We start from the raw sequence: 57,671 nt of genomic DNA, 5'->3' as shown, positions 1-57,671 counted from the left end.
TATCTAACGATTTACCAACGGACACATTCCATTCTTTAACAATATGCTGGCTAGGTATAACACCAGAGCTTTCCATTTTCATAAGCCTTACTACAAGAGTATTTGATCCAGTGTTACTTGCTAAAACCTTCGAGTAGCCTTCCAATAAATTTATACGGGCTGACTGCATATAACCAGCCAATTCATTATTATAGCTTACGTAGGCACTACCTACTACCTCATAGTATGCATTTGTTGAAACTCCCTCTGTTACATCCTTATTTCCCATTTTTACTACCTCCTTGAAATTTTATTGTTACAAGTTATATAGAACTATAGCGAAAAGAAACAACAACTTTTGAATAGAGATTAAATAATTGTTGTTGAAAAGAGGGGGATTTCCGTTTTAGAGGAAGACTTTGTTTCATTGTTAGCCTTGTCGAAATTGATATTGGGAAATAACGTAGAATAAATTGCAGAAAACGTAGAATAACATTCGAAAAACGTAGAATAAATTCCAAAAAACGTAGAATAAAAAGAAAACGAGACGAAGCAATTATATGCCTCGTCTCTTCCTCCTATTTAATCCATTGTAAGATTGTTGGGTCTTTAATTTTATTATCCTCGCTTAGCATTACGATTTTAGACATAATTTCTGCTGTGCGAGGGTCCTCATCAGCAAACGGTAGGAAAATACGACCTCGATGCTGTGATTGAACTGCTAAAATTGGCATCATTGCACCACCAATTTTATGCACAGTACCGCTTCCTAAATGCAAGCTGTAGCGTGCAAGCGAGCCTTCGATAATTACATGCTGCTTTTCAACAGAAACTTTTGTTAACTTCAGCATTTGTGTTAATTCACGAACAATTGCTGCACGTGTTTCGATTGTTGAGAAACTTGCCTCTGGATCTACGCCACCAACATGTGCCACACTCACAACTAAATCAACGTCACGCATTGCCTCAGAGAAAATTAAAGGAGGCACATCCTGTAGTGAAATCGACTTACCTGTTCGGCGGTTGTAAAATGCTACATACTCAATCGTTGGTGCTTCAATATCGGCGGGTGAGAACCAGTCTGCCATCGCATAAATCGTTACGACAATATCTTGCTCGTAATATATTTTACGTAAGCCTTCATCGTAGCTAGCTATCCAGCCTCGTGTTTTTAATAACGCCAATGTTTTTTGTGGCTGAATTTGATGCCCTGCATAGCGTGATGATACGTTTTTATCTTGCTCGTCAGCATTGACAACATACAGCTCACGGAACACTTGTTTAAATGGTTGGATAATTTTGTTCGTGAACACCTCATGCTGAATGTCAGCCCATCTTTTCGATGCAAATAAATCATATGGATGTGCAATGCGAGCCTCAGCATCGTCTGCTAGCTCTAAATTTTTAATTAAGCCAATTGTTGAGCCACTTACAATATAAAGCTTTTCCAGCATTGGTGCTAAAACAGGGTGCTCAAGTAAGCTTTTCAATTCACCAAAAGTGAAGGCTGTTCCTTTTTCCATTGCTTCTTCAAATGCTTTACGAGACCTACTTTGCTGTTCGCGTAATTGCTTGCGAACATCTGTCATTTCTTGAACGACTGTATTTTTTTTCAAGCGAGCTGGTACAGATTTTAATTGCTTGCCAGCCTTCTCAACAACAAAGTCTACAATGCCTTTTTCATCTGCTTGTAAATGTAGCGAAATATCGTCCACTTCAATTAGTTCAAAATATTTTTTGATTGTATCGAGCTCGAAAATTTCCATGCGCCATGCAAAGCGTGTAACATCATCACCTAAGTTGCGCGCTAAATTTTCGATGGCAATGCGACAGGCTAAGCCTTCGCTTTCTCTACGCTGTGCACCAAATTGTTTGCTTTCCTTTAAAAACGCTTGAATAAATTGATAGCGTTTATATGCATCTTTTAATGTAGTTTTTTTGCTTAATGGCACCAGACCGATACAGCGCAACTTATCCTTATTGCGCTTGTCAGCAACTTCGTCCATTAAAGACTTAAGCTTTAAATGTCCTAATGCAGCATCTGCGAACATTTGGGCACGGCGGTGTGTTGCGCCCTCTGAGGCATATTTAGCACTGTCATATAGCTTATTGAAGCGCTCTTTCCCAAGCTCGTTATAGCACTCGATTAGCCATTCCTTTGCGAAGGCACCGTCACGAAACTCGTTCGCTGTAATGCTTGTATAAAGCTGAATTTGACTCATGCTTTCATCGCTTAACGTATCGGTCGTATGTGCACGGAAATACCAGGCAGCGCTTTCAAGCCCCGACCAGCCTAAGTATTCACTAATTAGTGAAATGTAAGAAGGTGTATACATCATCGCATTTAATAGCTCTTCTTCTGTGAAATTATACGGCTGTAATGCTGCTGCTAAATCATCTACCGTATCGCTAGAAGCTGGCCTACAATGCTGTAGCATACTTGAAAATACTTCGCGCTTCGTATAGTCACCTGCCCATGAATAGCCTCGAACTAGTGTTAATCCTTTTAAAGCATGCATAATACGTGCAAAATATGCTACGCCAACAATTGGATTTAAGCGATTTGCTATATGGCTTACTTCTGTACGTAAATCACCACGGCTTAATTCAATATCTATAATGCGATTAAAGGATTTTTCATATACTTCAGTTAAAAACGGGTAGCTTTCTACCAGCTTTTCACGCAGTTTCGTATCGAATAAATCAGAAATATGATACGACGTGTTTAATGGATCAAATACTTCTACATAACAAGCATCTATCGGCACCAGTCCCAAAGCATGTGCACGTGCTGTTGTAGAATCGCTTGAATAAGAAATAGGTAAGTATATTGGCCCGTCTCCTTTTTCACGGTTATGCTTTTCATGTAGCTGTGTTATTGCAACATACAGAGCAAATAATTGTGTAAATTGCTCGTCTGTCTTGGCATGACGTGCACATTTATATAACAGCGTTTGGAAAAGTGGATGTGATTCATACGTGTAAGTAGACCATTCTGATAATGAATTAATGCGTTCAAACCACGTTGTTGTACTTGATAGATTTTGGAAAATTTCTGCAATCGCATTATATGCATAATTGAATGACTCTGTATGGTCATATTCTGTATTGTAAAGTAATTCAACAATTAGATGGACTTTATCTCCATGAGGCAATGTGTTTAACCAATAATTTAGTTCATTTATATTGTCGAAATTAAACCATTTCGCTAGAGTTTCTCTTGCCTTATCAATCAGCCCTTTATCCCAAGGCTCTTTGCCATAGTAGCTTTGCTTCACGAAAAGCGTAGTGACTAAGCACTCCATTTCTGTTAACTGCACATCGTCCTTCCAAGTAAGCCATTTTTCGGCTAAAGGATAGTTTTTAATATGCTCATCCTCTGCTCCGTAAACTGGACGTAAATAGTCACCAAGTAGGGTAGTATGCGCCTCGCCATTCCAAGATTTTACCTTATATTCATACGTAGCATTTTCGTCGATTAAGCTAGAAAGGAGCTGTAGCTTACCCTGTAGCTTTTTTAAATCGAATGATGTTAATGTTTGTGTAGCATTTTCAATCAATATTTTTACTGGTGGAACATTATCCTTTGCATAGCTTGGATTAAATAGACCAAAGCCGCCTACAAATGTTTTTTGGCTCGTATCTTCAATTAGGGCTTCGATTACCTCTAGCTCTTTGGCAGTAGGCTTTGCAATATTGCCTACTATTGCTGAAACTTGCTTGCTGTCTACCGCTTTCGCCTTTTTCAGCTCAACTAATAAATCTAAGCCACCTAAACGTAAATCTTGCTTAGTACTTTTTATTAAGCGCTCTGCACTTTCCAGTGTTTTTGTTGGGGGTTGAGCTACCAATGCATGTAAAATCGCCTGTTTCGTAGCGCCTGACTTTAAGTAAAACAGCTGCTCTAGCGTTTCGATTTCCACATCTGTTAACGGCTCTTCTTTCTTTTTAATCAATTGTAATGCCAAGTCGCGAGTGCCACGTTCTTGAAGGCTTTCAACTAAAAATTCACTCGCCTGAGGCATATTCAGCTTTTCAACAATTAACCCTAGCAGATTTTCACGTTGGTTGTGCACTAATTCCTTGCGTATTTCATAAATTTTCGTTAAATAATCGCGGTCCTTCCAAAGGAATGCTAATATCATCGCGCCGTTAATAATGTATTCCTTCGTTAATGTGTAGTTTAACCAAGGGAATGGCTTTCCTTGAAGTGTATGCTCCTGCTTCGTCATAAGCTGAGCAATTTCCTCAATGCGAGTCAGAAGCGATTGTGGATAATCTTTTAAATACTCATGACGGTCTATATGATCATAAAAATGGTATTTCGTCTGCATAGAGATAGGGAAAATATTCTGCATCGCCAATGTTAAAATATCTAAATCATCCTGCTCGAAAATAACGTCAAAAATAACAGGGCGTAAATAGCTATCAAGATGAGCCATTGAGGCAAAATAAAGTGCTGATAGGATTTGGTGTTTCTTTCCTCGCAGTAAGCGTTTAATAGCAGGCTCAATATTTTGCATGTCCTTTGTTGCAATTGCCCAGAGCGCAGCATAGTTCGCAATCGTATCCTCTGACTCTAAAAGTGGCTCGAAATCTGCACCGTTTGCAAGAACATCATAAGAAATATCGAGCAGCTTTTGTACGACCTTTTTATCGTCCACATAGTAAAGTAAACCAGTCCATGTCTCAAATGCACGCTGCACAGAGGAAAAGCGCATTAAGTCGTGCTCTTTTATTAGTTTCATAAAATAAATTAATGTTTCAGGTGTGCCGCAATCTGCATTTTCTAAAATTGCCTGACGCATCCCTTCCTGACGCTGCGCAGCGATAAGTAGCTGTCCTAGCCATTCGATTGCTTTCATATTGCTGCTACTAATAATCATTTTAATTAAATTGTGGGTTAAAACAGCAACATTATTTTCTGCAAAAATCGCTTCATGTACATAATTCATGGCTTCGGCATCATTATGTTGTAATAAATGTGCGAATTTCGCTTCGGCAAAACCTGCAGCAGCGATTGCTTGCCCCTTTTTATCAACATAAAAATTGCTGAATCCACGGTAATAGCGAGCTTGGTTGTTACGTATTACATCAATTACATTGACTTGTTTATTTAATTCACCGCCTGTAATAATTGCTAACAAATTGGTAGCGTGCTGCTCAACTGACGAGCTATGTATAGAACGGCGGTATAAGCCCTGTTGAAAAGAGTGTTTCATTTGTTCGAAGCAATAAAGTTTAATTTCATTAGCGAACTCTGGATCATAAAGCTTGCTTAATGCATCAAATAAACCGTTATCAAATAATTGCTCAACTGTTGTAATACTATTTGATTTAATAAGGTTTTTAAATTTTTCTAGTTGATCATAAGAATACTCATAGCCTTCTTTTTTAGCGTGCTGCTCCATTGATTGAAGAAACGTAAATAATTGTTTTTTCATAAAATCATCTCCTTTACCATAAACGCCCAGACAGCATTGTTAATTTAATAAAAGTGAATATATCTTCTTCCTTTAGTTGTAATGGCTCGTCTAATTTTGTTAGCTCAATATCACCATAAAGTACTTTATAAATCCCATCCTCGAATGCTAATAATGCTTCCTCGACAGCTGCTTGCTCAGATTGCTTGGCGTCATTGTATTTATGATTAAAGCCAACCTTTCCTTGCTCATGTGCAGCTTCAATATCTTCTTCTAATAAATACATAGTGAATGATTTCCCGTTATTAAAGGCTTTGACGTTTTGCTGCACAATTTGTATAATAAGCCCGCGCAATGTATTGACGGGTTCTATATCAAAAGGCTGTAGCTCTAATACGGGCTTGCGTTTTCCAATCGACTTTACTCTCGCATAAATTCGCAATTTTCCCACTCCTTTACCTTCAATTATACAAAACAGCATTATTGATTAATAATAAAATTCGGTAAAGCTACGTAAAATAGTGCGAAAAGCGCAGGGAATTATTATAAAAATAGGGGTAAAATCAGCAGGTTTTATAAGAAATTGATAAACATTTTAGTAAAATGTTAATCTTATAGAATAAGTATTTTGAAGAGGAGTAATGGGCTATGTCAAAGGTAATATTAACAAATATGTGTATGATTTATGATAAAGAAACTAACGAAGTATTAGTTCAAAATAGAATTAAATCGTGGAAAGGAATTGCTTTTCCAGGGGGGCATGTAGAGGATGGGGAAAGCCTAATCGAATCAACAATTAGGGAAATAAGAGAAGAAACAGGCTTAACGATCTCTAATTTAGAACCATGTGGCGTGATTTATTGGTTAAACGATAAAACAGGCGAAAAGTATTTTGTTTTTAATTATCGAACAAGCGAATTTAGCGGAGAATTATTCGATGGAACAAATGAGGGTGATGTGTTTTGGGTACATAAAGATGAATTATTACAACTTGATTTTGCTGAGGGTATGAAAGAAAGGCTACCAATGTTTTTGGAGAAAAAATTTGCAGAAGGATTTGGTATATGGAATAAAGATGATAAAGGTCGTTTAATCTTTAGATAGGATAGGGGGGCTTTCATCCCCCCTTTAAATTCATTTTGGAAGACTAATTGTAATCGTTGTACCTTCTCCAAGTTTAGATTGTACATCGATGCTGCCATGATGAAGTTCAACGATTCCTTTGGCGATATTCATACCAAGACCAGACCCATCTTTGCGCTCTCGTGTATTTGTTCCACGATGATAGCGGTCAAATAGAGTTTCCAGTGCATATTCATCTATTCCTACACCATTATCTTGAATTTGGATGATGTGATTAAAGTTATCCTGAAATAAATTTACTTGAATTTGTGTTCCAGTCGGATTGTGCTTGATTGCATTGTAGATGACATTATCAAGTACTCGGATAAACCATTTCGGATCAAGTAAAGCATGTAATGGATTTTCTGTCCCTCTAAAAATAAGCTCGACAGGTTGAATTGTTAAGTCCTTTTGGAAGGCTTGAACAGATTGCTGAACAAATTTATTTAGCTCAATCTCTTCTAAATTCAGCTCAAGCGCATTGTTTTTTAATTCGAAAACAAGAGAAAAGTCATCAACGAGTTGAATGATATAGTCTCCTTTTTCACGAATTGTTTTACCAATTTCCTGCATTTCCTCAGGGGAAAATGTATATTGATTGCTTTCTAATAGATGCCCATACCCATGAATGCTAGAAAGAGGTGTCCGAATATCATGCGATATACCAGCCATCCACTCTTCACGCGTTTTTTCTAACTGCTTTCTTTCCTTATTGGCGATATCTAGCTTTTGTGCCATCGTCCTTAATGCTTGGATTACTTCTTGGTATAAGCGATATTTTCTACGAGTTTTTCCTGATTTCTTAAATACTTTTCGCTTTTCCTTTTCTGTAAATACCTCGAATTGACCTGCTTCGATGCGATCAATCCATTTTACCATCATGAACAGTGGGCGTCCGTAGCGATAGCCATTCCAAAAAGAAAGAATAATTGCAATAATTAAACTTATAAGGCCAGCTAAGAAAGTAATTTGTACTTCCTTCTTAAAGAACCATGTCTTTTTTGTATGGTCGTCCTTTGGAATATATAAAGCCCAAGCAGTGTTAAAGTTTGGAGAGTTATGAAAAGCAAATTCTCCTCCAAATTCTCCTGGTTCATGCTTCATAGCTATTATACTGAGGGGAGCTGTTGGTAGTTTTTTTGCTTCTCCAAGTGTTTGAATAATTTCGCCGTTCTTGAAAATGTATAATACACCGTTATGCGATATTAATTCTTTTTGTAAAATCTCTGCATCTTGTGCAGATACGGTTTCAGTTTGTCCAAAGCGTTCAAACCAATTGTCCAATAAACTTTTTGTTGGCTGATAATAGCCAAATAAATAATAATTAGCATCTGATAACCAAGATGTATAATAGGTGCTAACATCATAACCATTCAATGTCCTAGCTTCTTCAATTTGTAGGAGCTCATTTACCGTATAAGTATTAGGCAAGCTATCAGGAGTATTAACTGCTGAGATAACATCCCCCTGCTCATTGAGAATTTGTAGCCACATATGATTTTCCCCTAGTAAATCAATCCATTGATCATCTAATGTAACAATATCGTTTTTAATTACTGCCGCAAGTGGAATATTTGTAACTAATCCAGACGGAAGATTACGTTTAAGCTCTTCATTTGCCAGAACATTTGCAAGAAACATCATAAGAATAATCACGAAGGCAAATAATGCTACGAACAAAATGACAAATTGCAATGTAAAGTGGAATGCAATTCTTCTTTGTAATTTCATTGCTCATTCCCTTTCACTAATTTATAGCCCAGTCCACGAACTGTTAACAAATAGATTGGCTGGCTTGGGTTTGGTTCGATGCGTTCCCGAATTCGACGTATATGAACCATTACTGTATTATCGTCAGAAAAATGATCAAAGCCCCATACAGCAGCAAATAGCTGATCTTTTGATAAAATGCGATTTGGATTTTTACAAAAGTGTAGTAAAAGTAGAAATACTTGTGCAGGGCATGGAATAACTGTGCCATCCACGATTAATTCCCCACGATCTTCATCTACGATAAAATACCCAAAATCATATATTTTTTTATGAATTGGGGCTGTGGAAGGGGGAGTAGATTGATTTCTTCTCAAATATGCTTTAATTCGTGCAACGATTTCGAGTGGATTAAAGGGCTTTGTTACATAATCATCTCCTCCTTTTTCGAAGCCGGTTAAGACATCAAAGTCTTTCACCTTTGCTGTTAAAAATAAGATATAAGCATCTGTATATTCACGAATTTTGCTGCATAGCTCGAAACCATTTGCATCTGGAAGCATGACATCTAAAATAATAAAATCTACCGGATTATTTTTTATGTGCTGCAATGTAGCTTCCCCAGTAGCAGCCTGGTGAATATTTGTGAAGCCTTCTTTATGGAGAACCATTGCAATCATTTGGGTAATAGATTGTTCATCATCAACAAGTAAAATATGCATATTGTTCAAAAATTTCACCCCTATTATGTGTTATTCCCTTGTTCAACCCATCCTATCATACGAAGCTTAATAGGAGATAAACAAATTTCGTAACTGTTAAGGTTATGGTAAGGTACGGTTTTTTTTCAAGTAAGGTATTGCTAGTATGCTAAATGTAACAGCTTTTAGATGAAGGTGGTAATAATAATGGAAAAAACAAAAGGTAGAATTCATGTAATTGATGGAATTCGTGGGTTTAGCTTGTTTGGAATTTTATCTGCAAACATGCTTATTTTTCAATATAGCATAAATGGAAGCCCGACAATGGATATGTTCACGATGAGTGGATTGGATGAATGGATGAATCATTTCATTGCCATTGCGATTACGGGAAGCTTTATGCCAATCTTTGCTTTTTTATTTGGCTATTCAATGATTATGATGAGTCAAAGCCTTGAAAATAAAGGTTTAAAAGTGAAATGGCATTTATTCAAAAGGTCACTCTTTTTAATAATAATTGGACTGCTTCATGGCATCTTTTTATGGGAGGGAGATATTCTATTTTCATATGGGACGCTGATGCTGATACTTATCTTATTTGTCCGTCGTAAAGCAAAAACGGTTTTAATTTGGGCGATTAGTACATGGGTAATTACTTTTGCATTTATCGGATTAGGAAGTTTTGTTGGCGGAGGGGTAGAGGAAATATCGAATCCACAAAGTTTACAAGCATATATGGAAAAAACGGTAGATATATATGGCTCAGGTACGTATCAGGAAATTAAAGAACATCGCAATAATGCAGAGTTAATTGAGGAAGATGAACCGGTATTATTTCTTGCAGTTTTTGTAGCTATTTTTATGTTACCAATATTTTTAATGGGAATATATGCAGCAAAGAAACAATGGTTTGTTCAAATGCAAGGAAAGGGTCGACGCTATGGCTTGTTAGCCGGAGTATTAATTTTCTTAGGAATTACTTTGAAAGCGCTGGCTGAGTTGGGTCCAAGCTTTTCCTTTACAGATTTCGGGCAAATGATAGGCACATTTATTTTGGCATTCGGTTACATTTTCTTAATTGCGGCTCTTTATAATCAAGCTTGGTTTAGCAATAAAATGCAATGGTTTGAAGCAGTTGGAAAATTGTCGTTAACCAACTATCTTTTACAGTCCGTTATTTGTACGACAATTTTTTATGGTTATGGTTTTGGATTGTTTGGAAAGTTAGGTGTTACTCTAGGATTTGTATTGGGTATTGTCATCTATTTGTTACAGCTAATTGCGAGCCGCTATTACTTAACGCATTTTCAAGCAGGACCAATGGAAAAACTTATTCGTACATGGACATACTTCTCCTTTAAAAGAAAGAAAAAGCATCGTACACTGAACGAAAATGTGTAACATAAAAATGGATTTGGGAAACTACCACATTTCTCGAATCCATTTTTCATGTTCAGAGGAGAGTACTATCATTTACAACCTTGCAAAACATGTCCATTTACGACATAACAGCTTCCTTGATACTTCTTACATTCACTTTTGACTTTTGCTACGGCATCAGATAATGCATCGGCATATTCATATTTTGTGAATCGGTTATTTACCACAGCAATGGATAATGTGCTTATTTGAAACATGACGCGTTCACCAGAGCGATTAGCGACAGAAAATTTGTCGTCTATAAAATGACGCTTATCATAGAAATGCACGATTTGCTTATCAAAATCTGAAATAATACGTGCACACATTTCTTCTATATCATAGTTTGTGCAAATTGCGACAAAATCATCGCCACCAATATGCCCTAAAAAACCGTTTGTTGGCAAAATGTATTGCTTCAACAAATCGGTCATAAATAACAGCACCTCATCTCCCTTTTTAAAGCCGTATACGTCATTAAACATTTTAAAATGATCGATGTCAAAATAAAGGATACTGTATTGTTCATTATTTAATACTTCACATAATTTCTCATCTATTAATTGGTTACCAGGGAGATGGCTTAACGGGTTTAACAGGCTAGCAAATTCTACTTGAATATCAACTAACTTTAACAGTAGTGCTCTTATACTGACAACGCCTAAGTAAAAACCATCTTTTATCACAATGATATCATCATACAAATCTTCTGGGTTTCGTGCCATAGCGAGTGTGCTGACATCCATAATCGGTTTATAATAGTCCACGATTAATGGGACTGATTTAGCAATTAGCTTGCTCTCTCTTCCCATATACAAGTTATATCCATACAGTGTTCCAATTTTTTCATAAAAATGTGTCCTAGAAATATAGGCAATAGGTACACGTTGATCTGTAATAACTAATCCGCGCAATGTCTGGTCTTTTGTAAAGTGTTGATCGATTATTTTATTTTTATTCGTGGGCTCAACACTCATAATTTGCTCAGCCATCTCTCCTATATAAACCATTTACAACTTCCTTTCACATTGGCTTTTTGGCTTGTAAAATATCGTGATTAGGTCTACCTAAGGCGTACCCCTGTGCATAATGCACACCGATTTCCTGAAGAAACTTTAATTCTTCGGGTCGTTCAACTCCTTCTGCAATAATCTTTGTATTGGATTCTTGCACATACATCATCAGCATATTAAACAATTGCTGCTGCTCTTTATTACGGTCAATAAATCGCACAAGAGAACCATCTACTTTAATAAATTCTGGCTTCAAATAAACAAGCGTCTTTAAACTGTTATAGCCAGAGCCTACATCATCAATTGCGATACGAAAGCCTTGCGCTCTGTAGTTTGAAAGCACACGCTCAAATTCGATAAAATCTGTTACGGCACTTCTTTCCGTTAATTCAAAGACAATTTGATTTGGAGAAATTCCTAATGAGGTTACAAGCTTAAGGGTTTCTCCACTTTGATACTTTTTATCAAGTAAAACGGATGGATGAATATTGATAAATAGAGTGAAGTTTTCATCGTTGGACAGTCGATTTTTAAATCTTTTTAATGTCAAGTTACGACAAAAGCACTCAAAATCAAAAACTCTATTCGTTTGCCCAATAAATTCAAAGAGAGCATCAGCAGAAGGAAATATGTTGGTAGAGCTTGGACGATTTAGTGCTTCAAAGGCAAAAGTTTCTGTTGTTTGTAAATCCATAATAGGTTGAAAAAATGTATCTACTTGATTTTCTTCCATTATTTTTGCTAGTGCAAATAGCTTTTTGTAATAGAGTCTTTCTTCTTCACAATTGTGCTGTATATTTTTTGTATAAGAAAATAGTACTTGCTGCATAGAAAATAACTTCAAAAAAGGCACCTCTTTAATCATTAATAGTTCTAGTGTACTAGTTATTTATTATTGTAATGTGAAGTTTTTGTAAAGTTTATCTTGATTCGGCAAATCTTATCCTGCCCTATAAGTGAAAACAAATTTGTAAAGAATATATTTACTGGCAAGGGGTTACATGGGAAAATATGAACTATAAATACTTAGCAGCCTCAAAAATACCCGATATTTATTGAGCATAAAATGTCGGACGAAGCAATTTGTTTTCATTTATAGTGATTTTTGAAAGGAGAACATATGGATTGGCTAGAGAGAATAAATAGAGCAATGGATTATATTGAGCAAAATTTATCGAATGAGATAGACTCTAAAGAGGTAGCAAGATTGGCTTGTTGCCCCGAGTACCATTTCCCAAGAATGTTTTCATCTATGGCTGGGATGACTTTGTCAGAATACATTAGGCGGAGGCGTCTTTCACTTGCAGCGTATGAGCTTCAAAATAACATGAATATTCGAATCATTGATCTTGCCCTTAAATATGGATATGATTCTCCAGATGCTTTCAGTCGCGCATTTAAGAGCCTTCATGGTGTAAATCCAACAGTAGCTCGCAATAAGGGGATTGAATTAAAAGCTATACCAAGACTTTCCTTTCAAATTTCAATTAAAGGGGCAGTGGCAATGGATTATAGAATTGAAGTATTAGATTTTGAAATTGAAATTGTAGGAATTAAACAAAAGGTTTTAACTGAGGAAGCATTTCAAATAATTCCTAAGCTCTGGGGCGAGGCAGCAGAGAGTGGATTATTACAGAAGCTTATTGATATGTCATGGGAAAATCCACAATGCAAAATGGAAGGGATTCTAGGTGTGGTTGGCAAACAAGCTGCAATCATAGATGTGGAATTTGATTATTTGATGGGCTGCCGTTATACAGGTGACAAAGAAGATATGGAGAAGCTGGTGCTACCTAAAAGTACATGGGCCGTTTTCCCAAATATTTCGGAGGCGTGGAAGCGTCTGTACACAGAGTGGCTACCTACATCAGGCTATGAATTGGCCGATCTTCCCTGCATCGAAAATAATTTAGCCCCAGATAGAGTGCCGAACAGTGAGTTATGGGTTCCGGTTGTACCTAAATAGTGTTTATTGATTGCAAATAAGGCTGTGAGAAAGCAGATATTTATCTAACTTTCTCACAGCCCCTATCAATTATTGTGATAACACTTTAGCAGTTGTTTTTTCGTAAACAACTTTACCATCAAAAACAGTTAATGCTACTTCTGCCTTTGTAATCTCCTCAACAGGAATGCTGAATAAATCTTTATTAAGGACGATGACATCCGCTGGGGCGTTTATCTTGATTCAGCGCGTGCTTGTACATCCACTGAATCATAGAAAACAAAATAGAGCATTCATCTCACCACCTGTAGAGGTGGGAGTTTTCTGTATATGTCGCTACGCTTTCGATACAAAATAATGCTTGCTGAATCAAGATAAAATGTCCGTTATGAGCTATTCAATCAAATCTTCGATAACGTTCTTCCACTCCATGCGAAAAATACTGTTAAAATGGGCCCAAGTAGGCAGAAGAAGGCAAATGGGAAGTAGTCCACTGTTGAAACGCCAAGTACATTTGTGATAAAAATACCACAGACACTCCAAGGGATAAGTGGGTTGACGACAGTTCCTGAGTCTTCTATGGCGCGCGCTAAATTTTTAGGTGCAAGGCCGACTTTTTTATATTGATCGCGGAAGGTTTCTCCTGTTAGTAAAATCGCTAAATATTGTTCTCCTATTAATGTGTTAACACCGACACCTGTAATTGCAGTACCTGTAATAACTGAGCGTGATGTAGTTAAGGAAGATTCAATTTTAGCGAAAATACTTTGAATGATACCTAACGTGAATAATAAACCACCCATGCTTAACGCTAGCAATACTAATGTAATTGTGAAAAACATGCTCGCAATTCCACCTCGACCAAGCAGTGCATTAACATCTTCATTCGTCGTATCAGGTACATAACCATTAAATAAAATGTCCAAAATGGCTGCTATTGAAAGTGTGTCGTGTAAAAAAGATAGCGCAATACCAAAAATGGAGCCGATTGCTAGCGTCAATAGAGCTGGTACTTTTTTTATAGATAAAATGACAAGTAGTACAAGAGGTAATAATGCATACCAATGCACTAAATTTGTCTCAAGTAAAGTCGATTGAAAAGCCTGGACGCTTTCAAGCGAAGCTGTTATATGCTTTGGCGATAGGATAGCATAAGCGATAACAGATACAATAAATGCGGGTACAGTTGTCCATGCCATATTTTTAATATGCTCAAATAAATCAATACCAACGATGCTTGATGCTAAATTCGTTGTATCTGAAAGTGGTGACATTTTATCACCGAAAAACGCACCTGACACGATTGCACCTGCTGTTAAGGCAAGCGATAAATCCATCGCACTCGCCATACCGATAAAGGCAACACCTACTGTTGCGACAGTCGTTAATGAGCTACCAATTGCCATGCCAACGATACAGGTAATAATAAATACAACAGCAAAGAAAAAGCTAGATGTCACGGTAGAAAACCCATAGTAAATTAATGTTGGGATAGTCCCACTAATAATCCAGCTACTAATAAGTATGCCGATTAAGAAGAAAATAAAAATAGCAGCAAGACCAGACTGCGCCCCATTTACCATACCTTGCTGGAGATGGTGAAATGGAACCTTTTTTAGTAAACCATATATGATTAATAAAATTACAATTATGAGAATAGGCACATGTGGCGGTGCGTTAAATTTAATAATGCTTATGCTCATAATGCCTATAATCACTAAAACAAGGGTAATTGCCTCCCAAAATACGGGAGTTGTTTTCGCTTCAGTACGAAACATAAGGGGCCTCCTCTAAGATGTGTACTCTTTCACTGCAACGCGGTGAAGTGACAGAGTGTATTATAGCATAAGGATCATCGGAAGGATAGTGAGCTGCTAGATATTAAAAATGAATATCGATTAGACGAACAAGTAATATTTCTTTGTGTATTAGTAATAGAAGCCTTATATTATACAAAATAATTCCATTGAATGGGTCTATAATAATTAAACTGTGTACATATATTGAGCCTTCTCATACCAATGCATTATTGCACTACATAATGAGGATTGGCATAATGTAAAAAGTTAATGCTATGGGGGAGGATGGAAATGGGCATTGGTAAGAAGTTAAATCTAGTATTCTTTTCAATAATTTTTTTACTTTTTATTATAGTAGTGTCAGGGTTAATAAATTTCAATAATATCGGTAACAAAATGGACGAGGCGCTCGATAATCGAGTGACTCAAATTCGTATTGTAGATGATATTCGTTTTGGTATAGCTGCACAAGGTGCTTATGTGCGTGCTATAGCATTAAAAGCTTCGAAGGAAAATGAAGAGAATTTTGTTGAAAATCAAGAATTGTTACAAGCAAAGTTAAATGAACTGGGGGGCTTAGTAACTTCAGAAACGATGCTTGGTCATCACACAAATATGAAAGATAAAGTTGCTCAATTTAACGCTGTATCTGAAGAGTTTTTAGATGCTATAAAAGGGCGTCATATTAGTAAAGCACAAGATATTGTCAATAATGAATTGGAAGCAATAAACACGGAAATTTTAAGCATTGCAAATCAAATGCTAGTATATCAAGAAGAAAACTTGAATGATATTGGGGAGAAATCTGCAAAAGCGATTACAATTGCAAAAGCTTCATCAGCTATTTTAGTTATTATCGCAGTGTTAATCGGTATTGGTCTTGTTGTTTTTGTAAAACGAGCAATTACAAAACCGTTAGTTCGTATTGTTGAATCAACAAATGTTATTGCCCAAGGGGACTTAACTAAGCCAGATATCCCCGTACAAACGAAGGATGAAATTGGACAGCTTGCAACGGCATTCAACTTGATGAAGAGTAATTTGAAAAGCTTGCTTGGGAATGTTCAGTCTAACTCGGAACAATTAAGCGCAGCTGCAGAGCAGTTATCAGCTAGTACAGAACAGGTGACTGCAACGACAGCAGATGTAACAAATCGTGCAGCTAATACTGCTGAAATAACGAGAATAGCCTCTAGTGCAGCAAATGAAAGTGCAAGAGCAATGGAAGAAACAGCTGTTGGTGTACAGCGTATTGCCGAGGCTGCACAAGACTTGCAAACAAGCTCTGTAGAAGCGAGTGCAACAGCTACGAACGGTAGCGTCATTATTAATAAGGCGAAGCAGCAAATGGAGATGATTAACAGCTCCACAACACAAGTGAATGAACTTGTACAAAAGCTAGCGAAGCAAACTGAAGAAATTAGTCAAATGACAAAGGTAATAACAGACATTACAGATCAAACAAATTTACTTGCACTAAACGCAGCAATAGAGGCTGCACGTGCAGGGGAGCATGGCAAAGGCTTCGCAGTTGTAGCGGATGAAGTACGTAAACTAGCAGAGGAATCAAAAAGCTCAGCGAATACAATTGTTACGCTAACAACAGAAATCCAAGCGGACACAGGAAGTGTAGAAGATGCTGTAAATCATTCACTTCTATCGGTTAAAGATGGAGTTGAAATTATTGGACAGGCGGGACAAGCATTCCATGCAATTGATGAAGCAGTAACACATATGACTGAACAAATCGAAGACATTTCTGCTACTTCAGAGCAATTATCGGCAAGTGCAGAGCAAGTATCAGCATCTGTCAATGAAATCGCTACAGGTGTAGTAGAGTCAGCTACTGATATTGATATGGTCGTTGCAGCAATGCAAGAGCAGGCTGCTACAATGGATGAAATAAGTAGTGTAGCTGTGAATTTAAGCGACAATGCACAGGATTTACAAGAGCAAATTCAGAAGTTTAGAGTTTAAGTAAATGGTGATATTTTGATTATCTAAAGGGTTGTTCTTTGCTGAACAACCCTCATTTTTTAGAAAATTATGTGTTGGAGGTTGTACAATGGTTAAGCTTTTTGAATATAATTGGCAAGTAAGAGATGAGTGGTTTGAGTGGTGTAATCAGTTGTCAAACGATGAATTATGGAAAGAGAGAACAGGGGGAGTAGGAAGTATTCTATATACTCTTTTTCATATTATTGATGTCGAATATAGCTGGCTTCGTGCTATTCAAGGGAAAGAGGATATTGTAGGCTGACTATTCGAAACTTGCGCAGGTTAAATCTTTGTCAGATAAATATCGAAAAGAAATTGCTCAATTTCTAACAACGAATTTAGTGGAATGGCAAGAAAAAGCGATTCTAATTCCTTGGGATGGCGTTGAATATATTGCTGAGGAAATAATAAATCATGTAATTATACATGAAATCCATCATATTGGTCAGTTTTCTGTTTGGGCAAGAGAATTAGGACTAGCACCTGTACCAACTCATTTTGTTGGGAGAAAATTGAATTCTATCTATTCCTATTAAAGAAATTTAAGGTGAGATTAATGAAAAATGGCTGAGACAAAGTTCTCCTAAACAGATCTAGGGTGACGCAAGAAATCAACTTTTTTAAAAGAGATTTCTTGCGCCCATTAAGAATTTAAATTTACTCAGCTACATTTCCCATCGCAATTGAAATACGGTTCCAACTGTTGATTTGATTAATTATTATAACTAAATCTATATATTCCTTCTCTGTGAAATATTTACGCACCTTCTCATACAATTCATCTGGCACACGTTTATCTGCGATTTGAGTAATATGCTCGGTTAACTCTAAAGCTGCTTTTTCTTCCTCTGAATAAAATACACAATCTCTCCAAGCGTTTAGACAATAAAGACGTTGCTCCGTTTCGCCAAGCTTTTTCGCATCAGCAGTATGAACATTAATACAATACGCACAGCCATTTATTTGGGAAGCACGGACTTTAAGAAGCTCCCCAAGCTTTTTGTTAATGCTGCTTTTATTTATATACTTTTCTGTTTCAATCATCAGCTTCATTGCCTCAGGTGCTATTTCGTAGTAATTCATACGTTTTGCCATTTTAAATCCCTCCTAGTTTAATTGTACAGCTAATTCAATTATACTTTTAGTATCTTTAAAAGTGTATTATACCCTCTTGCGAATTTAACTCGACAACAGAGGAGCGAATTATTTTTATAGTGGGTGCTTCACATATTTCTATTGTAACTAAGTTTCTTGAAGAAAGTGGGACTTGTGAAGTAGTAGACACTTTATCCTATTTGAAATAAAACGGGGGCATGTAAAATGATGCAATACAAAACGCTAGTAGAGGAAACGAGAGCGAATTTGTTGGAAAATGTTTATGCAGGGGTTATTTGTGGTGTGAATGATAGGAAAGAGGCAATTTATCGAGTTGGTGATATACAGCATAAAACCTATTTCCGTTCTGCATCGAAACCAATTCAAGCTTTGCCAGCTTTTTTAGCAAAAATTGATTTTAAGTATGGCTTATCAGATAAAGAGGCTGCTTTATTGACAGCATCACAGCGTGGTGAAACATATCATATTGAAGCATTAGAATCGATGCAGGAGAAGTTAAATATTGAGGAAAGCTCCCTATTTTGTCCTCCAGCTCATTCTTTAAATGCAGTGCCTAGGGATGAAATGATTCGTCGGAATATTGAAAAAAGAAGGCTTTATCATAATTGTGCAGGTAAACACATGGGCTTTATTGCAACATGTCGGGAACTAGGATTATCTATAGATGGCTATTGGAAAGTGGAGCATCCACTCCAGCGACAAATTTTGCAAATCCTATCGTATTTATCGGAAACGCCACTTTCTGAAATTCATGTAGGAATAGATGGATGTGGTGTCCCAGTTTTCGCTATCCCATTACATAATATGGCGATTGTTAGCTTGAAATTAGCGTGCCCAGATTTAATTGAGGATGTGGAGCTAAGGGAAGCTGTGGAGCGCATGACAAATATTATGAACAATGAATTTAATATCGTTGCCTCTGAACATTTTATTTGTTCAGCATTACTAGAGGACCGCAATATTGTAGCGAAGGGCGGGGCGAAAGGCGTCTATTGCCTTGGCTTGAAAAAGGAGCGCTTAGGCTTTGCATTAAAAATATTAGATGGCTCTGAAGATGTTTGGCCGAATGTCATTGCTTCGATTTTAGAGCAAATTGATTATGCCAATAAAGCGACAATCGAAAGAGTTCGAGCACTTAGACCAAGCATTATTAAAAGTGATGGAGGTATCGAGGTAGGGGCGATTCATGAAGTATTTAAAATATAAGATGTATAATTATTTAGAAAAAGTATTTCCAGGATTCAATATTTAAAGAGTAATGAGGTGTTAAAAATGATGGAAAGTAAGCTAAATCCAAAGGTAGATGAGTTTTTAAGTAATGCGACGACATGGAAAGAAGAATTTCAAGCATTGAGGAGAATCGTATTAGATAGTGGTTTAACAGAGGATTTCAAGTGGATGCATCCTTGTTATACATTGCAAAATAAAAATGTTGTACTTATGCACGGCTTCAAAGAATATTGTGCACTGCTATTTCATAAAGGGGCATTATTGTCAGATCCAAAGGGCATTTTAGTACAGCAAACAGAGAAAGTGCAGGCAGCTCGCCAAATTCGCTTTAAAAATTTGCAAGAAATATTAGAGTTAGAACCAGTTATCAAGGAATATATCACTAAAGCGATTGAAGTCGAAAAAGCAGGCTTAAAAGTTGAAGTGAAAAGGGAGACGGAAATCGAAATTCCAGAGGAGTTGCAAAGTAAATTCTCTGAGAATGCTGCCTTTCAAGAGGCGTTCGAGACATTGACGCCAGGCAGACAGCGTGAATATATCATGCATATTGGACAGGCTAAAAAATCGGAAACACGAACAGCACGCATTGAAAAAAATATGCCGCGAATTTTAAATGGCAAAGGTTTAAAGGATTGTGTTTGTGGATTTTCCAAGCGCATGCCTAATTGCGATGGTTCACATAAGAACGTAGAATAAATAGCTGAAAACGTAGAATAAACTTCAAAAAACGTAGAATAAACAGTGGGGAACGTAGAATAAATCCCCGAAAACGTGGAATAACCCCCGTTTTCGGCAAAATAGAAGGGATTGGCGCGCCAATTCCTTCTATTTATAGCGATTCATCAGCTTTTCTTTATGGCTAATCATAATTTCTGTTAAATCGATGTCATATTTGTCAGCTAAAATGAAAAGATTATCAAGGACATCTCCAAGCTCTTCTTTTAAATTGTTGATTTGATCGTCCTTTGTTATAGCTGTTTCATCTGGACGATCACGCCCGATCTCAATTGTACGAATGGCTCTTGAAACCTCACCAACCTCCTCTGTTAAAAAATTCACTCGAATAAATGGGCTTAATTCATACCAATTTCGATTTTTATAAAACTCTGTAATCCATTGCTGATACTCAAAAATATTCATAAAAACCCTCCTACACTTACATGCTATTTTATATCATAACATATAGGAAATAGGTAAAGTGTTCTATTTAGATATATGGATAATACAAGGCTCAATGAATCCTGTAAAACGAATTTGGATTTTGATAGAAATAATAGTCCGCTGACCATTGAAAGAATTGGATATATTATTGATATTTAATACTAAATACATTTTTGTGTGATGAGTAATAAGGTCTTGTGAAGGTTCTATTTTATAGTCTTTATTTCCTATAAAATAATGACGCTTTTGTTAATGTTATATTTGCATGATTTAAAATGACTAATAGATGTGTTATCATTAAACAATAAGTATATAAGAGAAGGGGAATTTTATGAAAATACTTGTTGTTGATGATTCTGCATTTTCTCAAAAAATAACTATAAAAACATTAAGGTCAATATATCCAGACGCTGTTTATGAAACTGCGGACGATGGTGTGGAATGTATAGAAAAATACGGGACTTTTTTACCTGATTTGGTATTTATGGATTTGTTAATGCCGAATATGACTGGACAAGAAGCGATTGTTCAGCTTATTAAGAAATTCCCGGATGCTAAAATTATTGTACTTTCAGCAGATGTGCAATTAACGGTTCGTGAAGAGGCTTTAGCTGCTGGAGCGTTAACATTTATTAACAAGCCAATAAATGTTGACAAGCTTGAGGAAATCAAGCTATTGATAGAAGGGTGAACTCCATGCTTACAACTACGCAAGAAGATATATTAAAAGAAATGTACAATGTATTTGTTGGTGAAGCTGCTAACTTGCTGTCAGAAATTCTTCAAAAAAGAATTTTTTTATCTGTTCCAGAAGTAGAGTTATTATCGATTAGGGACTTGGATTTCATAGATAAAGATAATTTAATTCCGATTTTAAATGGAACGATTTTATCTACTTCTTTAAAATTCGGTAATGTTTTCTCGGGAAGAGCTGAGTTTATTTTTCCTACTGAGCAAATTAAATATGTGACTGCACTTTGCTTAGGCGAGGAATATGCAATGGAAGCAGAAGAATCCTCTTTTAGCGATGAGGATTTTGATGTAGTGAAAGAAATAGGTAATATTATATTGAATGCAATAATGGGAGGAATGGGAAGCCTTCTTGAAATGAAGTTAGATTACGATGTGCCGCAAGTTGTTTTGCACGAACAAGGGGAATTTAGCAAAACATTTTTCAACTCACAAGAAAGTAACATATTATTACTATATGTAAACTTCAGTGTTGATGAATCCGAAGTAATTGGCCTCATTTTAATTAAATTCTCATTAGAGTCTATAGAGTTTTTAATACAAAAAGTGGATGAGATTAGTAGGGACGTAGATGAATAATTTATATTTAACTATTATTAATCAGTTAGACAATGGGATAGTTTTGCTAGACGAGCAACTGAATATTCAATTATGGAATAACTGGTTAGAGAAATATACAGGTCAAAATAAGAGCGATGTTGAAGGCCTACACGTGACACAGGTTATTCCACGGTTAAATAGAAATATATATATTCAAATGTTCGAAAAGGCACTTTGGAATAAACAAAAAAATTTTTGTTCAGCCGCGATGCATGGATATTTTGTAGATTTTCATTTTGAAAATACAAAAAAATTACGACAAAATATGTTAATAAGACATATTGAATTAGATAATGAAATATACGTGATGTTAGAAATTCACGATGTTACAAATCATTATGAGCGGATTCACAAGCTGAATAAGTCTTTGCAAAATTCAATAGGATTTACAAAAAGCTTAGAGCGTTATGCTTTCTATGATAGCTTAACGAATTTACCAAACAGAAAATTTATTTTAGATCGAATAGAAAATCTAACTAGGCAAGAAGATGCTGTATTTACGTTATTTTTCTTGGACTTAAATGGATTTAAATCGGTTAACGATTGCTTTGGTCATACACAGGGAGATCGATTATTGCAATTGGTAGCTGAGCGGTGCATACGATTAACAGATGATCAATCTGTTTTTGCTCGTCTTGGTGGGGATGAATTCGTACTGCTAGTTGAGAATATATCCTCTATAGAACAACACAAGAAGCAAATAGCAAAAATTCATGAGCTATTGTCAGAGCCATTTATTGTTGAAAACCAATCTGTTTCAATCTCGACAAGTATTGGTTATGCCAGTTTCCCACAAGATGGGGTGACTGTTAAGCAACTGTTAAACATAGCTGACCGTCAAATGTATTTACACAAGCAAAAGATAAATAATGATGGGTATAATTGAGGAAGGCTAGGATATAACTGACTTCTTATGGAAACCGATGAAATTTTACATTTTGTAAAATTTCATCGGTTTCTTTGTTTTTTAATTTGGTAGATGTTTTGTTCCAACAGACCTCTAATAATGTGGTATATAACGGATACTATCAGTTTTACTGAGATTAATAATAGATGAAAATTTGCTCATTAAAGACATTTAATCTATAATATTAAAACAAACAACTTATAAAATAAATGAAGTTGTCACTTTGGTAGAGTTAATTTGGTAAATGATTGCGTTTTTATTATGAAATATGGGCATAAATAGATGCAATTAGTGATTTTATGAAGGAGTGTGATTATATGCTTTCAATTCAAAATTTGACAAAAACATACCGTGGTGGCAAAAAAGCCGTAGATAATTTAACGATTGATATCGAAAAAGGTGAGTTTATAGCATTTATCGGAACGAGTGGAAGTGGGAAAACGACTGCACTAAGAATGATTAATCGCATGGTAGAGCCGACCAGCGGGAAGATTTTGTTGGATGGAACAGACTTATCAAAAATGAATCCTGTTCAGTTACGTAGGCAAATTGGTTATGTTATTCAGCAAATCGGATTAATGCCTCATATGACAATACGCGACAATATTACGCTCGTTCCAAAGCTTTTGAAATGGGATAAGGAAGAAAAAAATAAAGTCGCTGAGCGTTTAATTGAGCTTGTTAATTTACCTACCTCTTATTTAGATATGTACCCCGCACAGCTATCAGGTGGGCAACAGCAACGTATTGGTGTTGTGCGCGCTTTAGCGGCAAACCAAGATATCATTTTAATGGATGAGCCATTTGGTGCACTTGACCCAATAACACGTGACACCTTGCAAGACTTAATGAAAGATTTACAAGTTCGTCTTGGCAAAACAGTGATTTTTGTTACGCACGATATGGATGAAGCAATTAAATTAGCAGATCGCATTTGTATTATGCATGATGGTAAAGTTGTTCAATTTGACACCCCAGATAATATTTTATCCAACCCCGCAAATGATTTTGTGAGAGACTTTATTGGCTCACATCGCCTAATTCAAAATAAACCAAGTGTAAAAACTGTAGATGAGGTAATGATTAACCCAATCTCAATTACGATTGAAAAAAGCTTGGATGAAGCACTTCGTTTAATGGTATCAAAACGTGTGGATACTTTATTTGTAACAGACGCTGATAAACGTTTAATTGGTTTTTTAAATGTTGAAAGCTTTACAGGTCCACAGCGTAATCGCCAAAGCATCGATGAAGTGATGCAACGAGAAGTAGTTTATGTGAAAACGGGAACGAAGCTGCAGGATTCTGTACGCCGTATATTAAAACGAAATCTCCAAAATATTCCTGTTGTAGATGATGATAAACGCTTAATAGGTCTTATTACGCGAGCTAACATTGTTGATACAATTTACGACACAATTTGGGGAGACGAAAAGGAAGAAAACGCACTACTAGTAAACGATATAACGACTGAGGAGGAATCTGTATGATTGATTTCTTCACACAAAATATAAGTGATATTGTACTAAAAACATGGGAGCATTTTTATATTTCAATTATTGCATTATTATTAGGTGCTATTGTTGCGATTCCGCTCGGTGTAGTTCTATCTAAAACGACACGTCTAGCAAAAATCATTTTAGCAATTACAAGCGTTTTTCAAACCTTACCTTCACTTGCTATTTTAGCGATAATGATTCCTTTTTTGGGTGTTGGTAAAGTACCAGCTATCATTGCGCTATTTATTTATACGCTACTACCAATTTTAAATAATACATTTATAGGGATGAAATCTGTAAATGGTGATTTGAAAAAAGCTGGTATTAGTATGGGAATGACGCAGATGCAATCAGTATGGATGGTGGAGCTTCCTTTGGCAATACCTGTTATTATGGCGGGTATCAGATTATCCGCGGTTTACGTTATTGCATGGGCTACATTGGCTTCTTATATAGGTGCCGGAGGGTTGGGTGACTTTGTGTTTAACGGTTTGAATTTATATCAAACAGATTTAATTATTGGTGGGGCTGTACTCGTTACTGTTTTAGCATTATTAACCGATTTTATTTTATCAAAATTAGAAATTTGGGTAACACCTAAAGGATTAAAAGTAGAGAAATGAGGCGTGAGATTATGAAAAAAACGATAGCAGTTTTCAGTAGTATATTGCTTGCGCTGACGGTTTTAACTGGCTGTTCTTTGTCGGGTGGACAAAAGAAAAGCACAGAGAAAATAAAAGTAGCGACAATGGTTACTACTGAATCACAAATTATGGGCCATATATTAAAGCAAATGATTGAACATTATACTGACGAAGAAGTGGAATTAATTAATAATCTAGGCTCAAGTACCGTTGCTCACCAAGCTATGGTCAATGGTGATGCAAATGTTTCGGCGGCACGTTATACAGGAACGGATTTAACAGGTGCATTAAAGGCTGAACCAATTAAAGATCCAAAAGAAGCAATAAAATATGTGCAAAAAGCATTTGATGAGCAATTTAATCAAAAATTTTTCGATACGTATGGCTTTGAAAATACCTATGCATTTATGGTTTCTCAAGAAACAGCTGAGAAATATAATTTAAATAAAGTGAGTGACTTAGCTGCAATTGCCAATGAGATTGAAGCGGGCGTTGATACATCATGGCTAAACCGTGAAGGCGATGGCTATAAAGCATTTGTGCAAGAATATGGTTTTGACTTTAATCGCACATATCCCATGCAAATTGGCTTAGTATATGATGCGGTTCAGGCGGGCGAAGTTGATGTTGTACTAGGCTATACAACAGATGGGCGTATTGCCTCGTACAATTTGAAGGTTTTAGAGGATGATTTGCATTTCTTCCCGCCTTACGAAACAAGTGCGCTTGCTACGAATGAAATATTAGAGGCAAAGCCTGAGCTAGGGGCTGTTATTGATCGTCTAATTGGCAAAATTTCAACTGCACAAATGCAGGAGCTCAATTATTTGAGTGATAATAATTTATTGGAGCCAGCAGTCGTAGCAAAAAACTTCTTAGTGGAAAACAACTATTTTAGCGAAGAAGAGGGTGAGGAATAATGCAGGATTTATCCCAGCTAAGCACATTTGAGCAGTTCGTCTATTATTTCCAGGAAAATGGATTTTATGTGTTAGAGCAATTTATGACGCATTTTTTTATTTCAGTATATGGTGTATTGCTCGCTACTCTTTTCGGCATTCCAATTGGAATATTGATTGCTAAAAATATGAAGCTAGCAGGACCTATTATCACATTAGCAAATATTATTCAAACGATTCCAGCCTTAGCGTTAATGGCAATGATTATGCTAGTACTTGGATTGGGCAAAACGACAGTAATTGTTACTGTATTTCTATACTCTTTACTACCAATTATTAAAAACACATACACAGGCATTACGACAATTGATAAAAGCCTAACAGATGCTGGGCGTGGAATGGGAATGACTCGCCAGCAAATGCTTTATATGATTGAGCTCCCATTAGCTTTATCAATTATTATTACAGGTATACGTATTGCGCTTGTTATCGCGATTGGTATTACAGCGATTGGAGCCTTTATTGGTGCAGGTGGCTTAGGGGATATTATTATTCGCGGAACGAATGCGACCGACGGCACGGCTATTATTTTAGCAGGTGCTATTCCAACAGCATTAATGGCTATAATTGTTGACGTAGGTCTTGGTTGGCTAGAGCGCCGCCTTGATCCGATGAAGCGACAGGAGCGGTTGAAGAAGGCTTATTAAAGTGAAACGTGGAATAATAAGTGATCTAAAAGTATGGATATTGCACCGTTTTAGGCATCCATTGATAATGGGATTTTGGAGGGGAGGCAGTGTCATCTTCCAAAATCCCTGTGTTGTTTCTGTAACATTGAAAAGTAGAGTTTAGTTGAAAGAGAAACAAAATGGCGTTTATTTTTTTTGTTTCTTTTTATCCATAGTAGTATAAAAAACAACCGATAACGCAATGCCAATTATAACAAATGACCAATTGTTATTCGAAATGCCTAAAATGAAAAAGGGAACACCGAAAATCCACCACATAACTTTCTCACTCCTTAATCTTGAGTTATTAGCTAATTATACGGATAAAGAAGGGGGAAAGGTTCACTTTTCGTCAAATGGGTTTTGAGCTTGTTAGTGAATATTGTGGTGTGAAATTTTTTAAGGCATAATAAATATTGAGAATAATCTACATTTGTAATAATAACGGAGTGATTTTTTGATTCGATTCATTCAACTCAACGTGATCTTTTAGGGGACGGCTGCCGATGTCAGTGATTATGGTGAACACTTACTAGTGGAAGGTGGAGATGTCTGTCTTACAGTGGTTGGTACAAAATCATAAAACCAATCGAGGTTCGGATCAAGAAATGAAAAATGTTTTTGTGAAGTAGGAACTAGAAGTAATCGCTTTGTAGGGCAAAGCGGTGAATATGTCCATTTACCTTAAAAGCCTGAAACTATACGAATATAGGAAAACAAACGGAACCCTTTCTTCAATGATGGAAAAATTCATCTTGGAGGAAGATAACGCTTGAGTAGATTAAAAGAAAATACTGCTTTTCAATGTGAAAATTGTCAAGCATCTGTAGAGCCATTAACAAATGGTAGCTTTCGTAATCATTGCCCATTTTGCTTGTATTCAAAGCATTTAGACATGAAGCCTGGAGATCGTTTAAGCGAATGTAAAGGCTTAATGAAACCAATTAGCTTAGATTACACGGGTAAAAAGGGCTATCAAATTATACACGAATGTATAAAGTGCAGGAAAATCCAGCGCAATAAAGTAGCTAGCAATACTATACAAGAAGATGATATTTTAAGTCTTATGATACAAAACGCAAGTAAATAGATTATTCTCTGCCTCTCTAATTTAAATAGTTGGAGAGGTTTATAGTATTGATAGATGTGGGATGCAGGGAGATACACATAGCATTGATGAAAAGCTGGCGAGATCATTAATGAACATGATTGGTTTTCGCAATATTGCTGTTCATGATTATCAGGCTATAGAATTAGGAATTTTACAGGCGATTATTGAGAAACATCTTGGTGATTTTACAAGCTATACTCAAATAATTTTAGCGGTGAAATAAAGGAGGTATTCTACATGCAGTATATTCAAGTGGAGCAGTTATTGCAGAACAAAGTAAAACATGTGGGTAAAGTGGCAGTAGGTGCTGATTATGATGTGATGAATATTCAATTGAAAACAGGCGAAATGGTGGCTGAGCATTCAGCGCCTGGTGAGGTATTAATTGTGTGTCGAAAAGGGCGCGTGAAATTTTATGTTGAGGGACAAGTCACAGAGCTGGATGCAAATGCGTTATTAATGCTTGAACCGAATGAAAAACATAGCTTAGAAGCGGTGGAAGATTGTGAGATTATCGTTGTGCGTATAAAAAAATAATGTGGCGAAAAGTTCTGGTTGTTGCAAATCGGAACTTTTTTATATTCTGCGCTAGAGCATATAGGAGATGAAATCGTATCTCTTTTTTTGACCTATAATTAAAAAATCCCCTTATTTATAAAAATTTTCTACTATTCCTGTAACATTCTCTATATCTAAAACGTGTTAAAAGTATGGGGCTTGGGAGGAGGGGCTATGAGAAAGAGAGAAACACTTGATGATTTATATCGACAGCACGCAAAATCATTGTATTTTTATTTATACAAAATGTGTGGTAATCCACAATTAGCTGAAGACCTTGTCCAAGAAACATTCGTGCGTGCAACAGTTTCATTGGAAGTGGCAAGTGCAGAGCATGCTAAAGCATGGTTATTTCAAGTGGCACGGCATGCTTATTTAGATGAATGGCGCAAAAACGAACGTAGACAAAAAAATCCAATATTCCAATTTTTCTTGCGCCCTAAGGAAATGTTTAGCCCCTACGGAATACCTGAAGAACAATTAATAGAAAAGGTACATCAAGATTTAGTATTGGATATTATGCGACGTTTACCAGAAAACTATAGAACAGTTTTATATTTGCGTGAGGAAGAAAGCTTTACATATAAGGAAATTGCTCAATTTATGAAGATGACGGAGGAGCAAGTAAAAATTACATTGTATAGGGCGCGTAAAAAATTTGAAGGCATAGCACAACAGGAGGGAGAGCGATATGAGTAATTGGGATGTAGCAAAAACTGAAAAAATATTAAAGCGTTCAAAAAGGATTTTAGCATTAAAAATACTACGCATCTTACTAGGGGTGTTGTTGTGCTTCTGGCTTTATAAATTTACTATAACAACTGTTGTTGATAAAAGTGGCGCCACTTTTGAAGATGCATATTATATAAATGTTGCAACAAGGATGACAAAGCCGAATGTATCCTTAGACAGCGCATTGTTACAAGAGAGTGTAGTGAATGCGTTTGGACAGCGGAGTTTTTCATTGTATATGTACAAACGTATCGGGGGAGAGGATGAGCTAATAGGGGATGTGAAAGTTTCAAAAGGATTATTAAAACGTCATTCCTCTATTCGTTTCGAACATCCGAATCGCCAAAAATTGAATAATTACTCTTTTAAATTACCACCAAAACAGGATGGTGAAATAGAGGATACCGTATCAAAGGGGACTTGGGAACGTTTAGAAATGTTGCCTGAAGGAACAGTAGCAGAGTTGAAATTTTCAACAACAAAGCTTATGACACCAAAGGACTTGCTGACAAAGCTTCAACCATACGATGTAGATATACTGTGGATGCCTTTATTTACAGGGGAATTTGAAAGCTTTACACCAGGTGTTTTTGGGAGAGATGGTAAAGGCAATATTAGTTTACCTCATGTTTTCGGCTTATACGGAGGCTCCGAGCATGGGGGAGATGACTTTCGTTCGAGTATTGAAGGAACAATCCTTCAGTTAGACAGTATTCAAATCAGTGAGCGGAGGATGCTGAACAACATAGAGGAATTATTAAATAAAGGCGCAAACTATTATGAGGGGTTTTTGAGACTCGATTATTTAGAAGAACGTTATAAGTTCTTACAGGAGAAGGGGTTCCTCGTATATGGTGCGGTGATTACAGGACCAACGAAGGAGCTGCTTAGATTGCGAGATGAAGAAGATTTTATTCATGTGAAGGTTGGCGATGTAGCACTTTGGAATTGGAGGATGGAATAGCACTGTAGTATGTTACATCACAATAAAACGGCTGTGAGGAAAGGGGGATGTTTTCCTCACGGCTAATATAAGTTGATTTGATAATATTTTTTTGGACGCCCACGAGTTGTGGAGGTGATACTTGGTAATTCAACTGCTAAGTTTTTTTCGTGAAGCTGTTGTAAAATTCGATTTGCAGAACGTATTGTAATGCCTAGATGTGTGCCTAATAGTTCTCCACTAACGATAGTTGTTTCGAGTTTTTCTAAAATCAATTCTATTTTTTGTAGTTGTAATAAAGGAATATCATGTGTTGTGCTTAATTGTAGTAAGTGTTGCTGCTTTTCGTTATCGAATTGCAGTAAAGTACCGTATAGTAAAGGACCAATCTCTCGTGTATTTTCAATAATATAGCCCTGTGTTTCCTTCGAGGAGCATAAGGAAGCTGCTTTTTTGGCAAACTCCTGACTTTCTAAGAGAGAGTCGCCAATTCCCCATCCTATTTTGACAGGAAACGATAATTTATCATCCAAAAAATCTACTAACAAGCAATGTGTATAATTATTCGTAGTAGTAAGAAAATGCTCATATGTTGTAATAATGGCGATGTATGAAGCCTCTCGATGCACAATAAATGAACTAGTATATATTTGTTTAAAATCTAAAATAGCTTTATACAAAGCTATTTGTCGATATTCTAATTCATCGATATTGGACTTATCAATTGGAATTAAAATATGTACGACAACCACTTTGTTTCGAGTGAGCTGCTGAAGCTGTAGCTTATTCAACATGTTATCCAATGTTAATTGCATTGCATGTAACGAAGGATGTAGGAAAATAAATGGTATATTCTGCTCCGCTAACCGTTCCCTCATTTCTGATATACGAGTAACGCTTAAATCTACTTTATTATCACCATGTAATTGAATATGCCAATCTGCCGCTTTGTTAATGATATTGTTATTTGCGAAATCATTCATTGTTTGGCTAAACAGATGAGGCTTCTGTCCTGTAGACCATTCATGAATGCCTAAATAGCCATTTTCCTCATAGCAAAAATCAATAGCAATACGATCCATAGTAATTTTTTTCTCATAAAAAAGCTCTGTTAAGGCACGATAAAAATCTCTCTCTGAAATATCGAAATAAAGCATGTGGGTAGAAACCTTTGGAAATTGTGTTTGTGCGAAAAAATATGGTATTTGCCCACTAAAAAGTGCTCCAGCTCCTGTACTTAAATGCTGCTCTAAAAGCCCATAAAGCTCATCGAAATCTGTATATGTGTGGTAATGAAATTCACAAAATGAAGGTTTGAGTTTATCTAGCTGCCGAACCCAAGAGAGGGAGAGTTTGGCGGTAAAGATATTAATTTTATACATAAACATTTCTCCTTAATTTTAATTTAAATATTGCAAATAATCTAAAAATATGGTTTCTTTTATTTAAGACATATATTTTGGATGACCTTAAATAATAACTGAAATTTTAAAGTATAAGTCTAATAAAGTATAAAAGGAGATGAGATTTATGCAAGGGAATTCGGGGATTGTTAGAAAAAAATCTGTTATTGATAGAATGCTTGATGTTATCGAGCGTTTAGGCAATAAATTGCCAGATCCAATCACATTATTTGTTATTATGGCAGGGCTGGTGCTTCTATTATCATGGTTTTTATCTTTAATTGGAGTATCGGCAATTAGACCTGGTACAGAAGAGGTCATTCAAGTAAAAAACTTGCTGAGCCGTGAAGGATTAATATTAATTTTGACTAAAATGGTCGAAACATTTACGGGTTTTGCGCCATTAGGTTTAGTTATTGTAACGATGATAGGTATCGGCTTAGCTGAGCAAACAGGATTAATTTCAGCTGTTATGAAAAAGCTTGTGTTGGCAGCGCCAGCAAAATTAATTGTACCGGTTATTATTCTAACAGGTTTAGTTGGGAATTTAGCTGCTGATGCGGCGTTTATTATTTTGCCACCTATTGCTGCAATGATTTTTATGAGTGTCGGGAGAAATCCATTATCTGGATTAATAATTACATACGCAGCAGTTGCGGGTGGTTTCAGTGCAAACTTATTAATTAGTTCACTCGATGTATTATTATTGGGTATTACAGAATCATCAGCACATATTGCTGATCCTGCATATGCAGGTCGTGCAACGATGAATTATTATTTCTTAATTATTTCTACTTTTGTACTTGTTGTTGTCGGTACATGGGTAGCGAAAAAGTTCACAGAGCCTCGTTTTGGTACATATCAAGGAGTAATGGAGAAAGTTGAACCACTAACAGAGTTAGAAAAACGAGGTTTAAAATGGGCGGGTATTGTTACGCTTATTTACTGCTCGGTTATTGCATTTACAGTCATTCCGACGAATGGTCTTTTAAGAGACCCTGAGACAGGTGGCTTTTTGAGTTCGCCGTTTATGTCAGGTATTGTGCCAATAATGTTATTTTTCTTCCTATTACCGGGACTTGCATACGGAATTGCTGCGAAAGAAGTGAAGAATGATAAAGAGGTTGCCGAGAAAATTTTTAAATCGATTTCAGATATGGCTCCATTTATTGTGCTTGCATTTACAGCTTCTCAAATGATTGCATTTTTCAACTGGAGTAATATTGGTTCAATTATGGCTATTAAAGGTGCAGAGTTATTGCAGGCATTAAATTTTACAGGCTTGCCAATGATGATAGGTTTTGTTTTAATTTGTGCATTTGTTAATTGCAAGTGCTTCAGCAAAATGGGCACTATTAGCTCCGATTTTCGTACCAATGTTTATGTATTTAGATTATTCACCAGCAATAACGCAGATGGCCTATCGTGTAGGAGATTCTATTACAAATCCGATTACACCGATGCTACCATATTTTGCGATTCTATTATCCTTTGCAAAACGTTATGATAAAAACATAGGGATAGGCACACTTATTTCAGCATTATTGCCCTTCTCGATCTTTTTTGCAATTGCTTGGATTATTTTATTTGCTATTTGGTTCTTGCTTGGGTTACCACTTGGACCAGGAGATTATATTTACTTAAAATAAGGAGTGTACTTTATGACAGCATTACAACAACAACTAGCAGATTTATTAAAGCAATATGAAGAGGAAATGATTCAGCTTCGTCGTTATTTCCATGAAAATCCTGAGCTTTCATTTGAGGAAGTAGAGACACCAAAAACAATTGCAGCATTTCATCGCGCATTAGGTCATGAAGTGCGTGAAGGTGTTGGTGGCAACGGTGTAGTTGCGAAGCTAGTAGGTGGCAAACCCGGGAAAACAGTTGCATTACGTGCAGATTTTGATGCTTTAGCGATTACAGAGGAAACAGGCTTACCATTCCAATCAAAAATTAAAGGGCGCATGCATGCTTGTGGGCATGATGGACATACAGCCTCATTGTTAATTTTAGCAAAGGCTTTCAATCAGATGAAGGATGATTTGGAAGGTACAGTTGTGTTTATTCACCAACATGCAGAGGAGCTTGCCCCAGGTGGAGCAATTTCAATGATTGAGGATGGCTGTTTAGAAGGTGTGGACGTAATTTTCGGTACGCATTTGTGGGCACCAACTGAGCTTGGAAAAGTGCAAACTGCTGTAGGCCCATTAATGGCTGCGGCAGATGGTATTTATATCACGATTAAAGGTAAGGGTGGTCACGGTTCCAATCCAAGTGATACGAAGGATTCGATTGTCCTTGCAGCACAATTTATTACGAATTTACAGCAGCTTGTTGCTCGTCGTGTCAACCCATTACGCCCAGCAGTAGTGTCAATTGGACATATCGAAGCATTAAATCCTTTCAACGTAATCGCTGACCAAGTATATATGAAAGGTACTGTGCGTACTTTCCATGAGGAGGAGCGCGGTTTATTAGAACGTGAAATTGAGGAGCTATTAAAGGCAACATGCTATTTAACGAAGGCGAACTATGAATATGAGTACGTTCGAGGTTATCCACCAGTTGTTAACCATGAAGCAGAAACGGAGCATATTATGGAATCGGCAGAAAAAGTTGCTGATGTAGCAACTGTGGAAATTGTTGATCCTAATATGGGCGGTGAGGACTTTGCTTATTTCTTGGAAAAAATTCCGGGGGCGTTCTTCTTTACAGGAGCAAAGAATCCAGAGTGGGAGGAAGTATACCCACATCATCACCCTAAATTCGATATCGACGAGCGTTCATTGCGAATTGCGGCAAATGTTTTAGGGCAAGCAACGTTAGACTATTTCACGAAAAAATAATTAAAAATGAGTAAAGCGCATGAAGCCAAGGTTCTGAACTTGGATTCATGCGCTTTTTTGCAGCTTTGGGCGCGAAACGACCTTGTTTATGTGCGAATTATTACTTTAGAATATCTCTTAAAAATAGAAAAAGTGAAACCAAGCATATTTGGTTTCACTTTTTTAGGTGGTAGCCTAAAATATTAAATATTTTTAAAATAAGGCGTCTTTTTCAATACAGCGCAAAGTGGAATTGCGATTGCAAGACCTATCGCATTTTGCAGTAAATCACCAGGAATGGATGCTAACGGTTGTATCCAGTTGCTATATAAAATAACTTCACCAATATAGTAAACTGCTAGCATCACAGGAACAGAAAGAACTGCTGCAATAATGTTCATAACCATATTCGTACCTTTTTTACCATTCATAAACGCAATTTTCCCGACGATAAAGCCTTGTAAAAAGCGAGCTACAATCGTAATTGGTGCCCATAATAGCCAGCCACCAAAAATATCGAATAGCCCCATACCAATAGCCCCTGCAATTGCGCCTTTTTTCGGTCCAAATAAAATCGCAATTGTAAATAGCATTGCCGTACCTAAGTGAACAAGCCCGCCTTTCGCCATGATGGGTAGTTTAATATTAATAAAAGTTGCAATGAAAACTAATGCAATAAGAATGGCTGTAATCACTAAATCAAATGTTTTACTTTGTTGTTTTTGTATATTTTGAACTTGTTGCATTATCATTCTCCTTAATGTTATTCGAATTATCAATAACTTTAGCAGATATCTGATTGCTATAAAAGTATCAATTTTATTAAAAATGTAGTGGTCAGTTTGGTGGTGAAAACAATTGTCCAGCATAGTAGTGGTTTGTTAAGATGAACATAGTAATATTCGATTGGTGGGTGATTGAGATGAAGAAAGTAGCGATTATACAAGATATGTCCTCCTTCGGGAAATGCTCATTAACTGCTGCGCTACCAGTACTGTCGGTAATGGGTGCACAGGCATGCCCGCTTCCAACGGCAATTTTGACGGCGCAAACTGAGTTTCCAAGCTTTTTTTGTGAGGACTTAACATCGAAAATGGGGCATTTTACAGAAGAATGGCAAAAAATGAATGAAAGCTTTGACGGTATTTTAACGGGCTTTGTAATGGGAGAAGAACAAATTAATCATATTTTTGATTTTCTAGATGCCTTTCAGCGAGAACAAACGGTTGTACTTGTTGATCCAGTAATGGGAGATCAAGGAGATGGCTATCCCTTGTTTACTGGTAGGCTGCTTGAGCGTATGAAGGAGCTAGTGAAACGCGCGGATATTATTACGCCAAACATTACTGAATGCTGTATGTTAACAGGACTGTCATATGAAAAATTACATAGCTATTCGACTGTCAATGATTATTTGCAAGCATTGGAAGAGGCAGCACATCTACTAGCTAGAGAAACAAATGCGAAGGTTATTTTGACGGGAATCGTGCCACCTACAGAAAAGCCAACTATCGGTAATTTACTTGTAGCTGATGGTACAGCACTTTTTAGTCAAGTGCCGTTTAATGGTGCAGGTTATTCTGGTACGGGAGATTTGTTTGCAGCGACAGTGATGGGCGGAGTGCTACGTGGGCAAAGCCTTGCGGAAGCAATCCAATTAGCTGAGAGCTTTTTAACAGCAGCTATTAGCGAAACGTATGAGAAAAAAATTCCACGTAATATGGGAGTTCATTTTGAAAAGTATTTAAAAATGCTTATTTGAGGGAGTTTCGTATATGATGAAAAATATTTTTGCGTTTGAAAGCGTAGAAGAGTTGCAGAAATATTCTGCTGATATTGAGCACCTGAACGAAAAATTAAATGCTTATCAAGTGCTTTTAGAAAAGGAATTTGGCCTAGAGGATCTACCGAAGGCAATCGTTTGGACTTCAAAAGAAATAGCGACAACAATTTTCTCTGATATCCCTGTCCCCGCCTTTACGAATGAGGTAAGAATATGTATGTCACCAAGTGTACAGGAATGGCGTGAGTTTCATCTGAATCAATTAGAGGGAAAACGTAATGAACGTATTGAAAAATACTATAATTCAATAACATTAGATCATGTATTTTGTATATTAGCCCATGAAATAACGCATCATCTAGAGTTATTTATAGAAGATTTTGATGACGAGCGTGAAAATAGTATTTGGTTTGAGGAAGGTATGTGTGAATACTTATCACAAAAACTGACACTATCTGCTGAACAATATGAGGAGCTTGTAGCTGTTGAGAGTGAAATGATTGAGCTGTTTCAAAAGAAATATGGGCAGCATTCTCTAGATAAATTTGGGGCTGGAAGTTATGAAGCAACGAGTTTAACCGCTATTATGATTAATTATTGGCGTAGCTCTAAAGCAATCAAATATATTGTAGAAGACTGCCATGGCGGGGATATTCATAAAGTTTTCGCGTTATACCACGAGTGGGATAAAACGGGTAGGCACATTCCATTGACTGAATATTTTGGTGTAAAGGCGTTTTAATATAGCGTTATTTCTTGAATTTATTATATCAAAAATCACAATTAATTAACAGACTAGTATATTTTCTGGAAATACCTTAGCTTTATAAGTTAAAGGAGGAATAGAGGATGAATATTGGTTTGCGAAATGATGAGGTTGTACTTGTTCCGTATGAGTCAACGTGGGAAATGGAATTTCAGAAAATAAAGGAAGAATTATTGCATAGAACGAATTTGACAAGCGTTCAAATTGAGCATATTGGTAGTACGTCAATTCAAGGAATGAGGGCCAAGCCGGTTATTGATCTTTTGGTTGGGGTGAGTGACTTAGCGTGTATTGAGAAATCCTTTTTCAAACAATTGGCGCAAGCAGGATTTCATAGATTGCGAGTGGAGCGACCTGACGAGATTGTATGCGCTAAATTTACAGATGATACATTTCAAATAAAGACTCATTTTATTCATCTTGTCCAGTATGAAGGTCAAAAATGGCAGGAGCTACTATTTTTTAGAGATTATTTAAGGGCAAATGAAGAGATGAGAGAGCAGTATGAGCAGTTAAAGATATCGTTTTTTGAAACAGGCCTGAAAGGTATTATGGCTTACACTGATTACAAGGAAGATTTTGTGCGGACAATTTTAGCCGAGATGAGGGTTGACAATGGAAATAATAGAATTAGCAATTGAATTCGAGTTTAATGGACAAAAAAATTGCATATACCCTAGCTTAATTATAGTAAATCATGAATTAACGCTAGTAGACACAGGGTATGCACAATTTTTACCGATAATTGAAAGTGAAATTTTGAAAAAAGGCTACACGATGGAAAATTTAAAAAACATAGTTATCACACATTATGATGATGATCATATAGGCTCACTTTATGACTTCAAGCAAAAATATCCATGGATTAATTTGATAGCTAGTGAGAAAGAATCAAAGTATATAAGTGGGGAAGTTAAGTCAGAAAGATTGGTCCAAGCCGAGACGATGCTCGAAAATATGGTAGAAGAAGAGCGAGAATTTGGTGAATGGTTTATCCAACAGTTAAAAAGCTTAAAGCATGTTCCAATTGATGAAAGAGTACAAGATGGTGACATGATTTTACATGGTACATGTAAAGTAATAGAAACACCAGGGCATACATCAGGCCATATTTCATTGTATTTCCCAAGTCTGCAAAGTGTTATTACAGGTGACGCAGCTGTTCATGAGGGGCATAAATTGTCAATTGCTAATCCACAATTTTGTTTGGATATTGAGAAAGCTGAGAAATCTTTAGAGAGAGTTTTAGATTTAAAGGCTGGCACTTATTATTGCTATCATGGTGGGAAATTTATTTTATCTTGATTCAACAAGTGTTCAAATTTTCACTGACATTGAGGAACTTACCAATTGAGTCATTGGACAAGGAATAGTGCATTGTAATAGGAGAATTGAATATGAAAATTAAACCAACAGCAGATATATTAGCATCTTGGATTAAAAGTTATGTGCCACAGAGAGATTTGTTTTTCTTATCCAAAGAGGACCTAGAAAGAAAGTTAGATTTATCATCTGTACTTGTTATGCCGATAGATGAATTTTTTGAGCATTCCGTTTATCAGCAGCTTGATTATGTGAATGGCTATGAATATTGGAATATTAAAAATGCACAGTATGTAATCGTTGCAGAAAGTGATTGGATTGAGCAACTTGAGGCAACTGATAGGCAATTCATTTTAGCGGCACAGCAAAAATATGAGCGAGGGCTCGTCTTACCTGCTTCCTTTATTCAGAATATTGACCAAATTCCTAGTGACTATATACAAAACGAGCATGTGATTTTACAGCGTGGTATGTGGGAACAGCTAGATTGGGGATGTAAGGAGCAACTGCTGACAACGATGGTTTCTGAGTGGTGGGATAATGGAGAATGTGAGGAAGCCCCAAATGAGTTGTCTGTATTTTTAAAGCATTATGCCAATAGGTTTTGCGTACAGCAAGGGGCAAATTGTTTAGCGGCAGTATTGTACGCAATAAGTGAAGGTAAGCAATCTTGGTTTATTGATGAATGGGTTCATCAGAAAACATTTATTGAAAAGCTTACTCAGTATAAATATCGTCAAATCAATGCGGAGGATTTACAGCCTGGTGATGTTGCTGTATGGAATGATAAAAGCGGGATTATTCAACATGCGGCATATTATATCGGGCAAAATATATTCTTTAACAAGCACGGACAAACAATTTTTAATCCGTGGAAGTTATTATCAAAAGAGCACCTATATAACGAATGGAAACATTTAAAATTTGTGATATATAGGCGAGAGGGAAGCTTAGATGGAATTAACATTATTTAATGCGGAAACCGAAGACTTAGTACAATTACTAACTGAAAATGATTGGCCTTACCATTCAGGTATAAGTATGGATGCAGATGCAGTGAAGAAAGCGGTTGAAAAAGGCTATTATGCTGATGATCGTGAAACATTTTGGATTATTGAAGATGGAGAGAAGGCTGGTATACTCATAATCAATGATATAAACGATAGCATTCCATTGTTTGATATCCGCTTAGCAGCAACAGCCCGTGGTAAAGGGCTTGGAGTAAAGGCATTAAAATGGATGCAGGACTATCTATTTGGCGAGAAAAATAAAATCCGCATTGAGGGCTATACACGAGCGGATAATATAGCAATGCGAAAAAGCTTCACGAAGGCAGGCTTTGTCAAGGAAGGCTATTTGCGCAGCGCATGGGAAAATGCAGACGGTACAGTTTCAGACACAGTACTATATGGTGCGATTTATGAAGATTGGAAAGCATCGACAATTACGCCTAGTAAAATTAATGAAGTGCCATACTAATATGATATAATTATTGTTAATACAAAAAAGGGGTTGATAATAATGAAAAAATTACATAAGGTGATTGGTGAGTAAATCAAAATACTCTTTTCAATCACAGAGACTCTATCTTATTGAAAAGAGGGACTATATGTATAAAGATAATGAATTAATCATTCGACTGGTGGAAGAGAAAGATTTACAGCGTTTATGGGAGCTAATCTATAAAGATGAGCAACCTGAATGGAAAAAATGGGACGCACCATACTACCCGCATCATTCTAAAACATTTGAAGAGTTTTTGCCAACAGGGCAAGGCTGGATAAATAGTGATAATTTTTGGGTGATAGAAGTAGCTGGCGTTGTACGGGGCATTGTATCGTACTATTGGGAGCATGAGCCATCGCAATGGCTAGAGATGGGAATCGTCTTCCATGAAAACGGCTCATGGGGTAAAGGATTAGGCACGCGAGCATTAAAGCTGTGGATTAACCATCTGTTTAATACGATGCCACTCGTTCGTGTTGGCTTTACAACATGGTCAGGCAACGAGCGAATGATTCGAGTTGGCGAAAAACTAAACATGCAAATGGAAGCGAGAATTCGTAAAGTGCGCTATTATGATGGGCAATATTATGATTCCATTCGTATGGGTATTTTACGCGAAGAGTGGGAAGAAAATAAATAAGACGAAAAAAGGGAGCTCCATTAGAAAATGTGGAGCTCCCATTTTGTCAATTATGCCAAGTCGCTGATATAGTTGAAAAATCGCCGATAAATCAGTAAAAGTCGCTGATATAATTAAAATTTCGCTGATAAAGTGAACCTTCAATCAGGTTTTTACAGGCTGTATGATCCCCCACTTAAACATCTCGATTTTATCTGCTGTTTTGAAGTGGGGGTCTGGTGCTCCTGCGGTTACTCGTCGCAAAAGTACAGCCTGTTAATACGGGATAAATTCTCAAAAACCGCTGATATAACTACCGCAAGCTATCAATAGCATTGCAAAACAGTCCATACTTTATCGAATCTCTTATTTTTTAAATCTTCCTCACGAATCCAGAAATATAGTTTGCCGCTATCGCCCCACATATAACCAAGGTCGTCTTCTGAATCAAGCTGTAATAGGAGCTGCCAATCCTTTGAGTGTGGCTCAAGCTCCTTGCATAGAGGATCATTATAGCCTGTTGAATCTCCACAGTATAAGCCATTTGTAACAAGTTGGCATTGTAAATACATATCGCCTTGAATTATATCAGGGTGACCGTCTATGCGATGTGTCGTTTGTTCTGCTAACTCTTCATCAATTCGATCATACAAAAAATCGTTGTAGGCATCTTGTTGTTCTTCTGTTAAAATATCTTCTAAACTTTTGCTATAAGGAGATTCCCACGACGGGAGTGTCCATTCATTTCTAAAGAGCAATGCTGCGCTATCAATCTGCTCCTCTAACGCTGCGGGTTGCTGTTTTCGCTGTAAACTGTCAGGTGTTTGTGTGAAATAGAAAACGTGAAAACCATCGCCATCCTTTGGATCATAGCCCCAAGGTTGCTCTACAGCATCGTAGAAAAAGGATAGTATCCCATCGGTAGGTAGTAAATTGCTAGAGTCATATGGTTTTACATCCGCTAAATTAAGCTGACATAGAAAATGTAGCGGTTGTCCTTTATTTGTTTGAGGCCAGACAAAATCTACTGGCACATCAGGAGAGCCACCAATTTTAGATTGTCCGATTTGAATAACATTGTCTGCCGCTCTGGTTGCTATAGAACGGATGGAATTTTTAGCGTGCTGCAAAATTTGCTCTGCTACCTCTCCAAGCTCAAAATCATGTAATGCAATGCGAAGCTTCTCCATGATTATTCCTCCTTCAATTAGGTAAGTATAGTATAGCAAAAGCATCTAGCATCATAGAAAAGGAGAGGGCATTATTTTACTTCCTCCATATATAAGGATTTCGTATTACTTATAATGAAAAAGTATAGGTATATAGCCAATATAAAAGCTACTACAGAGAAAATAATTGTGACGAGCTGCAATGAAAACCACTCTGCTGCTAAGCCTAGAATAAAAGTAAAGCTAATTTGTAAAATGCTCTGTAATAGATTAAGTGAACTTCCAAAGCGCCCCATTAGTTCAAGAGGGATTGCTCTTTGATACATTGTGGCATAGCCTGTATTGCTAAATGCCATGAAAAACCCTAACGCTACAAAGCTTATGGCTGCTAACAGCACAGTGTTTGATGCATAAAAGATTAGATAACTTCCCATTGTTAATGCAAAGCCTGCTCCGATATATATTCGTAAGGGAACTTTTTTGACGAAAGCTGCAGCACATAATCCCCCAATAATCGCCCCGACACCTGCTACGCTAACCATTAGCCCGTAGGTAGAATCTTCAACAAGTAGCACATCCTTTAAAAAGGTCATTTCCTGTGAATCCAGAGCAAAGGCAATCATTAAAGCAGAAGTATACAGTGTGAAAAAAATTAATAGCTTTTGCTGCTGACGGATAAACGTCCATACTTCCTTGAAATCAGCTCGGATTAACTGTAAAGTTACTCGCGTTGCTGCTGTATCGCCGTAATTTTCTATGTTTGGTAGCAATGCAATAGCTATAGCACAAATGAAAAATGTCAGCCCATTAACCCACATTGCTACACTCGTATTACTAACAGTAATAATGATACCTGCAAGCGCAGGACCAAGCATAAAGGAGCCTGAATTTAGTGTGCTATAAATCGCATTAAAGCGCTGACGCTTTTCATCTGCTACCAGCTTCGTAATCGTATATGTACTGCTAGGTCCAAAAAAGCTGCTTGCAATATTTGCAAAAAAAACAAAGCTATAAATTAACCAAAGCGATGTTAAAAAGGGCATAATACAAACGATGCCACCTCTAATAATATCGCTCCAAATCATAATCGCTTTTTTGTTATGGCGATCGATGAAAGAGCCAGCAAAAAAGCCACTAATAATTCGTGCGGCAGGGCCAATCATGTAAATTCCAGCTACGGCTGCTGGTGAATGTGTTAAATGCCAGACAGCTAAATTTAGTGCAATCAAATAAATCCAGTTGCCTAAGTTTGAAAAACCAAGACCACCTAGTAATAAAAGATAATTTTTGTTCATTTCCACACCTGCTTAACTACTCATTAATCGACGCACTTTTTCACTAGCTTTAAAAGCACGTTTATAGCAATTATTTGCTTGTTTATACGCATATAGCTCCTCATAAAAAGTTCCCCACAATGGCGCATAATATAATATTAATTCGTAATGACTATGCTCCTCAAAATAAGAAAAGGCACGTGTTTCAATATCCTTCAACGAAGTTAGCTCAAGCTGCTGTCCACTTGCATAATGAAGTAATTCCCACTGATATTGATGATGACCAATTGTGAAAATCTCCCGTGGATATTTTTTCAAGAGTGTTCGTAGCTTTTCTAAGCTGCCGTTACGATAGCATGCACGCATCCAATTGATAACCGTATGTAAGTCCTCCATATGAAAAACGGCTTGCTCATAATAATCTTGTGCTTTAGCAAAATCACTCTGACATTCATAGCAAAAAGCAATATTGTTATAGAGCGAGCTAAATTGCATTGACGTTTGAATGGATTCGACATTTCCCAGTAAATCTTCGCCAGCTGAATATTCTATTAAGGCTTCATTAAAACGAGAAAGGCTATTATAAATAACTCCAGTCATTGAATAGAGCTTTAACTGAAAAAGTGGCTTGTATTGATGAGAAAAGGTTTTTGTTGCTAGTTGAATATAGAAAAGAGCCTGCTGGAATGAATAATACCTATGATGAGCAAATGCTAAATGGTAAAAATAATTGGCTTGCTCAAAGCGATTTGCTGTTGTCATATAATTACTGATTTGCTGCTGTTCTTCCTTTGCAATAATATCGTAAAATTCTAGAGCGGATAAATGGGCATACGTTGTAATGCCTATATATAGCTGTGTAATACGATCATGCTGCCATGTAATAAAAGGCTCAATCTGTATTAATAGCTGCTGTGCTTCTTGTAGTTTATTTCGTGATAATAAATAGCGACTATAAACAAGCTTCGCCATAATATCCGTTTCATGATGAAATAGCGAGGACTGACAATCCCGCAATTGTTCAATTTCATCTGCTGTTAATTCTATATTCGAAAGCAGCTTTTCATAGAGTTGTTCAAGAAAAGTATTTTTTGCTGTTAGTTGCTCCTTCTGATGTTTGAAATCAATCCCTAAGCGTTCTAGCAATAGCTCATAAACGGCTGTTTCCGCAATAACCATCCCGTTTTCGATACGGCTTAAATAAGATGGTGTGCAAATACCGACTGCAACATCATCCTGCTTCAAGCCTTGTTGTTGGCGATGGTACTTTATTAAGCGCCCCCAATTTTTCATTTCATCTTGCACCTCCCATATTAATTTAATATGATAGCAATCCGTTTTAACTTTCACTTTATTTTATCAAAAGTAAAGGTAAATTTATTGTGTATGTGTGATGTGTTTTAGGAGATTGATTTGTTTAAATGTGAGGCACTTTCGCAACTAATTATCGTGCAAAACGAAAATTGGCGGAACGGATGAAAGGTGAACGAGATGAATTGTAATATTATCTAATCAATGCTATATAAGCAATCAAACAAGCGCAAATTATGCGCTTGTTTTGAATCTTGCGAGCGAAACGTGCCTTCTTATGAGCGAATTTAGCATTTTTGCGAGCGAACTTCACCTTCTCACGAGCGAATCATTACTTTTGGCTTAGCTGAAATTGTTCTTCTAACTGTTTTGCAATTACATAAGCTCTTTAATAATTGGCTGAAAGCGAGTACGATATGGCTCTGGAATACGCTTAAATTCTGTGCTTGTAAAGTCATTCATATGGATGATACCGAAGCAAGTATATAGTAACTGTGCTACTACCATGTCTCTATACTCTTCAATATGTTCATTTTGCACTTCGGATATATGTGGACAAAGCTCAATAAATGGAATCGTCATAAATTTTTCGAGCCACTGCAAATTATCATCTGTGCTTATTGCTTGCTTAAAGAAAGAATCATACGGAATTTCTTGCACGGCTAGTACAGTACAGACAAAAACAGGCAATGTATCTGGTGTTAGCCCAAATGTTTCGACATAAGCTTTGACAAAGTACTCAGGCATTGGTGAATGGTCGCCATCGCATTCATTCATATAATCAATTACAAGTTTGCCAAAGCTTTTATCATATAAGCCAAGACCGAAAACGGCGAATGTACTCGGCATTGCGGCTTCTTCATCATCGACATCCTGATAAAAATGATATTGCGCCATAGCTTTATAACTATACTCGACTAGCAAACTATGTAGGTTAGGATAGCTGACAGCTTTAGCGAAGAAATGATGCGATGCTGTGACAGGCAACTCCTCGATAGGTAGCACTAAGTCGCTTTTACCTTCGTAATAAATACCATAGCTTTTAGGGAAATCCTCTTCTAATAAAGCATTTAAGTACATCAATGCCTCATAATAGGCTTCCTCAGTTTCCTGTTTAATGTTAATCGTAATCGTTGCCAGTACATCATTAGCCTGGCAGAAAATAAGGTCAGATTCTATTTGCTGCTTATGCGCAGGTAAAGTGCCAGAACCATTGGTTATTAATTTATTATACGTTTCTACATCTAACTTTTGAATCGTTGCCAATAGCTGCTTAACTGTTAAATATTCAAAGCTTGCGCCGTATTTGCTTAAATTAACAACATAGTAACTGAGTAATGGTAAGTATTCTAACGAGGAATGCTCGTCAGTAAAGAGAGAAAGACAATAACGCTGCTCCTCAAAGCCGAATTCTTGGCGGAATTCATTTAGCAATGTAAGCTGCTGGTAATGGCAAAGCACCTCATACATCCTAATAATATTTAGTGAAAAAGATGGAGTAATTATTTTAGCAGGGTAATCGTCAGCTTCGATTTTGTATTTTTTTAAAAGTAGTTCTTGCTCAAGCTGTTGCCACAGTGCTTTACTTTCTATAAATTGTTTGGTTTTCATGAAATTACCTCCCTCGCATTAAGTGTAATGACTATTCTTAGCGCGCACAATACTACTATTATCCGAATTTTCTATATGTCTTTTTCAGTAGTGATATAATGGCAGTATCAATGAAATAGGAGATGAGACGATGCAAATTTTACACACTATACCTACCGTTGAGGAGTTTTTAACGCTACGTAGGCTAGCAGGAATGGGACCGCGTGATCCGGAGCATGTACAAACGGGTTTAAATAATAGCTGCTTTTCTGTTATCCTTCGTAAAGATGATGGTGAATTAATAGGCATGGGGCGTGTTATAGGAGACGGGGGAACAGCCTTTGTTGTAGTAGATATCGCTGTTCATCCAGCCGAGCAAGGAAAAGGGCTTGGAAAGATCATTATGACAGAGATTAAGCATTATTTAGATACAGCAATTAGCCAAGAGGCCTTTATATCATTAATTGCGGATTCACCAGCAAACAAGCTTTATGAAAAATTTGGCTTTGTGGAAACAGCACCTAAATCGTTAGGTATGGCTTATGTACGTAAATAATAAAAAGTAGTATCATTGACGCCACTTTAGTTGGCTTGAATAATAAATATAGTAATGAGCTGAAAAAATTTATATGAGGAGGAAGAAAAAGTGGAAGCTTTTGCAGATTACTTAGCGAAGATTGAAAACCAACAGCAACATGAACGGGTGGAAGAGGTGCTAACATGGGTAGCAACGACATTCCCAAATTTGAGACCAAAAATAGCATGGAATCAGCCAATGTTTACAGATCATGATACGTTTATTATCGGTTTTAGCATTGCAAAGCAGCATATGGCTATTAGCCCTGAAAAAGAAGGGATTATGCAATTTTCAGGTGCCATTAAAGAGGCTGGCTACACGCACACAGACAATTTATGGCGAATCAAATGGGAGCAGCCTGTAGATTACGCATTGTTAGAGAAAATAATTGATTATAATATTGCTGATAAAGCTGATTGTGCTACGTTTTGGAGAAAATAGAGAGGTTCAAGGTGGAGTAATGATAGAAATTAGAAAAGCGGTCTCAAAGGATGCGCAGCAAATAATAAAAGTAATGGCGGATGCTGAGAGATCGGGCTTTATGATGTTCTCACCAGGAGAGCGTCAAATGAGCGCCGAAGGAACCGCCAAATGGATTGATAATATGAATAACGAGTTAAAATCAGGCTTATTCGTTGCTCAAGAAGGAGATGCTATTTTGGGTTATATGGTTATTCGCGGTAATAATCCAGAGCGCATTGCACATCGAGCATACTTAGTTATTGGTATACATAGCGATAGCCGTGGAAAAGGAGTTGGAAAAGCCTTATTTAGCTTTATTATAGATTGGGCAAAAGAACAAGGCTTACATCGACTTGATTTAACGGTGCTAGTGAAAAACACAGTAGCTGTTAATTTGTATAAAAAGATGGGCTTTGAAATTGAAGGTGTAAAGAAGCATTCCTTATATATTGATGGACAATATGAGGATGAATATTATATGGCTAAATTACTTTAGAATTTAGCGTGAGGGAATAACAATAATGCACACAATCGCAAAAATTCATGAATTAGATGATCTCGATATTCACCCAGAGCTTATTGAGCAGTTGAAGGAAATTAGGGGATTACTAGACCGTAAAAAATACAAAGAACTGTTTATCGCTACAAAGGATGAGGTTGTTACGGGTATAGCAATTAGTTGGCTAAATGATTTTCACCCTACAGCAAAATATATAAGGTTTTTTGCTGTAGAATCAATGCCCACCTTGCTTGAAGCGGTGTTACAGCCTGTGGAAGCACAAGATAAAATTGTGTTTTCCTGCTGGGAGGATGAGCATGAAAAAATAACAATGGTTGAAAATTGCGGTTTCCAGCTTTTTCGTCAAACATATATGGCGGCATTTCCAGTTGAGGTATTGTTAGCAAAACTAAAAAATATTGAAACTGCGGCTAGTATAAAATCATTGGAGCAAATTTTGCTAAATGATAAGGAAGCGTTTTTCACCATGTTAAAGACAAATTACGAGCAAACCCACACAGATAATCCAGCACAAAGCTACACTTGGCAAGAGTGGGGAAGTATTTTACTGGATGATGAGGTGGATGCAGAGCTTAGTGGAGCATTTATAGAGGAAGAGCAAATAAAGGCATATATTATGCTCCATCCTGTTACAAATACACATTACGAAATCGGCTGGATTGGTCAAAGCGAACAAGAGGGTATACAAGCATTATTCAAATGGCAGTTACTTTCTCTACAACAAAAGGGTATTCAAAGTGTGGAAATTGAGGTAGATACAACAGATTGGCATGCGATGAAGCTATTTAGTTTTTTAAATTTGCAGGAAATTAAAAGTTGGAATTCTTATATGTTGTCGCGATAATTTAGAAATTTTTTGTTCAATTTATTCATAGTTGTATAGGGCTGTCCATGTGCTTCATCAACTAACCATTTCCATTATCACAGTTATGCATAAAGCACAACAAAGCGGAAACGCTATTAGTGGAGGTGATAAGAATGGATAGAAAGGCAAATAACAAAAAGCTACAAAACGAGGAGTTTGGACAAGATTTAAGTCCTGACGATTTAGATACGCGTAACGAAAATGAGATGACAAAAGAGCAAGTGAAAAATACACCGATAGATACAACGTCCAACAATAAATCACATAAGACTAACTAGCTTATAAAAAGTGCATAAAGGGTGTTGGGGCAATAATACTTTCCCCAACACCCTCTTCATTTATGATTTTGAAAGCTCGATAAAGCCCTCTCCGAATACATCGCGTACGTCATGGATAGCAATAAAAGCATTTGGATCGACTTTTTTTACGATATTTTTTAATTTAATTACTTCTTGTCGACTAATAATAATGTACAGAACTTCCTTTTGTTCCTTCGTATAATAGCCGTGACCAGCTAAAACAGTAACACCACGATTCATTTTGTAGCTTACCTGGTCTGCAATGGCATTCGGATTTTTTGAGATGATTGTGACCGCTTTTTGCGTATTAATACCTTCAATCACGAATTCCATTACCTTTGTTCCAATGTAAAGCATCATAATTGTCAGCATCAATGCTTCTGCACGGATGATGAAATACGATGAAAATACAACAATTAGGTCAAAGAATAATAACCCGTAGCTCATATTCCAGCCAAGAAATTTATTTGTCATGCGCGCTAAAATCGTTGTACCTGCCGTAGTACCGCCAACACGAATAATTAAGCCAATTCCAACACCTACAAAAACTCCACCGAAAATCGCATTAATAATAATTTCATCCGATTGTACAGACCAAGATTCCGTTAAATGTAAGAATAAAGAAATAAACGTCACTGCGATAATCGTATAGATTGTTGTTCGTCTACTTAGGAATTTATAACCAGCAATTATTAACAGCCCATTAATGATAAAGCTAACAATACTAGGCGACCAGCCCAATGTATAATAAAGGATAATCGTGACCCCTGTTACCCCGCCTTCACCTAGATTATTGGGAATAACAAATAGGTTAATAGCAAGTGAAAACAAAAATGCCCCAAATAACATAATGAAAACATCTATTACAAATTTTTTCAATTTTTAACACCACCGTAGATTTCTAAATTTACCCTAAGTACATACTATAACAAGTTCGCCATGTTTTATACAGTTTTTTCTTTATTCTAAAAAAAGTAGGATTCATCACCGTGGTTGATAAAAGAACATACAATTTTGCCTAAAGAGATACGTCTGCCCATTTGCGCAGATTTTCTATAATAGCTGAAAACTCAGCTGATTTCCGTTACGATTGGCTCGCTTTCCACGAGGCATACTCCAACTAATTATTTTTGGCGAGAAGCCGAAAATTATGGATTTTCCACTATGCCTTTTCCCGTCGAAAGGCTTTGCTTTGCGACAAGTAACAGAAGAGCATTTAAGCCATCTCCGCTGTAATCAACTAGAGAAAGAAGCTGTCCAGAAAGTCAAAAATACCCTTAAATAACGAAAGACCTAGTTTTACTTATTCATTTTAAAAGTGAATACAAAGGCGTTAAATTCAATGTTTTCAACATACTCAAAAGAAATCATCATTTTTTTAAAGGGCGAATAATTCAATCAAAAGCACAACGTTGTCTGAAAAGTGGTGCGTTAGCCACTTTTCAGACAACAACCTCTATATAATATTCGTATAGTTAATAATTCTAAATATCTTCAAAGCAATTTGAATACGAAGTAGTTCCTCTGAATTTTTTAAATCCGTATTTAACATTTCCTTAATTTTTTCGATTCGATAAATAAGGGTATTTCTGTGCAAATACATGGCTTTGGATGTTTCGGATATGTTTTGGTTATTGTAAAAATAATTTTCTAATGTTGCGATATAGTTTGTATTGTGTAGCTGGTCATGCTCATAAATTTTGCCTAAGCATTTTTGGAAAAAATCATCTAGCTCTGCGCTATTTACATTAGAGCTTAAAAGATGATAAACAGAATAGTCCTCAAAATGGGAAACTTCATTTTTTTCATTGAGCTGTTGCATAAGACGAATCATTTCGTTAGCTTCAGAAAAGCTCTTGTGTATTAATTGAATAATTCGATATTGCTGACCAATTCCAACTAAAAATCGATTGTCAAATTTACTAGTTAGTTCATCGTGCAATAATGTTGCAAATTGTTTAGCTTCAGTTACGAGCACGGGAGGTTTTTCTTCGCTTTGGCCAACTAAAATAATAACTCTATTGTTGCGATAAAAAGCAGTAATCTCTCCATGATAGCTATAGGATTTTTCGTAAATTAGCTCAACGCAATTTTGGGCTATATAATCCATTTTATATTTTCCACTAATCATATCATGTAATTCATCTGCTTCATTTGTTTCGATGTTAATAACAATACAATAATACATATATTTTGGATTTAACCCATGCAAATCACATAATGTTTGTAAGGTTTCTTGTGATGTAATTTTACCAGACAGTAGGTCATCATAAAAATCCTGCCTAATTTTTAATTTGGCTTCTTCAATTTCCTTCACCTTCACTCTTTCAAGTGCAACAAGTGTAGATGCCTGCTGTGAAATAATATAGTCAAGCTCTTTTAGCTTACGAACAGTTTGCCAAATAATAAGATAACCATATATATCTTTAGAAACTGCAATAGGGAGAACACGACATATAATGTGCTGTTCATTAAAATCATATGTTCTCTTAATAGAGTGCTTCATTTCAACCAAATCATGAGGAATAGAGTCAATAAATGCTTGATCGAAAAGAGGCTTATTAGACTTTAAATCAAAGACCTCTCTAATAAGTACGGTATTGTCCACATGTTCGTTGTAATGAATAAGCCTCCAATGTTTGTCCACAATAATAATAGGATTGCCGATAATAGTAGATAATGTGGAGGAAATGCTTGGAATTCCTCCGCCCTCCAATGTAATCTTGAAAAATAAATTGTACATGTCTAAAGTTTGTCTATTTAGCAAATCATATTTACCTGATGTCTTTTCATTAATAATAGAAATAACATTTGAAAGTGTATAACCAGTAGGCAGCTCTAAAAGTGGTAGACCGTATTTATTAGCTTCATCAATCATATTTTGCGGTAATTGATCGAAATATCGTTTCATTTTAATGACGAGACCTGCACAATTGATTTCTGCCAATTCTTTAATAATTTTATTTTGTAATTCCTCATTATCTTTAAATATATAGCCTGTTGATAACAGTAGCTCATTTGGGGAAAGCCAGTCGAAGGCATCTGGATTTTCAATAATATTGACAATTGAAATTTCATTGTCTAATCCCTGTTCACCTGCGATAATTTTTAACCCTTCAATTGCTTGTATTTCGAGTAAATCCCGTACCTTAAGCAAATTTCCACACACTCCTTTACTAAAATACCTTTTAGACTAATTGTATAAATTGCACCAATGGAACTCATTCTTTTTGGTTCCAATAAACGATGACTAGCATATATCTTCTATTGTACATTGTAAATGTAAAAGCGGTTATCTTTTAGAGCAGTACAATGGATGATTGTGTAATATGTACAACGATAATTTAAAATAGTCATTTTTGAGGTGCTCTATTTTTACTTGATTCAGTAAATATATAAAATCAAGCTTAGGTATAAAAAATAGAGGTGAATCTCATGATAATTACGAAATCTGCAGACACCTATTTTTTGGACAGAGTTTCCCTCTCTGCATTATTTGGTGTTGTTCACAGCGTTTTTAAAAGAACAATTAATATTACATGTTTAGATGACAATGAGCTTTATACGATTGGCTGTGAAGGAATTGACAATGCACCAAATACTTTAATTGTTAATTTGCGAAGCTTTGAGGACTTCGAAATAGGTACTGGTAATCAAGTTTATATAAATGATACCACTATTTCTATTGGTAATAAATTATCCATCCCAATCAAAGGTGTGAAACTTTGGGAAAGTATACTGCCGGCATATCCTGCTAATACAAATGCTTTACAAAGTAACTTATTAAAAATGAGACAATATATTGAATCTCATGGTCAAAACGGGGGTATTAAACGCAAGCCTTTCGCTGAAAATTCTTTCGAACATGAATTAGAGAGAATGATTCATGAAAGAACGAATTTATTAAAAAGTGCATTAATGCAACAGGAGTTAATAGAAGCTCAAAGGCATGCAATCTCGTTATTAGGTTTAGGTCCAGGGTTAACACCGTCTGGAGATGATTTTTTAGTTGGGCTCTTTGCAGTTCTATGTATTCGAAATAGCCCTTGTGCTTCTTATACAAGTATTTGTGGAGAAATAGTGCAGAAGGCTAAGACAGCAACGAATGAAATTAGCTACATGGCTATAAAGAAGGCATCTGAAGGTTTAGTGCGAGAATCCCTTATCTCGCTTCTTGTAGCCTTACTTTATGGCAATGAAGAAGAGCTGACAAAATCATTACAGCAAGTATTAAATATAGGTTCTTCTTCTGGAACAGATATTGCGTTAGGCATTTTATGTGGACTAGAAGTAAATATTAATTGCGCTTCAGCGTAACAAAGATAATATTGGAGGTACCATTATGACTGTTCAAGTTTTAATTAAGACAAACACATATTTCGATTCTGTTTCTTTAATGTCTTTATCGACAAAAGCAAACCAAATTGAGGGTGTAGAGCAAGCCATTATTGCAATGGGCACAGAAATGAACAAAGAAGTAATTCGCAATGTAGGGCTAATGACACCTGAGGTTGAAGCAGCGAAAACAAGTGATTTAATGATTATTGTAAAATCTGAAAGTGCAACTGCTCTTGAAGAAGTTGAAGAATTATTAACAAAGAAAAAAGCACCATCAAAAGGTGCTAGTGAAATAACATATGCAACAATTAAATCTGCAGCGGAAAACATTCCAGATGCTAATTTAGCTGTTATTGCTGTAAACGGTATGTATGCAGCACGTGAAGCAAGAAAAGCGCTTGAAAATGACCTACATGTAATGATGTTCAGCGATAACGTATCTGTAGAAGACGAAATTAAGCTTAAAACATTAGCACATGAAAAAGGCTTATTAATGATGGGTCCAGACTGCGGTACTGCAATTATCGGTAATGTTGCATTATGTTTCGCTAACTCAGTAAGAAAAGGAAACATTGGTATCGTTGGTGCTTCTGGTACAGGTAGCCAAGAAATAAGTGTACGTATCCATGAGTTTGGTGGCGGTATTACTCAATTAATTGGTACAGGTGGACGTGACTTAAGTGAAGCAGTAGGCGGTATCATGATGCTTGATGGTATTAAAGCACTTGAAGCTGATGAAGCTACAAAAGTTATCGTGCTTGTTTCTAAGCCACCAGCACCAAGCGTGGAAGAGAAGGTTTTAGCGCAAATTAAAGAATGTACTAAACCGGTAGTTGTTTGGTTCATTGGCGGTGACGAAGAGAAAGTTACAAAAGCTGGCGGTCACTTTGCTAAAATGTCGAAAGAAGCAGCTCTAAAAGCAGTTCTATTAGCTGGTGCTGATGAAAGCAAATTAAACAAACGTCCTTTAAATATTCCTTTAGTGGAAGAAGTTCGTGCAAAATTAAAACCAGAGCAAAAATATATTCGCGGTTTATTTAGCGGTGGAACACTTTGTGATGAAGCAATGCATATCGCAATGGAGAAATTTGATAATGTCTACAGTAACATTCAAAGAGATCCAGACTATCGCTTAAAAGATGTAAAAGTTAGCCAAGAGCATACATTTATCGATTTTGGTGATGATGACTTTACTCAAGGCAAGCCACATCCAATGATTGACCCATCTACACGTATGGAACGCTTTATGAAAGAGGCAAAAGATCCTTCAGTTGGCGTTATTGTGATGGACTTTGTACTAGGATTCGGCGCGCATGAAGACCCTGTTGGTGCAATGCTTCCAGCAATTATTGAAGCAAAGCAATTAGCTGAGAGCGAAGGTAGACATTTAGAAATAATTGGCTATGTACTAGGCACAGAGCTAGATAAACAAAACCTTGACGATCAAGTAAATAAATTATTAGCTGCAGGTGCAACACATGCAAGCAGTAGCCAAAATGCGGGTCTATTAGCTAGAGAGTTCGTAGTGAAAGGGGAATAATCATGTCGAAAATTAACGAGCTTTTTAATTCAAAATTAAATGTTATTAATGTAGGTATTGAATCTTTTAAAGATGACCTGTCACAACAAAATGCAACAGTAACACATTTAGAATGGGCACCACCTGGTAGAGGTAACCCAGAAATTATTGCTGCTTTAGATAAATTAGAAGATCCAGCATTAGCAGAAAAAATCGAAGCTGCAAATAAATTAGCAGTTGAGCGTATCGTGAATTCTCAACCTGTCTTAATTGGCTTTGACCAAGCGATTAATGTTGTTCCTGGAATGACGAAAAAGACAATTTTACATGCGGGTCCTCCAATTACTTGGGACAAAATGAATGGTCCTATGAAAGGTGCTGTTACAGGCGCACTTGTATTTGAAGGATTAGCAAAAGATTTAGAAGAAGCGGCAGAGCTAGCAGCATCTGGCGAAATTACTTTCGCACCTTGCCACGAGCATAACTGTGTAGGTTCAATGGCAGGTGTAACATCAGCATCAATGTATATGCACATTGTGGAAAACAAAACATACGGAAACATTGCTTATACAAACTTAAGTGAGCAATTATCTAAAATTCTTCGTATGGGTGCTAATGATGAGAGCGTTATTAATCGTCTAATTTGGATGCGCGATACATTAGGTCCAATGTTAAAAGAGGCAATGGAATTAAATCCAGAAGGTATTGATTTACGCTTAATGCTTGCACAAGCATTGCATATGGGTGATGAGTGTCATAACCGAAATGTTGCAGGTACAACTTTACTTGTACAAGCGTTAACACCATACCTAATCCAAACTAGCTTTACGGTTGAGCAACAAAAAGAAGTATTTGATTTTATCGCAAGTAGTGATTACTTCTCAGGTCCAACATGGATGGCACTAAGTAAATGTGCTCTTGATGCTGCACACGGTATTGAAAACAGTACAATTGTAACAACAATGGCACGTAATGGTGTTGAGTTTGGTATTCGTGTAAGTGGTATGCCAGGCTTCACATGGTTTACAGGTCCAGCCCAAAAAGTAGTTGGCCCAATGTTTGCAGGTTACAAACCTGAAGATTCAGGTCTTGATATTGGTGATAGCGCTATTACAGAAACATACGGAATTGGTGGTTTCGCAATGGCGACTGCACCTGCAATCGTAGCATTAGTTGGTGGTACAGTTGAAGATGCAATTGGCTATTCAACAAAAATGAAAGAAATCACAACAACAGAAAACCCAAATGTAACGATTCCAATGTTAGACTTTATGGGTATTCCAACTGGTATTGATATTCAAAAAGTACTTCAAACAGGTGTATTACCAGTTATCAATACTGCGATTGCGCATAAAGATGCTGGTATCGGTATGATTGGTGCAGGTATCACATACCCACCAATGGAAGCATTTGAAAAAGCGATTATCGCATTAACAGAAAATCTATAAAAAGTAGGCCCTAAACCTAGTTTAGGGCTTTCATATATGAGGAGAGAGCTACTGTGGACCATCAAGCCTTGAATATACAACTAATTCAAGAAAGTGAAGCGGGAGATGTTGCTGCAATTACAAAGCTATTAGGTGAAGGTGCTAGCGTTGATTATAAAGACGAGCTAGGGCGTACAGCATTAATGGCTGCTACTCAAAAAAATCAGGTAGCTGCTGTAAAAGCATTAATTGATGCAGGTAGTGATGTCAATACAAGAGATATTACTCAGCTTTCACCGTTTATTTGTTCTGCTGCGAATGGTTTTCATGAAATTGTTAAGCTCATGATTGCTGGAGGGGCGGAGTTAGGTAGTGTTAATCGCTTTGGTGGTACAGCTTTATTACCATCAAGTGAAAAAGGTTATTTGAAAACTGTACAAGTTTGTCTTGATGCTGGTGTGCCAGTGAACCATGTCAATAATTTAGGATGGTCGGCGCTTCTAGAATCCGTTATTTTAGGTAACGGCGGTCGATTGTACTCAAATATTATTGAAACACTTGTTGCTGCTGGTGCTGATGTGCACCTACAGGACCGTGATGGTAAATCCTCTCTTGTACATGCACAGGAGCTACAGCAAACAAAAGTTATTAGCATTCTGCAGAAGCAGTTTGTAGAGACTGATGAATTTATTGTGGAAGCGAAAGCGTTAGCTAATACAGATCAATATGAGCAGGCAATCGAAGTAATCGACAAGGCACTAAAGAGCGATAGTCAAAATACTGACTACCTATACTACAAAGGCTATTTCCTACAGGAATTAAAGCGTTATGAAGAAGCCTTAGAGCAATTCAACAAAGCATTAATTATTAACCCAGATGATTTAGATTTTTATTTCTATACAGCAAACTGCTTGCGATTATGGAAGCAACCTGAAAAAGCATTAATGGAATATGATAAAGCATGTGAATTAAATCCGAACGAAACATTTTATCGTTACCATAAATCAAATTATTTAAGAGAGCTTGGACGACATGAAGAAGCGGTTGTAGAGATGGACATATTATTAGCATTACAGCCAAATCGCTATGATTTCTCTTTCCATAAAGCGAACAGCCTAAGATCTTTAGGTAAGCACAAAGAGGCTATTGAAGCGATTGAAAATGCTATTAAAAATGACCCTACAAATCCTCTATATCATGCTCATAAAGAACAATCTATTGCATTATTAAACAAATAAGTTGTGTTGATATTACAGGAGGAATAACAATGGGAGAAGTAACAATCGTTGCTATTGGAGGCAATGCGTTAGTACAAGAAAACGGTCGTGATTCAATTCAAGATCAATTTGAAGCTGTACAAGAAACAGTAGGACATATTGCCGATATGGTGCAAGAGGGCTATCAAGTAGTCGTAACACATGGTAACGGACCACAGGTAGGCTTTGGTTTAAGAAGATCTGAAATCGCTAATGAAGTGGCAGGAATGCCTGCAATCCCATTAGTAAACTGTGTAGCAGATACACAAGGCGGTATAGGATACCTAATCCAACAAGCATTAACAAATGAATTTTCTAAAAGAGGAATTAACAAAAAGGTTGCTACAGTAATTACACAAGTAGAAGTGAATGCGGAAGATCCGAATTTCCAAAATCCAACAAAACCTGTAGGGTCATTCTTCACGCTAGAGCAATCTGAAAAAATGAAGCAAGAACATCCAGATTGGGCATTTATTGAAGATTCAGGTCGTGGCTATCGTCGAGTAGTTCCTTCACCAAAACCAATTAATATTGTAGAAAAAGATGCAATCAAATCATTAATCGAAAATGGATTTATCGTAATCGCAGTTGGCGGTGGCGGTATTCCTGTAGTCAAATCAGCTAATAATACTTATGAAGGTATTGACGCAGTAATCGATAAAGACTTTGCAACTAGCCTTTTAGCAGAGCAAATTGGAGCAGAAACATTAATTATTACAACTGGTGTTTCAAGCGTGTACGTTAACTTTGGTAAACCAAACCAACGTGAATTAGATAAAACAAATGTAGAAGAAATGAAGCAATTTGTAGCAGAGAATCATTTCCCAGCAGGTAGTATGTTACCAAAAA

General features: G+C 36.6%; 55 protein-coding genes and 2 pseudogenes (2 of these 57 running past the window's edge). 39 read left to right on the top strand and 18 right to left on the bottom strand.

Features of this window, described 5'->3' with window-relative positions; genetic code table 11:
- The 3 genes from TY13_RS14730 to TY13_RS14720 all read right to left on the bottom strand — a co-directional run.
- Nucleotides 1-268, bottom strand: partial view of a hypothetical protein gene (locus TY13_RS14730; RefSeq protein ID WP_042477591.1) — the 5' portion only. Its footprint begins 110 nt before the window's first position; only the first 268 of its 378 coding nucleotides appear in the window; the start codon lies at nucleotides 266-268; its stop codon lies off the left edge, out of view.
- A gap of 289 nt (nucleotides 269-557) precedes the next feature.
- Complete coding sequence (locus tag TY13_RS14725) at nucleotides 558-5,423, bottom strand: DUF4132 domain-containing protein (RefSeq protein WP_042477589.1); 4,866 nt, start codon at nucleotides 5,421-5,423, stop codon at nucleotides 558-560.
- A gap of 13 nt (nucleotides 5,424-5,436) precedes the next feature.
- Entirely contained in the window at nucleotides 5,437-5,844 is a 408-nt protein-coding gene (locus tag TY13_RS14720) for a hypothetical protein (RefSeq protein ID WP_042477587.1), read from the bottom strand.
- Between the two features lie 206 nt (nucleotides 5,845-6,050).
- Between TY13_RS14720 and TY13_RS14715 the strand changes: the two genes are divergently transcribed.
- Nucleotides 6,051-6,506, top strand: coding sequence for an 8-oxo-dGTP diphosphatase (locus TY13_RS14715; RefSeq protein WP_042477584.1), 456 nt, complete (start codon nucleotides 6,051-6,053; stop codon nucleotides 6,504-6,506).
- 30 nt (nucleotides 6,507-6,536) lie between these two features.
- Here TY13_RS14715 and TY13_RS14710 read toward each other — a convergent pair whose 3' ends face one another.
- Nucleotides 6,537-8,255, bottom strand: a complete 1,719-nt coding sequence (locus TY13_RS14710) for a sensor histidine kinase (RefSeq protein ID WP_042477580.1) — start codon at nucleotides 8,253-8,255, stop codon at nucleotides 6,537-6,539.
- Complete coding sequence (locus TY13_RS14705; protein WP_042477577.1) at nucleotides 8,252-8,965, bottom strand: response regulator transcription factor; 714 nt, start codon at nucleotides 8,963-8,965, stop codon at nucleotides 8,252-8,254. The genes TY13_RS14710 and TY13_RS14705 overlap by 4 nt, the downstream gene beginning before the upstream one ends.
- Nucleotides 8,966-9,142: 177 nt before the next feature.
- Between TY13_RS14705 and TY13_RS14700 the strand changes: the two genes are divergently transcribed.
- Nucleotides 9,143-10,336, top strand: a complete 1,194-nt coding sequence (locus tag TY13_RS14700; RefSeq protein WP_042477575.1) for a DUF418 domain-containing protein — start codon at nucleotides 9,143-9,145, stop codon at nucleotides 10,334-10,336.
- A gap of 68 nt (nucleotides 10,337-10,404) precedes the next feature.
- Here the strand turns inward: TY13_RS14700 and TY13_RS14695 are convergent, their stop codons facing one another.
- Both TY13_RS14695 and TY13_RS14690 read right to left on the bottom strand, forming a co-directional pair.
- Nucleotides 10,405-11,364, bottom strand: coding sequence for a GGDEF domain-containing protein (locus TY13_RS14695; protein WP_042477572.1), 960 nt, complete (start codon nucleotides 11,362-11,364; stop codon nucleotides 10,405-10,407).
- Nucleotides 11,365-11,377: 13 nt separating this feature from the next.
- A complete protein-coding gene (locus tag TY13_RS14690) occupies nucleotides 11,378-12,211 on the bottom strand; it encodes an EAL domain-containing protein (RefSeq protein ID WP_407637733.1) in 834 nt (277 codons plus the stop codon).
- Nucleotides 12,212-12,487: 276 nt separating this feature from the next.
- Between TY13_RS14690 and TY13_RS14685 the strand changes: the two genes are divergently transcribed.
- Complete coding sequence (locus TY13_RS14685) at nucleotides 12,488-13,333, top strand: AraC family transcriptional regulator (RefSeq protein ID WP_042477568.1); 846 nt, start codon at nucleotides 12,488-12,490, stop codon at nucleotides 13,331-13,333.
- Between the two features lie 380 nt (nucleotides 13,334-13,713).
- Here the strand turns inward: TY13_RS14685 and nhaC are convergent, their stop codons facing one another.
- On the bottom strand, nucleotides 13,714-15,090 hold the full coding sequence (nhaC, locus tag TY13_RS14680; protein ID WP_042477566.1) for a Na+/H+ antiporter NhaC: 1,377 nt from the start codon (nucleotides 15,088-15,090) through the stop codon (nucleotides 13,714-13,716).
- Between the two features lie 312 nt (nucleotides 15,091-15,402).
- On the opposite strand from nhaC, the gene TY13_RS21435 reads away from it, so the two are divergent.
- Together TY13_RS21435 and TY13_RS14670 are read left to right on the top strand one after the other, a co-directional pair.
- Nucleotides 15,403-17,088 (top strand): methyl-accepting chemotaxis protein, encoded by a 1,686-nt coding sequence (locus TY13_RS21435; protein ID WP_042477563.1) that lies wholly within the window; start codon nucleotides 15,403-15,405, stop codon nucleotides 17,086-17,088.
- An 88-nt stretch (nucleotides 17,089-17,176) separates the two neighbouring features.
- Nucleotides 17,177-17,645: pseudogene (locus tag TY13_RS14670) on the top strand (DinB family protein).
- A gap of 121 nt (nucleotides 17,646-17,766) precedes the next feature.
- Here the strand turns inward: TY13_RS14670 and TY13_RS14665 are convergent.
- On the bottom strand, nucleotides 17,767-18,204 hold the full coding sequence (locus TY13_RS14665; protein WP_042477560.1) for a carboxymuconolactone decarboxylase family protein: 438 nt from the start codon (nucleotides 18,202-18,204) through the stop codon (nucleotides 17,767-17,769).
- Nucleotides 18,205-18,269: 65 nt separating this feature from the next.
- Here TY13_RS14665 and TY13_RS21335 point away from each other — a divergent pair, with 65 nt between their 5' ends.
- From TY13_RS21335 to TY13_RS14655, 3 genes are all read left to right on the top strand, one after another.
- Nucleotides 18,270-18,413: a DUF5694 domain-containing protein gene (locus TY13_RS21335; protein ID WP_407637739.1), complete on the top strand. Its 144-nt coding sequence runs from the start codon at nucleotides 18,270-18,272 to the stop codon at nucleotides 18,411-18,413.
- A 19-nt stretch (nucleotides 18,414-18,432) separates the two neighbouring features.
- On the top strand, nucleotides 18,433-19,431 hold the full coding sequence (locus TY13_RS14660) for an asparaginase (protein ID WP_042477825.1): 999 nt from the start codon (nucleotides 18,433-18,435) through the stop codon (nucleotides 19,429-19,431).
- Between the two features lie 66 nt (nucleotides 19,432-19,497).
- Entirely contained in the window at nucleotides 19,498-20,151 is a 654-nt protein-coding gene (locus tag TY13_RS14655; RefSeq protein WP_074432968.1) for a DUF1801 domain-containing protein, read from the top strand.
- A 129-nt stretch (nucleotides 20,152-20,280) separates the two neighbouring features.
- Here the strand turns inward: TY13_RS14655 and TY13_RS14650 are convergent, their stop codons facing one another.
- Nucleotides 20,281-20,595, bottom strand: a complete 315-nt coding sequence (locus tag TY13_RS14650; RefSeq protein WP_042477557.1) for a MazG nucleotide pyrophosphohydrolase domain-containing protein — start codon at nucleotides 20,593-20,595, stop codon at nucleotides 20,281-20,283.
- Nucleotides 20,596-20,947: 352 nt separating this feature from the next.
- On the opposite strand from TY13_RS14650, the gene TY13_RS14645 reads away from it, so the two are divergent.
- The 12 genes from TY13_RS14645 to TY13_RS14590 all read left to right on the top strand — a co-directional run bounded on the left by TY13_RS14645 (nucleotide 20,948) and on the right by TY13_RS14590 (nucleotide 30,008).
- Nucleotides 20,948-21,307: a response regulator gene (locus tag TY13_RS14645; protein WP_042477555.1), complete on the top strand. Its 360-nt coding sequence runs from the start codon at nucleotides 20,948-20,950 to the stop codon at nucleotides 21,305-21,307.
- A gap of 5 nt (nucleotides 21,308-21,312) precedes the next feature.
- Entirely contained in the window at nucleotides 21,313-21,945 is a 633-nt protein-coding gene (locus tag TY13_RS14640) for a hypothetical protein (protein WP_042477552.1), read from the top strand.
- A complete protein-coding gene (locus TY13_RS14635; RefSeq protein WP_042477550.1) occupies nucleotides 21,938-22,852 on the top strand; it encodes a sensor domain-containing diguanylate cyclase in 915 nt (304 codons plus the stop codon). Before TY13_RS14640 ends, TY13_RS14635 begins: the two co-directional genes overlap by 8 nt.
- Nucleotides 22,853-23,190: 338 nt before the next feature.
- Entirely contained in the window at nucleotides 23,191-24,363 is a 1,173-nt protein-coding gene (locus TY13_RS14630; protein WP_042477547.1) for a betaine/proline/choline family ABC transporter ATP-binding protein, read from the top strand.
- Nucleotides 24,360-24,995, top strand: a complete 636-nt coding sequence (locus TY13_RS14625; protein WP_042477543.1) for an ABC transporter permease — start codon at nucleotides 24,360-24,362, stop codon at nucleotides 24,993-24,995. The genes TY13_RS14630 and TY13_RS14625 overlap by 4 nt, the downstream gene beginning before the upstream one ends.
- Nucleotides 24,996-25,003: 8 nt before the next feature.
- On the top strand, nucleotides 25,004-25,936 hold the full coding sequence (locus TY13_RS14620) for an osmoprotectant ABC transporter substrate-binding protein (RefSeq protein ID WP_326584124.1): 933 nt from the start codon (nucleotides 25,004-25,006) through the stop codon (nucleotides 25,934-25,936).
- Entirely contained in the window at nucleotides 25,936-26,622 is a 687-nt protein-coding gene (locus TY13_RS14615) for an ABC transporter permease (RefSeq protein WP_042477538.1), read from the top strand. Before TY13_RS14620 ends, TY13_RS14615 begins: the two co-directional genes overlap by 1 nt.
- 793 nt (nucleotides 26,623-27,415) lie before the next feature.
- Nucleotides 27,416-27,733, top strand: a complete 318-nt coding sequence (locus tag TY13_RS14610; RefSeq protein WP_042477535.1) for an RNHCP domain-containing protein — start codon at nucleotides 27,416-27,418, stop codon at nucleotides 27,731-27,733.
- A gap of 61 nt (nucleotides 27,734-27,794) precedes the next feature.
- Nucleotides 27,795-27,977, top strand: a complete 183-nt coding sequence (hepT, locus tag TY13_RS14605; RefSeq protein WP_042477530.1) for a type VII toxin-antitoxin system HepT family RNase toxin — start codon at nucleotides 27,795-27,797, stop codon at nucleotides 27,975-27,977.
- A gap of 14 nt (nucleotides 27,978-27,991) precedes the next feature.
- On the top strand, nucleotides 27,992-28,291 hold the full coding sequence (locus TY13_RS14600) for a cupin domain-containing protein (protein WP_042477527.1): 300 nt from the start codon (nucleotides 27,992-27,994) through the stop codon (nucleotides 28,289-28,291).
- 195 nt (nucleotides 28,292-28,486) lie between these two features.
- Nucleotides 28,487-29,011, top strand: coding sequence for a sigma-70 family RNA polymerase sigma factor (locus tag TY13_RS14595; protein ID WP_042477524.1), 525 nt, complete (start codon nucleotides 28,487-28,489; stop codon nucleotides 29,009-29,011).
- Nucleotides 29,004-30,008 carry an anti-sigma factor gene (locus TY13_RS14590; RefSeq protein WP_042477522.1) on the top strand — a complete coding sequence of 335 codons (1,005 nt, stop codon included), beginning with the start codon at nucleotides 29,004-29,006 and terminating at the stop codon, nucleotides 30,006-30,008. The genes TY13_RS14595 and TY13_RS14590 overlap by 8 nt, the downstream gene beginning before the upstream one ends.
- A 62-nt stretch (nucleotides 30,009-30,070) precedes the next feature.
- On the opposite strand, the gene TY13_RS14585 is transcribed toward TY13_RS14590, so the two are convergent.
- Nucleotides 30,071-31,369: a hypothetical protein gene (locus TY13_RS14585; protein WP_042477521.1), complete on the bottom strand. Its 1,299-nt coding sequence runs from the start codon at nucleotides 31,367-31,369 to the stop codon at nucleotides 30,071-30,073.
- A 148-nt stretch (nucleotides 31,370-31,517) separates the two neighbouring features.
- On the opposite strand from TY13_RS14585, the pseudogene TY13_RS14580 reads away from it, so the two are divergent.
- Together TY13_RS14580 and TY13_RS14575 are read left to right on the top strand one after the other, a co-directional pair.
- A pseudogene (locus tag TY13_RS14580) lies at nucleotides 31,518-33,039 on the top strand (AbgT family transporter).
- Between the two features lie 12 nt (nucleotides 33,040-33,051).
- The gene (locus TY13_RS14575; RefSeq protein WP_042477519.1) at nucleotides 33,052-34,239 is read left to right on the top strand and encodes an amidohydrolase; all 1,188 of its coding nucleotides are present in this window, start codon (nucleotides 33,052-33,054) and stop codon (nucleotides 34,237-34,239) included.
- A gap of 182 nt (nucleotides 34,240-34,421) precedes the next feature.
- On the opposite strand, the gene TY13_RS14570 is transcribed toward TY13_RS14575, so the two are convergent.
- Nucleotides 34,422-34,964, bottom strand: a complete 543-nt coding sequence (locus TY13_RS14570; RefSeq protein ID WP_042477516.1) for an ECF transporter S component — start codon at nucleotides 34,962-34,964, stop codon at nucleotides 34,422-34,424.
- A 176-nt stretch (nucleotides 34,965-35,140) separates the two neighbouring features.
- On the opposite strand from TY13_RS14570, the gene TY13_RS14565 reads away from it, so the two are divergent.
- The 7 genes from TY13_RS14565 (at nucleotide 35,141) to TY13_RS14535 (ending at nucleotide 40,236) form a co-directional block, all read left to right on the top strand.
- Nucleotides 35,141-35,980 carry a pyridoxamine kinase gene (locus TY13_RS14565; RefSeq protein ID WP_042477512.1) on the top strand — a complete coding sequence of 280 codons (840 nt, stop codon included), beginning with the start codon at nucleotides 35,141-35,143 and terminating at the stop codon, nucleotides 35,978-35,980.
- Between the two features lie 13 nt (nucleotides 35,981-35,993).
- A complete protein-coding gene (locus tag TY13_RS14560) occupies nucleotides 35,994-36,743 on the top strand; it encodes a hypothetical protein (protein WP_042477509.1) in 750 nt (249 codons plus the stop codon).
- A gap of 107 nt (nucleotides 36,744-36,850) precedes the next feature.
- Nucleotides 36,851-37,408, top strand: a complete 558-nt coding sequence (locus TY13_RS14555; protein WP_042477506.1) for a GrpB family protein — start codon at nucleotides 36,851-36,853, stop codon at nucleotides 37,406-37,408.
- Nucleotides 37,383-38,072 (top strand): MBL fold metallo-hydrolase, encoded by a 690-nt coding sequence (locus TY13_RS14550; protein WP_042477503.1) that lies wholly within the window; start codon nucleotides 37,383-37,385, stop codon nucleotides 38,070-38,072. Before TY13_RS14555 ends, TY13_RS14550 begins: the two co-directional genes overlap by 26 nt.
- Before the next feature lie 92 nt (nucleotides 38,073-38,164).
- A complete protein-coding gene (locus TY13_RS14545; protein WP_042477500.1) occupies nucleotides 38,165-39,064 on the top strand; it encodes a hypothetical protein in 900 nt (299 codons plus the stop codon).
- Nucleotides 39,045-39,569: a GNAT family N-acetyltransferase gene (locus tag TY13_RS14540; RefSeq protein ID WP_042477497.1), complete on the top strand. Its 525-nt coding sequence runs from the start codon at nucleotides 39,045-39,047 to the stop codon at nucleotides 39,567-39,569. Before TY13_RS14545 ends, TY13_RS14540 begins: the two co-directional genes overlap by 20 nt.
- Nucleotides 39,570-39,699: 130 nt before the next feature.
- Complete coding sequence (locus TY13_RS14535; RefSeq protein ID WP_042477494.1) at nucleotides 39,700-40,236, top strand: GNAT family N-acetyltransferase; 537 nt, start codon at nucleotides 39,700-39,702, stop codon at nucleotides 40,234-40,236.
- Between the two features lie 305 nt (nucleotides 40,237-40,541).
- Here the strand turns inward: TY13_RS14535 and TY13_RS14530 are convergent, their stop codons facing one another.
- From TY13_RS14530 to TY13_RS19910, 4 genes are all read right to left on the bottom strand, one after another.
- The gene (locus TY13_RS14530; RefSeq protein ID WP_042477491.1) at nucleotides 40,542-41,405 is read right to left on the bottom strand and encodes a YwqG family protein; all 864 of its coding nucleotides are present in this window, start codon (nucleotides 41,403-41,405) and stop codon (nucleotides 40,542-40,544) included.
- 71 nt (nucleotides 41,406-41,476) lie between these two features.
- A complete protein-coding gene (locus tag TY13_RS14525; protein WP_230199450.1) occupies nucleotides 41,477-42,679 on the bottom strand; it encodes an MFS transporter in 1,203 nt (400 codons plus the stop codon).
- Nucleotides 42,680-42,691: 12 nt separating this feature from the next.
- Nucleotides 42,692-43,951: a helix-turn-helix domain-containing protein gene (locus TY13_RS14520; protein WP_154661614.1), complete on the bottom strand. Its 1,260-nt coding sequence runs from the start codon at nucleotides 43,949-43,951 to the stop codon at nucleotides 42,692-42,694.
- A 393-nt stretch (nucleotides 43,952-44,344) separates the two neighbouring features.
- Nucleotides 44,345-45,580, bottom strand: coding sequence for a DUF6138 family protein (locus TY13_RS19910; protein ID WP_052344348.1), 1,236 nt, complete (start codon nucleotides 45,578-45,580; stop codon nucleotides 44,345-44,347).
- A gap of 130 nt (nucleotides 45,581-45,710) precedes the next feature.
- On the opposite strand from TY13_RS19910, the gene TY13_RS14510 reads away from it, so the two are divergent.
- The 5 genes from TY13_RS14510 (at nucleotide 45,711) to TY13_RS20750 (ending at nucleotide 48,261) form a co-directional block, all read left to right on the top strand.
- Entirely contained in the window at nucleotides 45,711-46,115 is a 405-nt protein-coding gene (locus tag TY13_RS14510; RefSeq protein WP_042477487.1) for a GNAT family N-acetyltransferase, read from the top strand.
- A 90-nt stretch (nucleotides 46,116-46,205) separates the two neighbouring features.
- Nucleotides 46,206-46,577, top strand: a complete 372-nt coding sequence (locus TY13_RS14505; protein ID WP_042477484.1) for an iron chaperone — start codon at nucleotides 46,206-46,208, stop codon at nucleotides 46,575-46,577.
- A 19-nt stretch (nucleotides 46,578-46,596) separates the two neighbouring features.
- Nucleotides 46,597-47,094: a GNAT family N-acetyltransferase gene (locus TY13_RS14500; RefSeq protein WP_042477480.1), complete on the top strand. Its 498-nt coding sequence runs from the start codon at nucleotides 46,597-46,599 to the stop codon at nucleotides 47,092-47,094.
- 25 nt (nucleotides 47,095-47,119) lie between these two features.
- Nucleotides 47,120-47,962 carry a hypothetical protein gene (locus TY13_RS14495; RefSeq protein ID WP_042477474.1) on the top strand — a complete coding sequence of 281 codons (843 nt, stop codon included), beginning with the start codon at nucleotides 47,120-47,122 and terminating at the stop codon, nucleotides 47,960-47,962.
- A 134-nt stretch (nucleotides 47,963-48,096) separates the two neighbouring features.
- Nucleotides 48,097-48,261 (top strand): hypothetical protein, encoded by a 165-nt coding sequence (locus tag TY13_RS20750; RefSeq protein WP_154661613.1) that lies wholly within the window; start codon nucleotides 48,097-48,099, stop codon nucleotides 48,259-48,261.
- A 60-nt stretch (nucleotides 48,262-48,321) separates the two neighbouring features.
- Here the strand turns inward: TY13_RS20750 and TY13_RS14490 are convergent, their stop codons facing one another.
- Together TY13_RS14490 and TY13_RS14485 are read right to left on the bottom strand one after the other, a co-directional pair.
- Nucleotides 48,322-49,161 carry a YitT family protein gene (locus tag TY13_RS14490; RefSeq protein WP_042477471.1) on the bottom strand — a complete coding sequence of 280 codons (840 nt, stop codon included), beginning with the start codon at nucleotides 49,159-49,161 and terminating at the stop codon, nucleotides 48,322-48,324.
- Nucleotides 49,162-49,738: 577 nt separating this feature from the next.
- Nucleotides 49,739-51,439 carry a PucR family transcriptional regulator gene (locus TY13_RS14485; protein ID WP_042477467.1) on the bottom strand — a complete coding sequence of 567 codons (1,701 nt, stop codon included), beginning with the start codon at nucleotides 51,437-51,439 and terminating at the stop codon, nucleotides 49,739-49,741.
- A 278-nt stretch (nucleotides 51,440-51,717) separates the two neighbouring features.
- On the opposite strand from TY13_RS14485, the gene TY13_RS14480 reads away from it, so the two are divergent.
- The 5 genes in view from TY13_RS14480 to arcC are tightly spaced (at most 53 nt apart) and all read left to right on the top strand, a layout consistent with a single transcriptional unit that may run on beyond the window.
- The gene (locus tag TY13_RS14480; protein WP_042477464.1) at nucleotides 51,718-52,599 is read left to right on the top strand and encodes a DUF2877 domain-containing protein; all 882 of its coding nucleotides are present in this window, start codon (nucleotides 51,718-51,720) and stop codon (nucleotides 52,597-52,599) included.
- Between the two features lie 25 nt (nucleotides 52,600-52,624).
- Nucleotides 52,625-54,160, top strand: coding sequence for an acyl-CoA synthetase FdrA (gene fdrA, locus TY13_RS14475; protein WP_042477461.1), 1,536 nt, complete (start codon nucleotides 52,625-52,627; stop codon nucleotides 54,158-54,160).
- Nucleotides 54,161-54,162: 2 nt separating this feature from the next.
- Nucleotides 54,163-55,587, top strand: a complete 1,425-nt coding sequence (locus tag TY13_RS14470) for a YlbE family protein (RefSeq protein WP_042477458.1) — start codon at nucleotides 54,163-54,165, stop codon at nucleotides 55,585-55,587.
- 53 nt (nucleotides 55,588-55,640) lie between these two features.
- Nucleotides 55,641-56,804: an ankyrin repeat domain-containing protein gene (locus TY13_RS14465; RefSeq protein WP_052344347.1), complete on the top strand. Its 1,164-nt coding sequence runs from the start codon at nucleotides 55,641-55,643 to the stop codon at nucleotides 56,802-56,804.
- A gap of 29 nt (nucleotides 56,805-56,833) precedes the next feature.
- A protein-coding gene (gene arcC / locus TY13_RS14460) for a carbamate kinase (protein ID WP_042477452.1) crosses the window boundary here: on the top strand, nucleotides 56,834-57,671 show its 5' portion. It continues 113 nt past the right edge of the window; only the first 838 of its 951 coding nucleotides appear in the window; the start codon lies at nucleotides 56,834-56,836; the stop codon falls past the right edge of the window.

Source organism: Bacillus ndiopicus, from assembly GCF_000612805.1.
Taxonomy (GTDB): Bacteria; Bacillota; Bacilli; order Bacillales_A; family Planococcaceae; genus Metasolibacillus; species Metasolibacillus ndiopicus.
This window is presented reverse-complemented; position numbering and strand designations above follow the sequence as displayed.

Coding starts and splice junctions, on each gene's coding strand:
- TY13_RS14540 (WP_042477497.1), top strand. CDS start 39,045: ATGGAATTAACATTATTTAATGCGGAAACCGAAGACTTAGTACAATTA.
- TY13_RS14655 (WP_074432968.1), top strand. CDS start 19,498: ATGATGGAAAGTAAGCTAAATCCAAAGGTAGATGAGTTTTTAAGTAAT.
- TY13_RS14525 (WP_230199450.1), bottom strand. CDS start 42,679: ATGAACAAAAATTATCTTTTATTACTAGGTGGTCTTGGTTTTTCAAAC.
- TY13_RS14590 (WP_042477522.1), top strand. CDS start 29,004: ATGAGTAATTGGGATGTAGCAAAAACTGAAAAAATATTAAAGCGTTCA.
- TY13_RS19910 (WP_052344348.1), bottom strand. CDS start 45,580: ATGAAAACCAAACAATTTATAGAAAGTAAAGCACTGTGGCAACAGCTT.
- TY13_RS14725 (WP_042477589.1), bottom strand. CDS start 5,423: ATGAAAAAACAATTATTTACGTTTCTTCAATCAATGGAGCAGCACGCT.
- TY13_RS14635 (WP_042477550.1), top strand. CDS start 21,938: ATGAATAATTTATATTTAACTATTATTAATCAGTTAGACAATGGGATA.
- TY13_RS14560 (WP_042477509.1), top strand. CDS start 35,994: ATGATGAAAAATATTTTTGCGTTTGAAAGCGTAGAAGAGTTGCAGAAA.
- TY13_RS14665 (WP_042477560.1), bottom strand. CDS start 18,204: ATGGCAAAACGTATGAATTACTACGAAATAGCACCTGAGGCAATGAAG.
- TY13_RS20750 (WP_154661613.1), top strand. CDS start 48,097: ATGGATAGAAAGGCAAATAACAAAAAGCTACAAAACGAGGAGTTTGGA.
- fdrA (WP_042477461.1), top strand. CDS start 52,625: ATGACTGTTCAAGTTTTAATTAAGACAAACACATATTTCGATTCTGTT.
- TY13_RS14520 (WP_154661614.1), bottom strand. CDS start 43,951: ATGAAAAATTGGGGGCGCTTAATAAAGTACCATCGCCAACAACAAGGC.
- TY13_RS14510 (WP_042477487.1), top strand. CDS start 45,711: ATGCAAATTTTACACACTATACCTACCGTTGAGGAGTTTTTAACGCTA.
- TY13_RS14530 (WP_042477491.1), bottom strand. CDS start 41,405: ATGGAGAAGCTTCGCATTGCATTACATGATTTTGAGCTTGGAGAGGTA.
- TY13_RS14495 (WP_042477474.1), top strand. CDS start 47,120: ATGCACACAATCGCAAAAATTCATGAATTAGATGATCTCGATATTCAC.
- TY13_RS14570 (WP_042477516.1), bottom strand. CDS start 34,964: ATGCAACAAGTTCAAAATATACAAAAACAACAAAGTAAAACATTTGAT.
- nhaC (WP_042477566.1), bottom strand. CDS start 15,090: ATGTTTCGTACTGAAGCGAAAACAACTCCCGTATTTTGGGAGGCAATT.
- TY13_RS14625 (WP_042477543.1), top strand. CDS start 24,360: ATGATTGATTTCTTCACACAAAATATAAGTGATATTGTACTAAAAACA.
- TY13_RS14555 (WP_042477506.1), top strand. CDS start 36,851: ATGAATATTGGTTTGCGAAATGATGAGGTTGTACTTGTTCCGTATGAG.
- TY13_RS14595 (WP_042477524.1), top strand. CDS start 28,487: ATGAGAAAGAGAGAAACACTTGATGATTTATATCGACAGCACGCAAAA.
- TY13_RS14700 (WP_042477575.1), top strand. CDS start 9,143: ATGGAAAAAACAAAAGGTAGAATTCATGTAATTGATGGAATTCGTGGG.
- TY13_RS14500 (WP_042477480.1), top strand. CDS start 46,597: ATGATAGAAATTAGAAAAGCGGTCTCAAAGGATGCGCAGCAAATAATA.
- hepT (WP_042477530.1), top strand. CDS start 27,795: ATGCAGGGAGATACACATAGCATTGATGAAAAGCTGGCGAGATCATTA.
- TY13_RS14640 (WP_042477552.1), top strand. CDS start 21,313: ATGCTTACAACTACGCAAGAAGATATATTAAAAGAAATGTACAATGTA.
- TY13_RS14550 (WP_042477503.1), top strand. CDS start 37,383: ATGGAAATAATAGAATTAGCAATTGAATTCGAGTTTAATGGACAAAAA.
- TY13_RS14470 (WP_042477458.1), top strand. CDS start 54,163: ATGTCGAAAATTAACGAGCTTTTTAATTCAAAATTAAATGTTATTAAT.
- TY13_RS14535 (WP_042477494.1), top strand. CDS start 39,700: ATGTATAAAGATAATGAATTAATCATTCGACTGGTGGAAGAGAAAGAT.
- TY13_RS21435 (WP_042477563.1), top strand. CDS start 15,403: ATGGGCATTGGTAAGAAGTTAAATCTAGTATTCTTTTCAATAATTTTT.
- TY13_RS14685 (WP_042477568.1), top strand. CDS start 12,488: ATGGATTGGCTAGAGAGAATAAATAGAGCAATGGATTATATTGAGCAA.
- TY13_RS14545 (WP_042477500.1), top strand. CDS start 38,165: ATGAAAATTAAACCAACAGCAGATATATTAGCATCTTGGATTAAAAGT.
- TY13_RS14615 (WP_042477538.1), top strand. CDS start 25,936: ATGCAGGATTTATCCCAGCTAAGCACATTTGAGCAGTTCGTCTATTAT.
- TY13_RS14480 (WP_042477464.1), top strand. CDS start 51,718: ATGATAATTACGAAATCTGCAGACACCTATTTTTTGGACAGAGTTTCC.
- TY13_RS14630 (WP_042477547.1), top strand. CDS start 23,191: ATGCTTTCAATTCAAAATTTGACAAAAACATACCGTGGTGGCAAAAAA.
- TY13_RS14645 (WP_042477555.1), top strand. CDS start 20,948: ATGAAAATACTTGTTGTTGATGATTCTGCATTTTCTCAAAAAATAACT.
- TY13_RS14575 (WP_042477519.1), top strand. CDS start 33,052: ATGACAGCATTACAACAACAACTAGCAGATTTATTAAAGCAATATGAA.
- TY13_RS14650 (WP_042477557.1), bottom strand. CDS start 20,595: ATGAATATTTTTGAGTATCAGCAATGGATTACAGAGTTTTATAAAAAT.
- TY13_RS14660 (WP_042477825.1), top strand. CDS start 18,433: ATGCAATACAAAACGCTAGTAGAGGAAACGAGAGCGAATTTGTTGGAA.
- TY13_RS14585 (WP_042477521.1), bottom strand. CDS start 31,369: ATGTATAAAATTAATATCTTTACCGCCAAACTCTCCCTCTCTTGGGTT.
- TY13_RS14715 (WP_042477584.1), top strand. CDS start 6,051: ATGTCAAAGGTAATATTAACAAATATGTGTATGATTTATGATAAAGAA.
- TY13_RS14600 (WP_042477527.1), top strand. CDS start 27,992: ATGCAGTATATTCAAGTGGAGCAGTTATTGCAGAACAAAGTAAAACAT.
- TY13_RS14710 (WP_042477580.1), bottom strand. CDS start 8,255: ATGAAATTACAAAGAAGAATTGCATTCCACTTTACATTGCAATTTGTC.
- TY13_RS14565 (WP_042477512.1), top strand. CDS start 35,141: ATGAAGAAAGTAGCGATTATACAAGATATGTCCTCCTTCGGGAAATGC.
- TY13_RS14695 (WP_042477572.1), bottom strand. CDS start 11,364: ATGGTTTATATAGGAGAGATGGCTGAGCAAATTATGAGTGTTGAGCCC.